Below are 57,671 nucleotides of genomic sequence, written 5' to 3' on the forward strand. Positions count from 1 at the left end.
GTGACGCCCTCGCCGCATTCCACCACGACGCCCGCGCCCTCGTGGCCCAGGATCGACGGGAACAGGCCCTCGGGGTCCGCGCCCGAGCGGGTGAACTCGTCGGTGTGGCAGATGCCGGTGGCCTTGATCTCCACCAGGACCTCGCCCGCCTTCGGGCCCTCGAGGTTCACTTCCATGATCTCGAGCGGCTTGCCCGCCTCCATCGCGACCGCTGCACGGGTTTTCATCCGCTGTCCCTCCTTGGCTCATATGCGTTTCGCGCGGACGATGCGTCATGGTCGCCGGCGCCGCAACTAGTGAAATCGTCGGTTTCCGGAGCAATTCAGAACTCGGTCCAGACACCGAGCTTCAGGCCCATGCTGTCGTCGCCCACGAGGCCCCAGATGCCGCCCAGTTCGGCGGAGACCGGGCCGAGCAGGGGGATCACCACCGACGGCGCGACCCGCACGAACGCCGGGTCCCCCGCCTGCTGGCCGCTTTGAAGCTGCAGGATGAGCTTGCGATCCCGCGGCAGGTTGAGGCCGAAGGTGATGTCGAGCTTCACGTCGAAGGCATTGCCGTCGAGCGGTTGCTCGACCAGCGCGTCGGCGGCGAGCCAGCCACGCTCCCACCCCATTCCGAGGCTGAGGCCGGGGCGCACCACCTCCGCGCCGTCGATCACGCCGAGGCCGAGCTGCCCCGCCGCCTTGAACGGCGCATCTGGCGCGGTGAGCGGCAGTTGCAGGAACCCCACCGACTTGATCGCGCCCGAGATCGCCCGGCCCAGGTCGAGCCCCGCAGTCAGCCGGTCGGTCAGCCCGTATTCCAAGTAGAGCGCGTCGTAGCGTCCGGTGGGATCGGTGGACTGCCATGTCCGGATGTCCTGCGGCCATGACAGGTGCACCGCCGCCGAGGCGAAGCCCGACCCTTTTTCCTGCGGCAAGGCGCTGGCGGCCGCCGTCGCGGGCAGGCCGAGCGCCGCGACGGCCGTGACGATCCCGAGCCACATGCGCGTTCTCCCGGCACTCAGGGTGGCGACCGGGTGGTTAAAGCCGCGTTAACCCCGGTAAGCCCGGGATCGGCGCGGGTTTTTCCCTGCGCGCCGCTGGCCAGTCCCGCCGCGCCCGTGCAAGATGCCCCTAAGTCAGGTGCAGGGGGGCACGCATGGGATCGGTCATCACCGTCGCGCAGCAGAAGGGCGGGTCGGGCAAGACCACGCTGGCGGCGAACCTCGCCGTGGGATTCCTGCGGCAGGGCCGCAGCGTCGCCATCGTCGACACCGACCCGCAGGGCAGTCTCGGACGCTGGTTCATGACCCGGATCGAGGCCGCGCCGGACGCCGAACCGGACATGGAATTCGCCACCTCCTCGGCCTGGGGCATCACCTACGAGACCCGCAAGCTGGCGCGGACCCACGACGTGGTCATCGTCGACACCCCGCCCAAGGCCGACAGCGACCTGCGTCCGGCGCTGCGGATCGCCGACCTCGTGGTGGTGCCGGTGTCGATGAGCCACGTGGACCTCTGGGCGACCGAGGGCGTCATCGACCTTGCCCGGCGCGAGGGGAAGGAGGCGCTGGTGGTGCTGAACCGGGCGCGGGCCAACACGCGGCTCGGCGCCGACGTGGCCGAGCAGGCGCAGACGCTCATGGCGCGGATCGCCGCGACGCAGATCGCCAACCGGGTGATCTATGCCGAGGCACTGGGGCAGGGGCGTGGCGCGGCCGAGGGCGCGAGGACCCCGGCGCGCGACGAGGTGGACGCGCTGACCCGCGAGGTGGCGGACCTGCTCGAGACCGACTAGATCCCCCGTCACAGACACTTCCGACGGAGCCCTTGCGATGTCCGAGACCGAAGATCTCGCCGACCTGATCCGCGCCGATGGCGCCGCCCGCGGGCGGACGATCTCGCGCCTGGGCTATTTCTGCGCGCCGTTCCGGCCCGAGAGCGGCCCGTATGCCGACCGCGTCATCAAGGTCTACCGGGCGCTGCCCGACCGCGCCGCGCTGGACCGGCTGGCCGCGGCGCATGACGACTACGTCGCGGCGCTGCACGACGCCGGCGTCCCGCTGCCCGAGACGCGGTTTCACCTCGTCGACATGGGCGAGACGACGGTGCCGGTGATCGTGCAGAAGGCGCTGCCCGACGAGTCGCTGATGCGCCCGCTGATGCAGGCGGCGACGCGCGACGAGACTCTGGAGATGATGCAGGCGGCCGGCGAGGTGATCGCGCGGTTCTGGCTCAACACCCGGCAGGCGCAGACCCGGCTGGGCTTCCATCCCTCGATCCGCAACTTCGCGATCATCGACGGCGGCGCGGTGTTCTTCGACACGTTCCCGCCGCTCATCCACTACAGCCGCGACGAGATGGGCAGGCTGCTGCTGCAATTCTCGGAAAAGCGGCTGATGCGGATCGTCGGGCCGGCGGTGATGAAGGGGGTCACGGCGATCCAGGACGAGTGGTATTCGCCGCCCGAAACGCTGGTGGGGCTTGTGGGATCGGCCTGCCGCCTGCGGCCCGAGCTGACGCGGGTCTACCTCGACTGGGGCCGGACCTTCGCGCGTGAGCACATGGAGCCATGGGCCGACGAGGCCGTGGCCGCGCTGGACGTGCCGCCGCGCCTGCCGGGCTACTGGACGAGCATGCGCCGGATGCTGGGGCTGCAGGGCGCGCCGAATGTCTGAGACGCTGACGGACCGCTATGACGCCGGCGTCGCCGCGGGCACGATCGACGACGACCCGGTGCAGCGCGAGGCGCTTCCCGCGTTCGAGCGCATCCGCGAGGAGCTGGCGAAACCTCAGAAGGGCGGGCTGTTCCGCAAGGCGCCTCCGCCGCCGAAGGGGCTCTATCTCTGGGGCGGGGTCGGGCGCGGCAAGTCGATGCTGATGGACCTGTTCGTCGACACGCTCGACGTTCCGGCCCGGCGGGTCCACTTCCACGCCTTCATGCAGGAGGTGCAGAAGGGCGTTCACGCCGAGCGGCAGAAGGGCACCGACGACCCGATCAAGCCGGTCGCCAAGCGCGTCTCGGACGAGGTGAAGGTGTTCGCCTTCGACGAGATGCAGATCACCGATATCGCCGACGCGATGATCGTCGGGCGCCTGTTCGAACGGCTGATCGGGGCGGGGTGCGTGGTGGTCACCACGTCGAACCGGCCGCCCGACGACCTCTACAAGGACGGGCTGAACCGGCACCTGTTCCTGCCGTTCATCGAGGTTCTGAAAGAGAACCTCGAGGTGAAGGAACTCGCAGCCGAGCGGGATTACCGGCAGGACCGGTTGCAGGGCACCGACACCTATTTCTCGCCCAACGACGCCGAAGCGCGCGCCGCCATCGAGGCCGTGTGGGAGCGTCTTTCGGGCGGGCGCGAGGAGCCGCTGACCCTGACCGTACAGGGCCGCACGCTGGAACTGGCGCGGTTCTCGAACGGTGTGGCGCGGGCGCGGTTCTACGATCTCTGCGGCAAGATGCTGGGCCCGGCGGACTACCTCAAGCTGGCCGAGACGGTCCGGGTGCTGATCCTCGAGGACGTGCCGCGCCTGGGGCGGGGCAACTTCAACGAGGCCAAGCGCTTCGTGACGCTGATCGACGCGCTCTACGAGGCGAGGACCAGGCTGATCGTGTCGGCGGCGGCGACTCCCGATTACCTCTACGTGGAGGGGCCGGGCGCGTTCGAGTTCGAGCGGACGGCAAGCCGTCTGATGGAGATGCAGGCCGAGGGCTGGGGGGCCTGAGCCGGGCCGGGAGCGGGACGGAAAAAGGGGTCCCGAAGGACCCCGCCAGGTGCTGCCCGTCTTTCCGTGGTCTTCCGCCTGCATTGCACGGTGCCGACCTGTCCCAGTTGGTCGCCGTTCCTGAATTCGCGAGGACGACACAGCTGGCCCGGTCCCGCAAAACGGGTCGTTCGCTGCGCTGCTTGTCTTGGTCGTCCCCCGCCGAGGGACATCGCTTGGGACAATGTCTCGGCCTTAACCTAAATGTGCCACGCGGATCCGAATCGGTCAACATCTAGTGATGATTCGGAACCTTTTTACGTATGGGCTGACGAGTCGCCGAGATATGGGCCTGTTTTTCAGGCGACCTCAACCTTTGGGCGAATCGCCTCAGGCGTGATCGCGCAGGATTGCCCCGGCGAGGTAGAGCGAGCCGCACAGCAGGATGCGCGCGCCAGGGGCAGTGGCGTGGATCGCCTCGACCGCTTGCAGGACGTCATCCGACTCGGAGGCCGGGAGCCCTGCCGCCTGTGCCGCGCGCGCGGTATCTCCGGGGGGCAGTGTCGCGGCCTCTCCGGGCACCGGCACGGCGGTCAGCGCCTCGGCGATCCCCGCGAAGGGGGCGAGGAAGCCCGACACGTCCTTGGTGTTGAGCATCCCGCAGACGAGGTAGGTCGGCCGCGCGGGCAGCGTGGCGAGATGCGCGGCGATCGCGCGACCGGCGGCCGGGTTGTGCCCGCCGTCGAGCCAGATCTCCGCCCCCGGTGCGGCGTCGATCACCGGGCCCGCGCGCAGGCGCTGCATCCGGGCCGGCCACTCGGCGCGGGCCAGCGCGGCGGCGCAGGCGTCCTCGCCGGTCTCGAAGTGGCGCAGTGCGGCCAGCGCCATGCCGGCGTTGCCGAACTGATGGCGGCCCGGCAGGCGCGGCGGGTCGAGGTCGAGCAGCCCGCGTTCGTCCTGGTAGACGAGGCGACCGTGTTCCTCGGTGACGTGCCAGTGCTGACCGTGGACGAGGAGGGGCGCGCCGAGGCGTTCGGCGCGGGCCTCGATCACCTCGAGCGCCGCGTCCTCCTGCGGGCCGACCACGCAGGGCACGCCGCGCTTGAGGATGCCGGCCTTCTCGCCGGCGATCTCCTCGATGGTCTCGCCCAGGTACTGCTGGTGATCCAGCGCGATTGGCGTGATGACGGTCATGGCGGGACGGTCGATGACGTTCGTCGCATCCAACCGTCCGCCAAGTCCGACCTCGAGCAGGGTCCAGTCGGCGGGCGTGCGGGCGAAGGCCAGCAGAGCGGCGCAGGTGGTGATCTCGAAATAGGTGATCGGCTCGGAGCCGTTGCGCGCGTAGGCCTCGTCGAGGATCGCCGACAGCGCCTCTTCCTCGATCAGTTCGCCCGCCAGCCGGATACGTTCGTGGAACCGCGCGAGGTGGGGCGAGGTGTAGGCGTGAACGCGATCGCCGCGCGCCTCGAGGCCCGCCCGGATCATCGCGAGGGTCGAGCCCTTGCCGTTGGTGCCGGCCACGTGGATCACCGGCGGGAGCGCACGCTCGGGGTGGTCGAGCTCGGCCAGCAGCCGCTCCACCCGGTCGAGCGTCAGGTCGATGATCTTGGGGTGCAGCGCCAGCATCCGGTTGAGGATGTGGTCCGAATGGAACGCGGTCATCCCGACTTGGCGGCCGAGCCGGACTTGTTACCCCTGGCCGACTTGGCAGAGGCTTTCGCATCGGTCTTGCCGTTGCCCTTGGCGGTCGCCTTTCCGGCGGTCGCGGCCTGCGAGGCCTGGGCCGCGTCGTCGGACGCCTCGTCTTCGGCGTCGAGATCAGCATCCGAGATGCTTTCGGGCGGCGGAAGCTCGCCCCAGACCGCAGGCGGCATGTCCATCATCAGGCGCAGGAGGACGATCAGCTCGTCGCGCATCTGGCGGCGGTCGGTCACACGGTCGAGCATCCCGTGCTCGAGCAGGTATTCCGCGCGCTGGAAGCCCTCGGGCAGCTTTTCGCGGATGGTCTGTTCGATCACGCGCGGTCCTGCGAAGCAGATCAGCGAACCAGGCTCGGCGATCTGGACGTCGCCCAGCATGGCGTAGGAGGCGGTGACGCCGCCGGTCGTCGGGTGGGTCAGCACGACGATATAGGGCAGGCCGGCCTCGCGCAGCATCTGCACCGCGACGGTGGTGCGCGGCATCTGCATGAGCGACAGGATTCCCTCCTGCATCCGCGCACCGCCGGCGGCGGAGAACAGCACCAGCGGACGGCGTTCCTTCACCGCGACCTCGGCCGCGGCGATGATCGCGTTGCCCACGTACATGCCCATGGAGCCACCCATGAAGGTGAAGTCCTGCGCGGCGGCGACGATGGGCAGGCGGCCGATCTCGCCGCGGGCGACGAGCATCGCCTCTTTCTCGCCGGTGGACTTTTGCGCGGCCTTCATCCGGTCGGGATAGCGCTTCTGGTCGCGGAACTGCAGCGGGTCGGTGACCGGCTCGGGCACCGGCACGTCGGTAAAGAGGCCGCCGTCGAACAGCGCCTTGAAGCGCTTGCGCGGCACGATCCCCATGTGATGCCCGCAGTTGGAGCAGACATGCAGGTTGTCGGCCAGATCGCGGTGGAACAGCATGGTCCCGCACGCGTCGCACTTGGTCCAGAGGTTCTCGTGGACTTCGCGCCGGGAGAAGATCGAGTTGATCCGGGGGCGGACGTAGTTCGAGATCCAGTTCATCGCTGACCCTTGCGCGCACGTTTCGCGCGGGATCTAGGCCGGGGCGGCGGGAATTGCAATCGGCGCTCAGGCCGCGCGCGACGAGGCCTGCCGCAACACGTCGATATAGCCGGGTGCCGTGGTCATCCGGTCGCCGTGGCCCTTGTCCAGCATCATGCGGTGCAGTTTCGGCAGGTTGTGGGCGGGCACGTGCATCACGAGGTGATGCTCGAGGTGGTAGTTGACCCAGTAGGGCGCGACCAGCAGACGCTCGATCCAGTTGGCGTGCGTGGTGCGGGTGTTGCGCAGCGGGTCGGGCGAGGTCTCGACCGCGCCGTGTTCGGCGATGTTGCGGACGCGCAGGACCACTTGGAACCATGTCAGGAGGGGCAGCGCCCAGAAGGCGAGCCACGCCCAGGCGTGGCCGGTGATCGCCCAGAACACGCCGAACAGAATGATGTTGGCGAGGATCGCGCGCCCGATCACCGGGCCCGAGAACGCCTGCGCGAGATCCTGGCTCGACGGCGTGCCCTCGACCTCGTGGGCCATCTTGAAGGCGAACATGATCTGCTGCGCGCGCTGCTTGAGCCCGGTCTGCCCGGTGATGTCGCGGATCAGCTTGCGCCGCAGCGAGGCCCGCGTGGTCGGGAACGGTTTCGACAGCCGCAGGTCGGGGTCGCGCTCGGTCTGGGTATAGCGGTGGTGGGTCAGGTGGTAGCGGCGGTATTCCGGCAGATCGGCGATGATCGGGCGGCCGCAGAGCCATTCGCCCGCCCACTCGTTCAGCCTGCGCGACTTGAACAGCGCGTTGTGCGCGGCCTCGTGCATGAGGATCGCGAGGCCCAGCTGACGCGAGCCGATCACGATGACCGCCAGCGCGAAGGTCAGCACGTTCGGCCAGATGGCGAACAGCGCCACGGATCCGAGGATCAGGCCCCAGCAATGCGCCACCAGCCAGACGCCCCAGAGGTCCGAGCGGGCGGACAGGGTGCGGATCTCGTCCGAGGTGAAATAGGCCTTTCCGGGTGTCATGGCGCGTCCTCCTCACGCGCGAAAAGTGTGCCGGGGGCCGGGGCGGGCTGTCAATTCACGCTTGGGCGCGACGCGACGGCACACCGCCTTTGCCTCGCCGCCCGCGCGCATTAGACCGTGCCCCTGACGCATTCGACCGACCCGCCAGACCGACGAGGACCAAGGCCCCATGCTGATCGTGATCTCCCCCGCCAAGCGCCTCGACTGGAGCGCGCGCGACGTCGCCACCACCCGCCCCGACTTCGAAGACGACGCCCTGCGGCTGGCCAAGTCGGCGCGCAACCTGACGCTGGCCGAGTTGAAATCGCTGATGGACCTGTCCGACGACCTTGCCAAGCTGAACCGGGACCGGTTCCGGGCCTTCGCGGACGATCCCGCCGAGGCCGACACGCGGCCCGCCGCCTTCGCCTTTGCCGGCGACACCTACCAGGGACTGGAGGCGCCGTCGCTCGACCCCGACGAGCTGTCCTGGGCCGACGACAGGCTGCGGATCCTGTCGGGGCTCTACGGCGTGCTGCGCCCGCGCGACGCGATCCAGGCCTACCGGCTCGAGATGGGTTCGAAGCTGAAGACCCGGCGGGGCAAGTCGCTGTATGATTACTGGGGCGACGAGATCGCTGAGGCGCTGAACGCGCAAGCCGAGGCGGTCGGGACCGATATCCTCGTGAACTGCGCGAGCCAGGAATATTTCGGCGCGGTGCCCTCGAAGGCGCTGAAGCTGCGGGTCGTCACGCCGGTCTTCATGGAGGACAAGCCGGGCGGTCCGAAGGTCGTGAGCTTCTACGCCAAGCGGGCGCGCGGCGCGATGGCGCGCTTCGTGGTGCAGCACCGGCTGACGGACCCGGACTCGCTTCGGGATTTCGACGCGGGTGGATACGCCTACCGCGAGGACCTGTCGGAGTCCGACAAGCCGGTCTTCGTGCGCGCGGCCGAGTAGGGCGGTCCGGCCCCTCACGGCGGGTCGTTCGGGCCGCCGGGCGCGTGGCGGTCGATCATGTCGAGCAGCGCGGCCTTGCGAAGCGGCTTGGTTAGGTAGTCGTCGAGTCCCGCGGCAAGGATCGCGTCGCGGTCGCCTTCCATCGCGTGGGCCGTCACCGCGACGATGGGCACGCGCGGGCCGCCGCCCTCGAGGGCGCGGATGCGGGCGGTGGCCTCCTTGCCGTCCATCTCGGGCATCGAAATGTCCATGAAGACCAGATCCGGGCGGCGCGCCTCGCACGCGGCCACGGCCTCGACCCCGTTCGCGGCGAAGCGCAGGTCGAGCTCGAGGCCCTTCACCATCTTCGCGAACACAAGCTGGTTGGTGCGGTTGTCCTCGGCCACGAGCACGTCGAGGCGCCGCAAGCCGGGGGCGGGCCCCGGCTCGGGCTCGGGCGGTGGCGGGGGCGTGCGCGGGGGCATGTCGCCGAGCGCCGCCAGCGCATCGAAAAGCGCCTGCCGCGGCGTGGGCGTCTGCACGATGGCACGGACATTGCCGGGCAGTCCGGCCGGCACGACCTGGTCGCGGGCGCCGGCGATCAGGATGACCGGGCAGGCGATGCCGTCCCGGGACAGCGCGGCCGCGACCTCGCGTCCGGTGGTGTCCGGCAGGGTCTGGGCGATGACCGCCACGTCGGCCTCTGCCACGCGGGCCATCGCCCCGGCCCCCGTGCCGGCCGAGAGGCAGGTGATGCCGCAGACGTCGAGCTGCTTGGCGAGGATCGCGCGGTTCATCTCGCTGGCTTCGACCACCAGGGCGGTGCACAGGCCCGGCGGCAGGGCCGGCAGCGCGCAGCCGGGCGGCACGGCCAGCGGCAGCTCCAGCCGGAAGCCGAAGCACGAGCCTGCGCCCTCGTGAGAATCGACCCACATCTCGCCGGCCATCAGATCCACCAGCCGGCGGCTGATCGAGAGGCCGAGGCCGGTGCCCTCGAACCGGCGGTTGCGCTCGTCCTCGACCTGCGTGAACTCGCCGAAGACCTCGGGCAGCTTGTCGGCGGGGATGCCGATGCCGGTGTCCTCCACCGCGACGTGGACCGCGCAGGCGTTGCCGTCCCCGGTGGCGTGGCCGGTCACGCGGATGACGATCCGGCCCTCCATCGTGAACTTCGCGGCGTTGCCCACGAGGTTGATGAGGATCTGCCGCACCCGCGCCCCGTCGCCGACGAAACGGGTGGGCAGGAACATGTCGTAGTCGATCAGCAGGCTCAGGCCCTTGTCGCGGGTGATCGGCTCGATCAGCAGGTAGACGTCGTGGACCACCCGTTCGAGGTCGAAGACCTCGTGGGCGAGGGTCAGCTTGTGCGCCTCGATCTTGGAGTAGTCGAGCACGTCGTTGATGATGACCAGAAGCGCCTCGGCGGAGTTGCGGATGGTCTCGGCATAAGTGCGCTGCTCGGGGTCGAGCGCGGTGTCCATGAGCAGGTCGGCCATGCCCATCACGCCGTTCATAGGCGTTCGGATCTCGTGGCTCATGTTGGCGAGGAAGGCGGACTTGGCGCGGTTGGCGGCCTCGGCCCGTTCGGTCGCGCGCTCCAGGTCGCGCTGCACATCCTTGATCGCGGTGATGTCCACGCGCAGGCCGACGCGGCCGCCATCCGAGGTCTCCTTCTCGTAGATGCGCAGCCAGCGGCCGTCGCCGAGCTGCTGTTCCAGCGTGGCGGCGGGACCGTTGTGCAGGCGCAGGCGGTCGCGCAGCCACTCTTCCTCGCGGCCCACGGCCTCGGCGTACTGGCCGCGCTCGAGGCCGTAGCGCAGGATGTCCTCGAAATGCGCGCCCTCGCGGATCGCCGGGGCGCTGTCGGCGTAGATCTCGCGGTAGGGCTCGTTGCAGGTCACCAGCCGTCCTTCGGCGTCGTAGAGCACGAACCCGTCCGGCAGTTCCTGCACCGCCGACCACAGGCGCATCAGGTCGGTCATGTCGATCACGAGGCTGATGAGCCCGCCCGAGGGGGTGCGGCGGTTCAGGACCTTCACGAAGCTTCCGTCGAACAGCCGGATCGTGACCGGCGCGGGGGCGTCGTCCTGCCAGCCGCGCAGGACGCGCGTGCGCCAGGCCTCGGGGTCCGCGCCCTGAAGGTCGGCGATGCCCTCGTCGATCATCAGGTCGACGAAGTGGGAGTAGTGCGCGCCGACGGCCGCCGTCACGATCCCGTCGAACACCGCGAGATAGGCGCTGTTGGCGATCTCGAGGCGGCCGGTGTCGCTCCACATGGCGAAGCCGTCGCGGATCGAGCCGAGCGCGTGCCAGAGCTGTCCCTCCACCAGCGCGATCTTCTGGTTGGCCTGTCCGAGCGCCGAGCGCACGCGCATGTTCTCGTGCTCGATCGTGGCGGCGCGGGCGCGGGTCTCGCAGATTTCCTCGGTCAACTCGCGGGCGTGCAGGCCGAGCTTGCGGTTCGCTTCGGTCAGCTCGGCGCGCTTCTGTTCGAGCAGCTGTTCCGCGGCGAGCCGGGCGCGGCGTTCCTGCCGGAGCCGCTGGGCGAGGCTCTCTTCTCCGGTCCGGTCCGCCAGCGTCATTCCCGTCCTCCGCGCGCGCCCTGCGGAGGTTTGGCCCGGTGCGGTGAAGATCGGCTTAACGCTCTCTTGCCGACGGCGACCGCAGGCGTTGCGCGCGGGCCCGCGGGGTGGGACCATCGCCATCGGACACTGAAGGGAGCGCGCCATGACATCGAACCGCACCGCCGAGATCGCGTGGCAGGCGCTCGACCGGGAGGGGCGCGACAAGTGCCGGCTGGTGCAGGAGGACGGGGGCTGGATGCTGATCGGCCACGCCCGGTTCCGCGCGGACGGCATGGACTGCGCGCTCGACTACGTGGTGCGGGTCGATGCGGACTGGATGACCCGCAGCGCGGACATCTCGGGCCTGTGCGGCCGCGACGAGATGGCGACCCGGATCGAGCGCGGCGAGGGCGGCTGGACCCGGGACGGCGTGCCGCAGCCGCAGGTGAACGGGGCCACGGACATCGACCTCGGCTTCACGCCGGCGACGAACCTGATGCCGCTGCGGCGCCTACCCGAAATCGGCCAGATCGAGGCGCGGGCGGCGTGGCTGCCGTCGCCCGGCGCGGGGCTGGAGCCGCTGGACCAGACCTATCGCCGGGCGCGCGGCGGGCTGGTGCACTACGCCGCCGCTCAGACCGGCACGGCGGTGGATCTGAAGGTGGACGGAGAGGGCTTCGTGACCCTTTATCCCGGGTTCTGGGAGGGTCGGCGCACCGGGTGAGGGGCGTCCGGAGGGACGGGATGTCCGGTCCGGCGCCGCTCGGGTCGCGCCTGTCGGGCGAGACCGCGCGCCCCCGTCAAAAAAAGAGCAGGCGCACGGTAAGCGGGGCGATTGGTCAGGAGAGGCAGAACGCGCAGGCGTCAGTCTGTCGGACGCCGTGTCGGGCGGGGCTGTTGCGGATCAGCCTTCTGGCATGGGCGTGAGTCGCTGCCCGGTCCCCGGAAGGGCGGGCGCACCCGGCGAGGGGCGCGCCTGCCGGGCGGGTCAGAGGCGTTCGAACGCCAGCGCGATGCCTTGTCCGCCGCCGATGCACATGGTCACCAGCGCGCGCTTGCCGCCGGTGCGCTCAAGCTCGTAGAGCGCCTTGACCGTCAGGATCGCGCCGGTGGCGCCGACCGGGTGGCCGAGGGCGATGGCGCCGCCATTGGGATTCACCTTGTCGGTGTCGAGGCCGAGCGCGCGGTTCACCGCGATGGCCTGCGCCGCGAAGGCCTCGTTCGACTCGATCACGTCGAAATCGCCGGCGGACAGGCCGGTCTTTTCCAGCAGCTTTTCGACCGCCGGGATCGGGCCCACGCCCATCACCTCGGGACGCACGCCGGCATGGGCATAGCCCAGCATCCGGGCGCGCGGCTTGAGTCCGGCGGCCTCGGCGGCCTCGGCGCGGGCGAAGGTCAGCGCGGCGGCGCCGTCGTTGATGCCGCTGGCATTGCCCGCGGTCACGGTGCCGTCCTTCCTGAACGCCGGCCGCAGCCCGGCGAGCTTTTCCATCGAGGTCTGCTTGGGGTGCTCGTCGGTCTCGAAGGCGACGGTGTCGCGCTTCACCTTGATCTCGACAGGCACGATCTGGTCGGCGAAGCGGCCCTCGGAGATCGCGCGTGCCGCGCGCTCCTGGCTTTCCAGCGCGAAGGCGTCCTGATCCTCGCGGCTGATGGTGTTTTCGTCCGACACGTTCTCGGCGGTGACGCCCATGTGGCCGGTGCCGAACGGGCAGTTGAGCGCGCCGAGCATCATGTCGAGGGTCTTCACGTCGCCCATCTTGGCGCCCCAGCGCTGGCCGGGAACGATGTAGGGGCTGCGCGACATCGACTCGGCGCCGCCCGCGACGGCGAAGTCCGCGTCGCCCAGCATCAGGGACTGAACCGCCGATACCACCGCCTGCGCGCCAGACCCGCAGAGGCGGTTCACGTTCATGGCGGGCGTCGTCTCGGGGATGCCGGCATCCATCGCCGCCACGCGGCTGAGATACATGTCGCGCGGCTCGGTGTTGATGACGTGGCCGAACACCACGTGGCCGACCTGTCCGCCCTCGACGCCCGCGCGCTCGAGCGCGGCGCGGGTGACGGTCGAGGCGAGGTCGATGGGCGGGGTCCCCGCGAGGCTGCCGCCGAAGGTGCCGATGGCGGTCCGTGCGCCCGACAGGATGACGATTTCGTCCGACATGGTGGTGTCCTTCCCTCTGGTCTGGCGGGACTATGACGCGTGTCCCGGTCGGTGTCAGCCGGGACGGGGCGTCAGCCCCAGAGCACCACCAGCGCACCGCCCTCTCCGAAGATCGGGTCCGTTTTCGGCCGCGAGAGCGCGGCGATCTGGTCGACGTGGTCGGGGCGGCGTTCGTCCGGGGCGCGGATCACCGTGGCGTGCGGCTGGTCGGACGGGTAGCCACCGCAGATCTGGAAGTCGTCGCTCTTGTCGCAGCGGCAATGGCCCACGCCGGCCGGCAGGATCATCGCGTCGCCGGCCGAGACGCGCAGGATTTCGCCCGACGGCCCGCCGATCTGGATGTCGGCCCATCCCTGCGCGACGCAAAGCGCCTCGTGCGCGTCGGGGTGGTAATGCTGGTAGTCGAAGACGCTTGCGGTCCACGTCTCGTGCCAGCCGTTGGCCTTGTAGAGCGCGCGGATCGCGGCCTCACCGGCGCCGGGATCGACGGCGCCGCGCAGCAGCACCACGGGCAGGTCGGGATTGTTCGGGACCGTGCCGTCGTCCTCGAAGGTCAGGGTGCGGGCGGCGTCATTGGCGTCGGGATTGGTGCGTGCGGGTGCGGTCATCTGGGCGTCTCCTGTGCCTGTTGCGGCAGTCACGGGTTCAGCGCGCACATGTTGGCGGGGGTTCCCGCCGACGCCGGGTGCGGGCGATCAGTCCGGCAGCTTGACCGCCGTCTCGCCCAGCATCCGCACCTCGCGCTGCGGGAACGGGATCGAGATGCCATGCGCCTGGAAGGCGTCCCAGAGGGCGAGGTAGACGTTGCCCCGGATGTTGGTCAGGCCGCCCGTGGGGTCGCGGATCCAGAAGCGCAGGATGTAGTCCACGGACGAGTCGCCGAAGCCCACGATGTGGCAGACCGGCGCGCGGTCGGCGAGGACGCGGTTGGTGCCCGCCGCTGCCTCGATGGCGATGCGGCGCACCAGGTGCGGGTCGTCGCCGTAGGAACAGCCGAAGAAGATGTCGAGCCGCACGAAGTCGTTGGAGTGGGACCAGTTCACCACCTGCCCGGTGATGAGATCCTCGTTCGGGATCAGGTATTCCTTGCCGTCCCGCGTGGTGATCGACACGTAGCGGGCGCCGAGCGCGTTGATCCAGCCGAAGGTTTCTCCAAGCGAGATCACGTCGCCCGGCTTGATCGACTTGTCGAGCAGGATGATGATCCCCGAGACGAGGTTCGAAACCACCTTCTGGAGGCCGAAACCGAGGCCCACGCCGATCGCGCCCGACAGCACCGCGAGGCCGGTGAGGTCGACGCCGACAAGCTTGAGCGCGAGGAAGAAGGCGGCGCCGTAGAACAGCACCTGAAGCACCTTCACCGCCAGCACCTGCATCGAGGGCGAGATGTCCTCGTTCCGGCGGATACGGGCGGCCGAGGTGGTGGCGAGGAAGCGCGCCGCGGCGATCAGCACTATCAGCATGGCCGCCGCCTGCACGATCACCCACAGCGACAGGCGCAGGTCCCCGAGGTTCAGCGCAACGCTGTCGAGGGCGTCGCGCGCCTCGGTGGTCAGACCGAGGATCGACACCGTGACCCAGCCCCAGGCGCCGTAGCGCACCATCGTCTGCAGAATCGGGTTGGCGATCAGCCGCGTGGCGAAGGCGATCACCAGCCACGCGGTCGACAGCTCGGCAATGATGCCCAGCAGATAGGACCGAGAGGGCCACGTCGCCTCGCGCAGGATCCACACCGCGAGCCAGGCGAGCACCACGAAGATCAGCGTCCGCAGCCGCTTGTGCAGGATCAGCAGGAGCCGAAGGCGCCACTTGGGCCAGCCCTCGCGGGTCCGCATCCATTCGTGGAAGCGCGGACGCAGAGCCTTTGCGGCGACGTGCGCCACGGCGAAGAGCACGATGGCGATGATGACCTGGTAGGCGTTCCACGGACGCAAAAGGCCCATGAGGAACAGCTCGGCCTCGCCCAGCAGGCGCGCGGCGATGCTCGCCAGCGTTTCGAGCGTGTCGTCGGTGGTCGGTTCCATGCCGGCCAGCTTTGCGCGAGGTCACAGTGTCGGCAAGGCCCTGCGACGTCGCGCCCCTCTGGGCGTGGCCGCCCGCCCGCCGTCAGTCCGCGTCGTGCGGCCCCTGCAGCGCCAGCGTGGTCGTTGGCGCGGCGGGCGGTGTCGCGGCGCCGCGACCGCCGGCCTGCACCCAGACGAAGGCGCCCAGCAGCACGACGAGCATGGCGGCGTTCATGGTGACGATGGGCGGGGGCATGGCGTCTGTCGGTCTCCGGACTACGTTGGCTCGCCTTCCATACGCCAGCGGGGCCGGCTTGTTCCCCGCGCGTCCGGTCGCAGCGACGGAATACCGCAGCGTCGGAGGGGGCGCGGCCGAGATGCGGGTGGTGCTCGGATCTGTTGCGGAGCGCCCGCTCCGGGTGTATTCCCGCGCCCATGACGCGGATTTTCGACATCGGTGACCGGACGCGCCTGAAAGAGCGGTTCTTCGGCGCGACCCATACGGTCCTCGCCCGCCTATGAGCGTGCCCGGCGCCGCGTGATCCGCGCGGCCGCCTCAGTGTCGCACGCCCGCCAATTCAACGCTCCAGGAGAGGACCACCCATGTCCCCCAAGACGCTCTACGACAAGATCTGGGATGCCCACCTCGTGCACGAGGCCGAAGACGGCTCGAGCCTTATCTACGTCGATCGCCACCTCGTCCACGAGGTCACCAGCCCGCAGGCCTTCGAGGGTCTGCGCCTGGCCAACCGAAAGGTCCGCGCGCCCGAGAAGACCATCGCCGTGCCGGACCACAACGTGCCCACCGACATCGACCGCGCGAAGGGCATCGAGAACGAGCAGAGCCGCATCCAGGTGGAGGCGCTCGACACCAACGCCAAGGATTTCGGCGTCCACTACTACCCGGTGTCCGACGTCCGCCAGGGCATCGTCCACATCATCGGCCCCGAGCAGGGCTGGACGCTGCCCGGCATGACCATCGTCTGCGGTGACAGCCACACCGCAACGCACGGCGCGTTCGGCGCGCTGGCGCATGGCATCGGCACGTCCGAGGTGGAGCACGTGCTGGCCACGCAGACGCTGATCCAGTCGAAGTCGAAGAACATGAAGGTCGAGATCACCGGCACCCTGCCGCCGGGCGTGACCGCCAAGGACATCACCATGGCGATCATCGGCCGCACCGGCACCGCCGGCGGCACCGGCTACGTGATCGAGTATTGCGGCAGCGCCATCCGCGAGCTGTCGATGGAAGGCCGGATGACCGTGTGCAACATGGCCATCGAGGGCGGCGCCCGCGCCGGCCTGATCGCGCCGGACGAGACCACCTTCGAGTACGTGAAGGGCCGCGCCCACGCGCCGAAGGGCGCCCAGTGGGAAGCCGCGCTTGACTGGTGGAAGACGCTCTACTCGGACGACGACGCGCACTGGGACAAGGTCGTGACCTTCGACGCCTCCGAGATCGCGCCGCTCGTCACCTGGGGAACCTCGCCCGAGGACGTGCTGCCGATCGACGCCGAGGTGCCGTCGCCCGACAGCTTCGAGGGCGGCAAGGTCTCGGCGGCCACGCGCTCGCTCGAGTACATGGGCCTCAAGCCGGGCACGAAGCTCAAGGACATCGAGATCGACACGGTGTTCATCGGCTCGTGCACCAACGGCCGGATCGAGGACCTGCGCGAGGTCGCGAAGATCATGGAGGGCCGCCGCGTGAAGGAGGGCATCCGCGCGATGATCGTGCCGGGTTCGGGTCTCGTACGCGCGCAGGCCGAGGAAGAGGGCCTTGCCGACAAGCTGACCGCCGCGGGCTTCGAGTGGCGCATGGCGGGCTGCTCGATGTGCCTCGGCATGAACCCCGACCAGCTGGCGCCGGGCGAGCGCTGCGCCTCGACCTCGAACCGCAACTTCGAGGGCCGGCAGGGCCGGGGCGGACGCACCCACCTGATGAGCCCCGCGATGGCGGCGGCGGCGGCGGTCACCGGCCGTCTCACCGATGTGCGCGAGCTCGCGCAGACCGACGTATCCGCGTAAGGAGGCCCTGCACATGGACAAGTTCGACCACCTCACCGGCATCGCCGCGCCGCTGCCCATCGTCAATGTCGACACCGACATGATCATCCCCAAGCAGTTCCTGAAGACGATCAAGCGCACGGGACTGGGCGTGAACCTCTTCGACGAGATGCGCTATGACGACAACGGCAACGAGGTCCCCGACTTCGTGCTGAACCAGCCGCAGTACCGCGAGGCCGAGATCCTGGTCGCCGGGGACAACTTCGGCTGCGGCTCGTCGCGCGAGCATGCGCCGTGGGCGATCAAGGATTTCGGGATCCGCTGCGTCATCGCGCCCAGCTTCGCCGACATCTTCTTCAACAACTGCTTCAAGAACGGCATCCTGCCGATCGCCCTGCCGCAGGCGCAGGTCGATCTGCTGATGAAGGACGCCGAGAAGGGTCAGAACGCCCGGATGACCGTCGATCTCGAGGCGCAGACGATCACCACCTCGGACGGCGAGGTCATCGACTTCGACGTCGACCCCTTCCGCAAGCACTGCCTGCTGAACGGTCTCGACGACATCGCGCTGACGCTCGAGAAGGCCTCGGCCATCGACACGTTCGAGCAGCAGGCCGCGCAGTCCCGCCCCTGGGTCTGAGCCGCCGCGCGACACCATGAGGCCGGGCGACACATCCGCCCGGCCGAATGTCCCCTGAAAGTTGATTTTTTCGCGTTTCTCGCCACTTATAGGCGCGAAACATGATGCATTACAGCACCATACCCGGCCCCTCCGCCTCATTTCCGCCATTGTCCGGCGGCCGCGGACTTGTGACCGCGGCATCCCCGCGGCAGCATTCTGGCAACAATGAGGCAGGCCGCCCGAACGGGCGGAAATTGGCCGGCGCGCAGGGAAAAAAGAATCACCCCGCCCGGCTCGAGAGGGTAGAGCAGTGATCCACCGGCTGGCCGGAGCGGCGATCCGTGCTGTCATCGTGGCGTTCATCGTCGCGGCCCCGGCGCTCGCGCTGCCGGGTGTCGGCGCCGAGGTCGCCCAGATGATCGCGCTCATCGGTCTCGTGGCCGCGATCCTGACCTTCGTCGAGTATGTCTCGGTCTTCCCGAGCCTGATCGAGTTCCGCGCCGCGCCGCCGTTGAACCGGATGCGGGCGGGGCTCTTGGCGATGCTTCTGCTGATGTCGGCGCTGGTGGTGCGGGACGCACTTTTGCCGTCGCTGCCGACCGGCGCGGCAAGCGGAGTGGCGACGGCCATCGGGCGACTCGTGGACTTCCCGTTCTCGCCGGTGCGGCTCGCGGTTCTGGTACTGCCCGAGGGCGCCCCGCGCGAGGTCGTGATCCTGGTGCGGGCCGTGGCGGGCGCGGCCTATGTCATCGCCATGGGCGGCGTTCTGGTCTTCGCCGTCTACGTGCGTCTGCTGGGCTGGCCGATCCGGCGGCAGGCGTTCAACGTCTGGACCAACCTGCCGATGTTCGACCCCACGACCGGGGGCGACGTGCTCTACCGGCTGAAGCGGGACGCGCATTTTAACCTCGCCTTAGGATTCCTGCTGCCATTCCTTCTTCCGGCGGCGGCCAAGTCGGCCGCGGCATTCGGGATCGCGCTGCCCTACGGGGCACCGCTTGCCTTGGTGTGGACGGTGTCGATATGGGCCTTTCTGCCGGCCAGCTTGATGATGCGGGGGATCGCGCTTCTGCGCGTGGCCGACCTGATCGAGGAAAAGCGCCGCCGCGCCTACGCGCAGTCCGAGCATTTGTCGCCGGCCTGATCCTGGTGGCGGCCTGGGCCGCTGCGGCGCGGGCCGATGAAATCCTGCGGGTCGCCACCTGGCATGCCGACCTGTCGCGCGACGGTCCCGGACTGCTGCTGCAGGACCTGCTTGCCGATGACGACCCGGCGCTCGCGGCGATCGTCGGGGCGCTGGCGCGGGTGCGGCCCGATGCCGTGCTTCTGACCGACATCGACTACGACCGGGGCGGTGCCGCGCTGGACGCGCTTGCAAAGCGTATGCGCACGGCCGGTCTGGACTATTCCCACCATTTCCAGGTCCGGCCCAACACCGGGCGGGATACCGGCGCGGACGTGAACAGGGACGGACGTCTGGGCACCGCGCGTGACGCGCAAGGCTGGGGACGCTTCGCGGGCGAGGGCGGGCTCGCCCTGCTGTCGCGCTGGCCGGTCGCGGCGGACGCGGCGGTCGATGTCTCGGACATGCTCTGGCGCGACCTGCCGGACACGCTCATCGCCGCGAATGATCCGGCCCACGACGTGCAGCGTCTGTCGACCTCGGCGCATTGGGCCGTTCCCGTCGAGATGCGGGGCCGGCGCGTGACCCTGATGGCGTTTCACGCCACGCCTCCGGTCTTCGACGGCCCGGAGGACCGCAACGGCCGTCGCAACGCGGACGAAATCCGGCTGTGGCAGGCTTGGCTGGACGGTGCGCTGGGCCAGCCCTCTCCTGCTCTGCCGTTCGTCCTTATGGGCAACGCGAACCTCGATCCTCTCCGCGGCGAGGGACGGCGGGCGGCGATCCGCGATCTGCTGGCCGATCCGCGGCTCGTCGATCCCCTGCCGGGGCGGGCCACGGTGGACTGGTCCCGCCTCGACCTGGGCGACATGCGGGTGAGCTACGTCCTGCCCTCGGCGGACCTGACCGTCCGCGACGCCGGGGTGGTGGAGGTCCCCGAGGCCGGGGAGCACCGGCTGGTCTGGGTCGACGTGGCCCTGTCGGAGGAGCCGGAAGGGTGATCGGGCGCGCGCACTTGTGGCGCTCCAGGGAAATCCGGGCGGTCGAGGTGCTTGCCGAAGCGCGCGAATACCCGAAATGCCCCGGTCGGTCCCGGCAAACCCGTTCTCCGGCGGGGCTTTCTTGACGCGCCACCCCGCTTCGCCTACCGCCGGGTCACCAAGACCCGACGCAACAGGAGGCTCGTCGACCCGTGTCCACCCCCTCGCTTCTCATCCTGCCCGGAGACGGCATCGGCCCCGAAGTCATGGCGGAGGTGCGCCGGATCATCGACTGGTACGGCACCAAGCGCGACCTGTCCTTCGACGTGTCCGAGGACCTCGTCGGCGGCGCCGCCTATGACGTGCACGGCGCACCGCTGAGCGACGATACCATGGCCAAGGCGCAGGACGTCGATGCCGTGCTGCTCGGTGCCGTGGGCGGTCCGAAATACGACAGCCTCGACTTCTCGGTGAAGCCCGAGCGCGGCCTGCTGCGCCTGCGCAAGGAGATGGACCTCTTCGCCAACCTGCGGCCCGCGCAGTGCTTCGACGCCCTGGCGGACTTCTCGTCGCTCAAGACCGAGGTGGTGTCGGGCCTCGACATCATGATCGTGCGCGAATTGACATCGGGCGTCTATTTCGGCGAGCCCCGCGGCATCTTCGAGGAAGGCAACGAGCGGGTCGGCATCAACACCCAGCGCTACACCGAGAGCGAGATCGAGCGCGTCGCCCGCAATGCCTTCGAACTGGCGATGAAGCGCGACCGCAAGCTGTGCTCGATGGAAAAGGCCAACGTCATGGAATCGGGCGTGCTCTGGCGCGAGGTAGTGACCCGCGTGGGCGCGGACTATCCCGAGGTCGAGCTGAGCCATATGTACGCCGATGCCGGTGCCATGCAGCTGACCCGCTGGCCCAAGCAGTTCGACGTGATCGTGACCGACAACCTGTTCGGCGACATGCTGTCCGACCTCGCGGCGATGCTCACCGGCTCGCTCGGGATGCTGCCCTCGGCCAGCCTCGGCGCGCCGATGGCGAACGGTCGGCCCAAGGCGCTCTACGAGCCGGTGCACGGATCCGCGCCCGACATCGCCGGGCAGGGCAAGGCGAACCCGATCGCCTGTATTCTCAGCTTCGCGATGGCGCTGCGCTATTCGTTCGACCAGGGAGACGAGGCTGCGCGTCTAGAGGCGGCGGTCGAACGCGTGCTGGCCGCCGGTCACCGCACCGCCGATCTTCTGGGCGAGGAAGGCCGCACGCCGCTCTCGACCTCCGAAATGGGCGACGCGATCCTGGCCGAGCTCGACGCGAGCCTCTGATAGCCACCCCGCTCGGGCACCCCGGCAAGCGCCGGGGTGGCCCCGTTGACGTGATGCTCCCCGCGAGGACGCGGGCCGGGTGATCGCGTAGCCAGACGACGGGCGCGCGGTCCTCCCGGCGCACTTCCTACTGTGCAAGCCGAGACGCGCGCCCGGCTTGCCCCAATGGCCCCGCGGAGCGGTGGCGGCGCGGGCCGCGTGCGCAGGGTGTCGAATTGTGCGGCGGCCGGGCCGATTGCACAGACTTCGGGGCGCCTTGGGCACCCCACCGGCGGCGGATCGGGTTGCACCCCGACACGCCGCGCGTCTAGCTGGACGTGCATCACGCCGGAGACCCCGATGGCCCCCAACGCCAAGGCCGCGCTCATCGCGCTCGTGGGCTTTGCCGCCTTCGCGACCCACGACGTTCTGGTAAAGACGCTGGGCGCACAGTTTTCGTCCGTTCAAATCGTCTTCTTCAACGTCCTGTTCGCTTTCCCGCTGGTGACGCTCACGCTGATCCGCGACCCAGCGGCAGGGACCCTGCGGCCGGCGCATCCGTGGTGGGTCGCGTTGCGGACCGGGGCGGCGGTCATCACGGCGCTCTGCGCGTTCTACGCGTTCTCGACGATCCAGCTGGCGCAGGTTTACGCGATCCTCTTCGCCTCGCCGCTGCTGATCACCTTGCTCGCGATCCCGATCTTGGGCGAGCCGGTGCGCCTGCGCCGCTGGGCGGCCGTGATCGTGGGCCTGACCGGGGTGATGATCGTGCTTCAGCCGGGCTCGACCACCTTGACGCTGGGACATGGCGCGGCGCTGATTGCCGCGATCGGCAGCGCCTTCGCGTCGGTGATCTCGCGCCGGATCGGCCGGGACGAGCGGAGCGTGGTGCTGGTGCTTTACCCGATGTTGGCGAACTTCGCGATCATGGGGGCGCTGCTGCCGCAGGTGCACGTGGCGATGCCGCTCGAGTCGCTGGCGCTCAATGCGCTTCTGTCGGCGCTGGGCTTCGCCGGGGCGATGCTGATGGTGCTGGCCTACAAGACCGGCGAGGCGGTCGTCGTCGCGCCCATGCAGTATTCGCAGATCCTGTGGGCCACGGTCTTCGGCGCGCTGTTCTTCGACGAGTTTCCCGACACTCCGACGCTGGTGGGCGCGGGCATCGTGATCGCCTCGGGGCTCTACATCGTGCTGCGCGAAAGCGGGTCGACAGCGTCGCGCCTGCGGCCGGTGCTGCGCTCGCGGACGCGGGTTTTCACCGGGACGCTCCCGCGCCTGTCGCCACCCGACAAGGGCCCGCGATTTCACCGCAGAAGAGAGGCCGGGGACCCCTTGTCAAAGCCGCACGGCTAGTCTATCCGACGCGCCACGGTCGGAGTGTAGCTCAGCCTGGTAGAGCACTGTCTTCGGGAGGCAGGGGTCGTAGGTTCGAATCCTGCCACTCCGACCAATTTCTCCCCTATACCCACGAATTCGCCGCAACGCGCTTGCGCGTGGCGCTCCGCGTTTCGTGTGCTCCTTGCATTGGACAGCGGCCCGCACACGTGGTCTGGTCCGGGCCGGACGCGGCACGGGGAGAGGTCGGATTTGCACAGGCGAACGGTTCTCGGGGCGCTCGGCGCCGCGGTTCTGGGCATGACGGCGCGCGCCTCGGACGACGATGCGCTGACGGCGGCGTGGCGCGGCTGGACCGCGCGGTTCCTGCAACCCGACGGCCGCGTGGTGGACCCCGAGCAGGCCGGGATCAGCCATTCCGAGGGGCAGGGCTATGCCCTTCTGCTGGCGCAGGCGGTCGGCGACCGCGATGCGTTCGAGCGGATCGAGGCCTGGACCCGCGCGCATCTGCTGATCCGCGACGATGCGCTGATGGCGTGGCGCTGGACCCCGGGCGGGGGCGTTGTGGGCGAGGACTGGCACAATGCCACCGACGGAGACCTCTTCCGGGCCTGGGCGCTGGTGCGGGCCGCGCGGAATTCCGGCTGGCCGGTGGCCGAGGGCACCATCGAGGCGATCGCCGCGGATCTGTCGGGCAGCTGCCTGTGGCCCGATCCGCGGGCGGAGACCGAGCTTCTGTTGCGCCCCTCGGCCGAGTCCCTGGCCAGCGACGACCGGGTGCTGCTGAACCCGTCCTACATCATGCCGCGCGCCCTGCGCGAGATCGGGGCGGCCACCGGCGACACGCGGCTGGTTCGCGCGGCCGATCACGGCGAAACCTGCCTGTCCGAGCTTGCCCGCGAAGGTTTGCTGCCCGACTGGATCGACGTGACCGCGACGGGCTACGCGCCGCCCACCGGGCACGACCTGCGATCGGCCTACGACGCGCTGCGGATCCCGCTTTACCTTGCATGGTCGGACCGGGCCGAGCACCCCGCCGTGCGCCTGGCCGCCGAGATTCTGCCCTCCGGGGACGAGGTGGCCGTGGCGCGCACCGGCGCCGGGATCGTGACGGCCCGGAGCGATCTTCCGGGCTATCGCGCGCTGGCGCGGCTGGCCTCCTGCGCGCCGGTCGATCCGCCGGAGCCCGCATCCCTTGCCGGACCTTACTATCCCGCTGTTCTGCATATGCTTGTGGCGTTGGCAGCACGCGAAGGCGCGCCGTGTGCCGGGTCAAAATGACGCCGCGGTTTTTTTGTTAAAGAATCGTTAAAGCGGGCACAGCTTTTGCGTCCGCATACGTGCATGAAGCACGCAACTATAGAGAGGGGCAGAAAACCATGCGCATCGCTCGACTTCTCATCGGCGTCATCGTCATCCTCGTCGCCGGCTGGATCATTGTCGGCGAACAGATGTCGGGCGCCAGCGCCAACGCCGTGGTTAACGCTCGGATCAGCACGGTGCGCGCGGATGTCGCCGGCCGTCTCAGTCTTCCGGACCGCGCGCTCGGGTCGCTGGTGACAGAGGGCGAGGCGGTGGCCTCGGTCTCCGACCCGCTGGCGGACGGAGTGCGGCTGGACGACCTGCGGATGGAGCGCGCCTTCGCGGAGGCCGAGATCCAGAGCGCCGCGTCCCTCATCGAGGAGACCAAGGCGATCCGCGAGACGCTGATGGAGCGCACCGAGATCTACCGCGAGGAGCGGATGGCCGATCTGCGCACCCGGCTCGACCACGCCCGCACCCGGCTGGAGATGCTGGAGCAGGGCGGCGCCCCCGACGAGGCCGGGCAGGAGCTGGCAGACGGGTTCGACACCCAGTCCGCCCGCGTGCCGTTCGAGCCGCTGCGCACCGACCTCGCGCTCGACCATGCGCGGGAGCGGGTGGAGTTGCTGGAGATCGCCGTGCGCGCCGCCGAGCAGAACGTTTTTCTCGGGGATGGCTACAACGATTCGCCGAATGCCGAGCAGCGTGCAGAGGAATTGCGTAGCGTGCTTGCCGGATACGAGGCCGATCACGCCCGGGCCGAGGCGCGGCTCGCCGCGGTGGAGCAGCGACTTCAGCGCGAGCAGGTGCGCGTGACGCGTTTCGGCGGGGGCGACCTGTCTTCGCCGGTGAACGGCCGCTACTGGGAGGTGCTGCAGGCCGACGGCGTGACTGTCCAGCGCGGCGACCCGATCCTGCGGCTGGTGGATTGCGATTCGACCTTCGTGACGCTGTCGGTGACCGAGCGGGTCTACAACACGCTGCGGATCGGCCAGCCGGCGCGGTTCCGGATGCAGGGCGACGGCCGGGTCTTCGAGGCCACGGTGGCCCGTCTTGCCGGCAGCGGCGCCGAGACGATCTATCGCAACATCGCGGTGGCGCCTTCGCAGCGGCATCTCGAGCGCTACGACGTGGCGATCCTCGTGCCGGGGCTCAACGACGACGCCGAGCTGGGCTGTGCGGTGGGCCGCACCGGCCGCGCCTTCTTCGACGGCCGCCCGCTCGACGGGCTGCGCGGACTGCTGAACTGAGATGTTCTTCTACCCGCACGTCGGAGAACTGGGATCGGCCTACCTGCAGGTGATGCTGGTGGCCGGTATCGGCCTGATCCTGCCGTTCGTGGTGGATCGCGACCGCCCCTCGCATCGGATCGTGCTCTACGCGATCACCATCATTCTCGCGTTGCGCTACGCGTTCTGGCGCGCGACCGAAACACTCGCGCCGGTGGGTCTGACGGTGGATTTCGTAGCGAGCAGCACGCTCTTCGCGCTTGAGATGCTCGCGCTCGCGGGCTCTCTCAGCGCGTGTGTCCTGATGATGCGCCGCGTTGAGCGCAGCGGCGAGGCCGACGCCCACGCAGGGTGGTGGGGCGCGCACGAACCGCGGGTCGCCATCCTGATCGCCACCTACAATGAGGACATGGAGGTACTGCAGCGCACGATCGTCGGCGCCCGGTCGCTGCGGCACGTCAACAAGGAGGTACTGGTCCTCGACGACGGGCGACGCGACTGGCTGCGTGACTACTGCGCGTCACAGGGCGTGCGCTACATGCGGCGGCCCGACAACAAGGGCTCGAAGGCCGGAAACATCAACCACGCGCTCGAACGGCTGGGCGAAGACCCGGAGGTGCCCGAGTTTATCGCCGTGCTGGACGCTGACTTCGTGCCGCACCGGGGCTTCATTTCGCGGTCGCTTGCGCTGTTCCACGACCCCACGGTGGGCGTGGTGCAGACGCCGCAGCACTTTTTCAACGCCGATCCGCTGCAGAACAATCTCGGACTGACGGCGTCCTATCCCGACGAGCAGCGCTTCTTCTTCGATCACATGCAAGCCTCCCGCGATGCCTGGGGCATCGCGATCTGCTGCGGCACGTCATCCGTCGCCCGCTACTCGGCGCTGTTGGAGATCGGCGGCATGCCCACCGAGAGCGTGACCGAGGACTTCCTGTTATCGTTGACCATGCAGTCGCACGGCTACCGGACGGCCTATCTCAACGAGGCGCTGACCGAGGGCCTCGCTCCCGAGGGTCTCAAGGAATACGTCACCCAGCGCGCGCGCTGGTGTCTCGGGCTCATGCAGATCGCGCGGTCGTCGATGGGGCCGTTCCAACGCAATGGTCTGCGTCTGCGTGACCGATGGAGCGTCATCGACTCGGTCTTCTACTGGTTGCCGAGCTTCATTTTCCGGATCGCGGTCGTCGTGTTCCCGCTGCTCTACTGGTACTTCAACGTGATCGTGGTGGATGCGCCTCTCAACGAAGTGCTGATCTACTTCGCGACGTATTATCTGTGGGCTCAGATCGTCATGAACCTCATGGCGCCGCTGATGATCCTGCCGATCCTGCACGACGTCAGCCAGCTCATCGGGGCGATCCCGATCAGCCGTGCGGCTATCGTGGGTCTGCTGAAGCCGAAGGGGCACCCGTTCTCGGTGACCGCCAAGGGCGGCGACCGGTCGCGGATCGTGGTGCAGTGGCGGATGATGGCGCCCTTCGCGATCCTGCTCGCGCTGACGCTGGGGGGGCTGTGCCTGGGGATCGTTTCGGACCGTTTCGCCTACAACGACGCAGGCGACGGCAAGTGGGTGGTGCTGTTCTGGACGCTCTACAACGCCGTGGTTCTGGCCGTGACGGTGATCGCCTGCGTGGAGCTGCCGCGCCGGGAACGTCACATCGCCGACGCCCCCGAGCGGGCGCTGTTCGAATCCGAGGACGGCGCGCACGAGGTGTGGCTGACATCGTTGACCGCCGACACCGCGCGCGTGCGCGGACGTCGCTATCCGCCGACCACGCGCGGCGTGCTCGAGATCGCCGAGGTCGGAGCCGTCGAGAGCTACGTGATCTCCGAGACGCGCGACGGCGCGCGCGTGCAACTGCTGCCGAACGAAGCTCAACGCGAGGCGCTGTTCGTGAAGTTCTACGCCGAGGGTGCGGAGCCGGGTGTGGCCAACGTACGGCTTTCCGCAATGATGTCGGACCTCGCGCGGCGGCTGTCCTTCAGCAGCCGCTAGGGCGGCGGCTGGCGTTCTGGCGGTCGCGGTGGTCGTCGGGGCGCGACGGATCTGGCGATCGCCGTTCGAAACGGGCGTTGTGCTTGCTTGGCGAGCGTCTGATCTGGCACCCCGCCGACCGGGTTCGGGCGGGGAACGTCCCTTGGGGTAAGGCGTGGCGTCAGCCGGCCCGCCCGTGTCGATCCTCTCGAAGCCTTCCGAAACGAGGTCGTGACGGACCGCCGGTCGAACGGCGGCCCGCCCCCCGGGTCAGGTCCGCCGGTCGCGCACCCGACGGTCTTGCAGACGTGCCAGAGCGCCGGAGATGCGCGCCGCCTCACGCGTGCCGCCGTATTCCGGCGGATAGACCGTTTCGCCGTCGGCGATACGCTCGGACAGGTCACCGAGCGCGCCGATGGGCCGGACGAACACCAGGGTGAAGATCGCGGTGAAGATGGCCACGATGGCCGCAAGGCCCAGTCCCGCGATGAGAATGGTGCCTCGCAGGTCCGACAGGCCCGAGCGGAACGAGTCCGCCGGCAGTCGCCCGACCATCCGCCAGCCAAAGCTTGGCAGATCGCCGTAGCCCACGCCGTTTACCAGCGACGAGAAGTAATCCTGACCGTCGGGCCAGGTCTCGCGGCCGGCGGTCACCGCGCCCGAGCGGGCCGTTCTCAGGATCTCCAACTCCTCGGGGGAAGGGCGGCCGCCGTCCGAGGCGACGATGACCTCGCCGTTGGGATTGATGAGGTAGACATCGAGGTCGAGCGTGCGCGCGGTATCGGCCAGCGCCCGCTCGGCCCAACCGAAATCGATGTGCATTCCGACGACCCCGATCACGTCGCCGTCCTCGTTCCTGACGGGGCGGGCGAGGTCCAGAAGACGCAGCGGGCCATCTGCGCTGCGTCCGGGCATGCGCCGTGCGAGCAGCAGTGCCTCGTGCACGTCGCCCGCGAAGCCGCCCCGCAGGCCGTTGCGGAACCACGGGCGCTCGGCCACGCTCTCGCCTTCGAGCGTTCGGTCGGATGCGGCGATCACGGTGCCCTCGGTGTCGGCAAAGCCCACCCAGGACAGCCGGCGCCCGTCGCCCTGGAGCCCGTCCAGAAGGCCGCGCATGGCTTCGTCGGACATGGCCGGGATGTCCTCGGCGACCTGTTCGAGGTCCAGCCAGTCGGAATGCAGCAGGCGCGCGTAGGTCTCGGCCGCGGCTTCGGAGCGCAGCCGGACCGCGCTGTCGAGGGCCGAATCGAGGACACGGTCGGACCGCGTGACGAACAGCAGTAGAACCCCGGCCAGCACGGCAATCGCCGTCACGAGGACGAAGCCGTAGGTCGCGCCTGCCAGCGACAGGCGGGGCAGGACCGAGCGGGGATCGGCGCGGCGGCGGTCTTTGGCGGGCGTCTCTGTCATCAGAACGTATTGATCGAGAGGCCGACGAACGCTTCCTCGGCGATGAAGCGCCAGCCGGCGCGCAGGCTCACGTCGCCGTCCCCGACGCGTTTGTTCACGGCGAAGGTTGCCTCGTCGTAGGTGTCGCTGCCGCCCCGCGACAACTCGGCCGAAACGCCGCTGTTGCCAAAGCTTGTCTGCACCAGAGCGAACCACGAGTTGTCGATCGTGCCCGCCTCGCCCAGCAGGTAGACGGCGCCGAACGACGTGGGGGTGTAGCGGTCGAGGATGATCTTGCCGCCCCCCCGGAGCCCCTCGTACCCGTCATCGTCGTCGCGGGTCACGGCCAGCGCGGGGCCGAGCTTGAGCGTCGCGATGTCGCCCAGCGGGAAGGCGTAGGTCAGGCTGGCCCCGGCTTGCGAACCGCCGTCGTAGTCGTTGAAGCTCAGGCCGTAGTTCAGACGCCCGCGCGCGACGGTGCCCACGGCGTCGGCCGCGGTGGGCGACAGGTCGACTTGCAGGAAGCTGCCGTCGGCATGGGCGGGGGCGGCGGACAGCGTGGCGGCGAGGGCGAGGATTCCAGCGCCGAAGGCGAAGGGGCGGGCCGTGCGGATCATGGAGGGACGGGTCCTTATTCGGTCGAACTCGTTGTGCCGCGATCATGCCCGAGCGCCGCACGGAACCCAATCGGTCGCGCGCGATACACACGAAAAGGTGCATGATCGAGACTCTTTAGCAACTAGGCGCCGACTGTGTCGGCACCGTGGTTCTCGCATGGAAATGCTGCCGCGCGCCTGCCCGGATCCGGGGCTGAGCGAGCCTCCGCCGGTCCCGGCTTACGGGGCGACGGGCACCACGATCCGGCCGCGTACTTCGCCGTCGAGGAAGCGCGGCGCGGTCTCGATCACCTGCGACAGCGGCAGTTCCACCGACAGGGCGTCGAGCTTGGCGAGATCGAGGTCCGTGCCGAGGCGGGTCCACGCCTCGATCCGCTCGGGCTTGGGGACCATGACGCTGTCCACGCCGGCCAGCGTGACGCCGCGGAGGATGAACGGCGCGACCGAGGTTGGCAGATCCATGCCCGCGGCAAGACCGCAGGCCGCGACGGTGCCGCGATAGCGCACCTGCGACAGAAGGTTGGCGAGCACCGTGCTGCCGGCGACGTCGATTCCCGCCGCCCAGCGTTCCTTGGCCAGCGGGCGGACCTTGCCGGTGAACTCGTCGCGGCTCACGATTTCCGATGCGCCGAGGCCCTTGAGGTAGTCGGTCTCGGATTCGCGGCCGGTGATCGCGGCGACCTCGTAGCCCAGCCCGGACAGGATCGCGGTGGCGACGCTGCCGACGCCGCCCGCCGCGCCGGTGACCGCCACCGGTCCCGCGTCGGGGGTGACGCCGTGGCGTTCGAGCGCCATGACGCAGAGCATCGCGGTATAGCCGGCGGTGCCGATTGCCATCGCCTGGTTCATGCCGATGCCGTCGGGCAGGGGGATCAGCCAGTCGCCCTTGACGCGCGCCTCGCCGGCAAGTCCGCCCCAATGCGTCTCGCCCACGCCCCAGCCGTTCAGGACCACGCGGTCGCCCTCGGAAAAGTCGGGGTGGCTGCTTTCGATTACGGTGCCGGCGAAGTCGATGCCGGGCACCATGGGAAACTTGCGGACGACGGGCCCGCGGCCGGTGATCGCCAGGGCGTCCTTGTAGTTCAGCGTGCTGTAGGCGACCGCAACGCGGACGTCGCCTTCGGGCAGGGCGTCGGGTTCGAGCTGCGTCAGCGACACGGTCTGGTCGCCGTCCTCGGGCTTCTCGATCAGAATGGCGTCGAACATGGATCCTCCGCGGTGTGCTGTATCGCGGCCTCCCCGGCGCCGCTCCGTTCAGGCGAAAGCGTAGAGCAACACGGGCGCGACACAAGCGCGGCAGTCGCAGCCGGCGTCATCATGTTCATGCAGCCTTTTCACGTGGGAGGCGCCGAGCCCCCCGTGCGCCCGGACGCGGGGATCTGTATAAACCCCCGGAACGACAGCCTACCGGAGTGCCCGCACATGGCCGACAGACCCGACATCGCCGACGCCGCCGCGCAGCGCATCCTCGTCCTCGACGGCGCGATGGGCACCATGATCCAGGCCGAGAAGCCCGACGAGGCGACCTATCGCGGCACCCGCTTCGCCGATCACGGCAGCGACGTCGCTGGCAACAACGAGCTTCTGAGCCTGACGCAGCCGGACATGATCCGCGCCATCCACGCGGAATTCCTGGAGGCCAACGCGGACATCCTCTGCACCAACACCTTCGGCGCGAACGCGGTGAGCCAAGCCGATTACGGCATGGCGGACCTCGCCTACGAGATGAACGTCGAGAGCGTTCGCCTGGCGCGCGAGGCCGGCGACGCGGTGGACCGCCCGGTCTGGGTCGCGGGCGGCATCGGGCCGACCAACCAGACCGCCTCGATCAGCCCGGACGTCAACGACCCGGGCTTCCGCGGGATCACCTTCGACCAGCTGGCCGAAGCCTATGGCGAGGCCGCACGCGGCCTGATCGACGGCGGCGCGGACCTGCTGCTGGTGGAGACGATCTTCGACACGCTGAACGCCAAGGCCGCGATCTACGCCATCGAGGCGCTGCGCGACGAGGGGGTGGCGGTGCCGCCGGTGATGATCTCGGGCACGATCACCGACCGCTCGGGCCGCACGCTGACCGGCCAGACGCCCGAGGCGTTCTGGACCTCGGTCGCCCATGCGCGGCCCTTCTCGGTGGGTCTCAACTGCGCGTTGGGCGCGGCCGAGATGCGCGCCCACGTCCGAACGCTGGCCGGCGTCGCGGACACGCGTATCAGCGCCTACCCGAACGCGGGCCTGCCCAACGAGATGGGCGGCTACGACGAGACGCCCGAGGAAACCGCCGCGCACCTTGCCGAGTGGGCCGACAGCGGACTGGTGAACATCGTGGGCGGGTGCTGCGGCACCACGCCCGACCACATCGCGGCCATTGCCCGCGCGGTCGCGGGCAAGGCCCCGCGCAAGATCCCCGCCAAGGTGCGCAAGATGCGCCTGTCGGGCCTCGAAATGTTCGAAGCAGGGAGCGCCGCATGACCTCCGTCGCCAACTTCATCAACATCGGCGAGCGGACGAACGTCACCGGCTCCGCCAGGTTCAAGAAGCTCATCATGGAGGGCGACTACGCCGCCGCCCTCGATGTCGCGCGCAGCCAGGTCGAGAACGGCGCGCAGATCATCGACGTGAACATGGACGAGGGTCTGCTCGACGCGGTCGAGGCGATGACCCGGTTCCTGAACCTGATCGCGTCCGAGCCCGACATCAGCCGGGTGCCGGTGATGATCGACAGCTCCAAGTTCGAAGTGATCGAGGCCGGCCTGAAATGCGTGCAGGGCCGCTGCGTGGTGAACTCTATCTCGCTCAAGGAAGGCGAGGAAGAGTTCCTGCGGCAAGCGCGCATCATCCGTCGCTACGGCGCGGCGGTGGTGGTCATGGCCTTCGACGAGAACGGTCAGGCCGAGACCGCCGAGCACAAGCACGCGATCTCGCGCCGGTCCTACGACCTCTTGGTGGACAAGGCCGGGTTCGACCCGTGGGACATCATCTTCGATCCCAACATCTTCGCCGTGGCGACGGGGATCGAGGAGCACAACGACTACGCCAACGCCTTCTTCGACGCGATCAAGCTCATCAAGGCCGACATGCCGGACGTCCACGTCTCGGGCGGTCTGTCGAACGTGTCGTTCTCGTTCCGGGGCAACAACCCGGTGCGCGAGGCGATGCATTCGTGCTTCCTTTACCACGCGATCCCGCTGGGCATGGACATGGCCATCGTCAACGCGGGTCAGATCACCGTCTACGACGACATTCCCGACGAGCTGCGCGAGCGGGTCGAGGACGTGCTGCTGAACCGCCGCGACGACGCGACCGAGCGCCTGCTGGAGATCGCGGACAAGTACCGCGGCTCGGGCGAGGCGGCCAAGAAGGAAGACCCCAAGTGGCGCGAGCAGGCGGTCGAGAAGCGGCTCGAGCACGCGCTCGTCCACGGAATCACCGATTACGTTGTCGAGGACACCGAAGAGTGCCGCCAGCGCGCGGAGAAGCCGCTCGACGTGATCGAGGGGCCGCTGATGGACGGGATGAACGTCGTCGGTGACCTCTTCGGCGAGGGCAAGATGTTCCTGCCGCAGGTGGTGAAGTCGGCCCGCGTGATGAAGGCCGCCGTGGCCCACCTTCTGCCCTACATGGAGGAGGAAAAGCGCCTCTCGGGCGACACCACGGCCAAGGGCAAGGTGCTGATGGCCACGGTAAAGGGCGACGTGCACGACATCGGCAAGAACATCGTCGGCGTGGTCCTGCAGTGCAACAATTACGACGTGGTGGACCTTGGCGTCATGGTCCCGACCGAGGATATCCTCGCCAAGGCGCGCGAGGAGAAGGCGGACATCATCGGACTTTCGGGTCTCATCACCCCGTCGCTCGACCGCATGGTCGAGGTCGCCTCGGAGATGAAGCGCGAGGGCTTCGATCTGCCGCTGATGATCGGCGGCGCGACCACGTCCAAGAAGCACACCGCCATCAAGGTGGCGCCGGAATACGACCACGGCGTCATCCACGTGGACGACGCTTCGAAGGCGGTGGGCGTGGTCTCGCGGCTTCTGTCCAAGACGAACCGCGCGCCGTTCCTCGCCGAGGTTGAGGCCGACCAGGAGACGCTGAGGAGCGGAGCCGCCGGCGCGGCCGACCGCGTGAAGACGCCGCTGGCCGAGGCCCGGGCGAACCGGTTCGACGGCGGTTGGGACGACTACGTGCCGCCGGCGCCGCAGGTGCCGGGGCTCTCGCCCATCGCCGACATGGACGCCGCCGCGCTGGCGCCTTTCATCGACTGGACGCCGTTCTTCAACACCTGGGAGATGCGGGGCGTCTACCCGGCGATCCTGAACGACCCGACCAAGGGGCCGCACGCCCGTGAGTTGTTCGAGAACGCGCAGCGGATGCTCGACCGGATCATCGCGCAGAACTGGTTCGAGCCGCGCGGCGTGGTGGGGCTCTGGCCCGCGAACTCGGAGGGCGACGATATCGTGGTCTGGGAGGACGAGAACCGGACGACCGTGCGGGCGCGGATGCCGCAACTGCGGCAGCAGGGGCAGAAGTCGAAGGGCAAGCCGTCCATGTGCCTCGCCGACTTCGTCGCGCCGAAGGGCACGCCGGACTGGGTCGGCGGCTTCGCGGTGACGTCCGGGCCGCAGGTCCACGACCTCTCGGACGCCTACAAGGCCAAGGGCGAGGACTACGATTCGATCATGGTGCAGGCGCTGGGCGACCGGCTGGCCGAGGCCTTTGCCGAGGCGCTGCACGCCCGCGTGCGCAAGTCGCTCTGGGCCTATGCACCGGACGAGGCGCTGGATAACGAGGCGCTGATCCGCGAGAAGTATCGCGGCATCCGCCCCGCGCCGGGCTATCCCGCGAATCCCGACCACACCGAGAAGCGCACGCTGTTCGACCTGCTCGACGCGCCGACCCACACCGGGCTGCGCCTGACCGAAAGCTGCGCCATGTGGCCGGCGGCCGCGGTGTCCGGGCTCTACTTCGCGCATCCCGACTCGGCCTATTTCGGGATCGGGCGGATCGGCCCGGACCAGGTCGCCGACTACGCGCAGCGCAAGGGCATGGAGATCGCCGAGGTCGAGCGCTGGCTGGCGCCGAACCTGGGCTACACGCCCGATCGCGGCGCGGCGACGCGCACCGCCTGAGGCCGGGCGGGTGCCGGGGCTGCTGGTCCCCGGCACCCGCCGTCCGCATCAGTTCCCGGGCACGATCTTTCCGGGGTTGAGGATGCCGTGCGGGTCGAGCGCCCGCTTGATCGAGCCCATCACCGCCCAGGCGGGGCCGTGCTCTTCCTCCATGTACTTCATCTTGCCGCTGCCGACGCCGTGCTCGCCGGTGACGGTGCCGCCATGTTCCAGCGCCAGGTGGTTCACGGCATGGGCCAGTCCTTGCGCGCGCCGGAGTTCGTCGGGGGCCTCCGGGTCGATCAGGATCGACAGGTGGAAATTGCCGTCGCCCACGTGCCCCACCAGAGGCGCGATCAGTCCGGCGTCTTCGATGGCGGTCTTGGAGGCCGCGATGCAGTCGGCCAGCGCCGAGATCGGGACGCAGACATCCGTGACCATCGCAGCCGTGCCGGGCCGCAGCGCCTTGCAGGCATAGTAGGCGTTGTGCCGGGCCTGCCACAGCCGGTTGCGGTCCTCGGTGTTGGTGGCCCAGGCGAAGTCGCCGGCGCCGAACTCCTCGGCAATCTCGCGGAAGGCGGCGACCTGTTCCTCGACGCCGGTTTCAGTGCCGTGGAATTCCAGGAAGAGGTGCGGCACCTCCGGAAAGCTCATGTCGGGGTTGGCCAGCGTCATGCCCTGCATCATCACCTCGTCGAGAAGCTCGATCCGCGCCATGGGCAGGCCGGACTGGATGGCGAGGATGACCGTGTCCACCGCCGCAGCGACGGTGGGGAACGTCGCCGTGGCCGCGGAGATGCGCTCGGGCACACCGTGCAGGCGAACCGTCAGCTTGGTGATGATGCCGAGCGTGCCCTCGGAGCCCACGAAAAGCCGCGTCAGGTCGTAGCCGGCCGACGATTTCTTGGCGCGCGTGCCGGTCTCGATCACCGTGCCGTCGGCCAGCACCACCTCGAGCGCGAGCACCGTCTCGCGCATGGTGCCGTAGCGGACCGCGTTGGTCCCGGAGGCCCGCGTCGCGGCCATGCCGCCCAGCGTCGCGTCGGCGCCCGGATCGACGGTGAACATCAGGCCCGAGGCGCGCAGTTCGTCGTTGAGCTGCGAGCGGGTCACGCCGGGCTGGACCACGGCGTCGAGATCGGCGTCGTGGATCTCAAGCACCTTGTTCATCCGGCTGGTGTCGATGCTGATGCCGCCGCGCACCGGGATCACGTGGCCTTCGAGAGAGGTGCCGATGCCGAAGGGAATGACCGGGCAGCCGTCGGCGGCGCAGATCGCCACGATGCGCGACACCTCCTCGGTGCTTTCGGGAAAGGCCACGGCGTCGGGCAGGGCGGTGGGCGTCCACGCCTCGTCGCGCCCGTGCATCTCGCGCACCGACGATCCGGTGGAAAGCCTGTCGCCCAGAAGCTCGGTCAGGCGTTCGATGGTGCCGCTGCGGTCGGTCATGGCGTGTCTCCTTGAGGCTCGCGCCCGGCATAGCACCGGCTATCCTCGCGCGACAGCGGCGGGTCGCGCGCCCGTGACCACCTCGGGAAAGCGTTTGAACGGGGCGGGGGGCCGCCTATTCTGCGACCGACCGTTCCAGCAAAGCCGAGGGGCCATGCGCGCCGTCCTGATCCCGTTTCTCTGCCTTCTTGCCCTGCCCGTCGCGGTCGCCGCCGACGCCCCGCGCGCGCTTTACGTCTGGGGCAACAGCCTCGTGGACTATCCCGACGTCGACCGCGCCAGCGTGCCCTACTGGCTGGGACGTATGACCGAGGCCGAGGGCCGCGCGCTGTCGATCGACGGGCAGTGGGGCTTCCTGCGCGAGTTTCCCGACATGGAAGTTGCGGCCGAGTGGCAGGTCGAGGGCGTCGCGCGGCTGGGGTCCGGGGACCTGTCCGACTACGACGCGGCGATCCTCGCGCCGACGAACTTCATCCAGTACCAGCCGCCCGGCGCCGACTACCACGAGGGCGACGAAAGCCCTCTCGACGTGACGCTGGCGCAGGTCGACCGCCACCCGGAGGATCAGCCGGTTCTGATCTACGAGGGCTGGGCCGATATGGGCGACTACGGCTTTCCGCCCGACCGCCGTGCCGAGCGGAGGTACCACGCGGCAAACCGGGGCGACTATCACGACTGGCACGTGGATTACCTGGCCGAGCTGCGCGCGGCCCGGCCGGACCGGACGTTCGGGCTGATCCCGGTGGCGCCGGTCCTGTCGGAGCTTCTGACCGGCCCCTTGCAGGGGCTGGAGCCCGAGTTGTTCTACGTCGACGATGCCCCGCACGGCACCGAGGACACCTACGCGCTGGCGGCGCTGGTGGTCCATGCCTCGCTTTTTGGCGAGGTGCCCGGAGCTTTCGCTCCGCCCGCCACGCTGGCCGACGAGGTGCGCGCCGCGTGGCCGCAGATCCTCCGGGCGGTGGAGGACGGCGTTGCGCGGCTGGCGGACGTGGAGGTTGCCGACTGGGCGGACAGGTCTGAGACCCGCGCCGAGAGTGACGAAGCCCCGGAGGACGAGGCCCGGCGCGCGGCCGAGGATGCCCGATCCGGTGCCGCCGAACCGCCGGGGACCGAGGACGCTGCCGCCGGCGAAGATCCTGACGAGGAAGGCGAACATGTCGCCGCCGCCCTGGCGCGCATCGCCCCCGAGGGCGACCCGCTGCCGCCCCGCTCCGACGTGACCCTGCCGCCCGCCGGGGCCGAACCGGACGGGGCACCGGCGCTGGCCGTCGGGCTGAACGGCATCTCCGACTGGTCGACGCAGCACCCGTTCATTGACCTGATGAAGACCTCGCGCCCCTGGATCGGACACCTGCCCGACCAGTGGGGCGGGGTGTCCACCGAGGAGCTGCGCGTAGGCGGACACCTGGACGCGCAGGGCTGGCCGGTCCGCATCCCCGAGGGCGTGGCGCGTCTCGAGACCTTCATCCTGACCGATCAGCCCGAGGCGGCCGAGCATCTGCGCGGGGCCTACCTGCTGACCTACGACGGCACCGGCACGCTCGAGGTCGGGGGGCGCGCCCGGCGCGTGTGGTATCTGCCGAACGAGGTCACCTTTCACTACGCCCCGGGCGACGGGCCGGTGGGCATCGCCATCACCGAGACCGATCCCGACGACCCGATCCGCAACATACAGGTGGTCCGCCGCGACTACATGCGGCTGCACGAGGTCGGCGCGCTGTTCAACCCGCTCTGGCTGGACCGGATCGAGGATGCCCGCGCGGTGCGGTTCATGGACTGGATGATGACCAACGGCTCCACCGCCGAGACGTGGGACGACCGCCCGCGCATGGACGACGCGACTTGGGCCGAGTGGGGCGTTCCCGTCGAGGCGATGGTGCGACTGGCCAACCGGATCGGCGCGGACCCGTGGTTCACCATGCCCCACCGGGCCGATGACGGATACGTCCGCGCCTTCGCCGAGGCGGTGCGCGACGGGCTGGATCCGGACCTGCGCGCCTACGTGGAATACTCCAACGAGGTCTGGAACTTCACCTTCCCGCAAGCTCGTTGGGCGGCCGAACGCGCACGCGAGAAGTGGGGCGAGAGCGACACCGGCTGGATGCAGTATTACGGCCTGCGCGCCGCGCAGGTCATGGACCTCTGGTCGGAGGTCTTCGGCGACGCGGCCGGAGATCGGCTGGTGCGCGTGGCGTCCACACAGACCGGCTGGCCGGGGCTGGAGGAAAACGTGCTGACCGCGCCGCTGGCCTTTCTCGAACTCGGCCGCCCGCCGTCCGAAAGCTTCGACGCCTACGCCGTGACCGGCTATTTCGGCTACGAGGCGGGAGAGCCGGAGGCGGCGGACGTGATCTCGGGCTGGCTCGACCGGGCCGAGGCCGACGCGCGCGCCGAGGGAGAGGCCGGGGGGCTAAGCCGCGTGGCGCTGCGCGAATACGTCGACGGCGCCCGGTTCGAGCCCGCCTTCGGCGCCATGGCCCGCGCGATCCGCGAGGGCTCGCTGGCCACGCTGACCAAAGAGCTTTTCCCCTACCACGCGCGCGTGGCCGAGGCCGCGGGCCTCGACCTCATCATGTACGAGGGCGGCACCCACGCCGCGGCGCAGGGCGAGTTCGTCGGCGACGCGCGCTACACCGACTTCCTCGCCGCGTTCAGCTATTCGCCGGAAATGGCCGCGCTCTACCAGGAGGCGCTGGACGGCTGGCTCGCGGCGGGAGGACGGTTGTTCAACGCCTTCGTGGACGTGGCGCCGCCATCGAAATGGGGATCCTGGGGGGCATTGCGGCATCTCGACGACGCCAATCCCCGCTGGGACGTGCTGATGGCGCACAATGCCTCGGCCCCGGTGGACTGGCAGCCGCGGGCAGCCGACGCCTTCGACGGCGGGATGCTGCGCGCGGCGGGCGAGGGCGGCGAAACGCTGACCGGGCGCGCCGGCCCCGACATCCTGCTGGGCGGTCCCGGCGACGACGTGCTGCGCGGGGGCGGCGGCGACGACCGCCTGCATGGCGGGCTCGGCCGCGATCGCGCGGTGCTGCCGGGCGCGCGCCCCGATTGGCGCTTCGACGAGGACGGCCCGCGGCTGGTGGCGACACGGGGGGACGAGACCGTGGTCCTGTTCGCGGTGGAAGAGATGGTCTTTGCCGACGCGCCGGACGACGTGATCCCGACGAACTGAGGCCCTAGCGGCGCGCCGCCACCGCACGCTCGATCTCGGCTGACAGCGCCTCGGCGCCCATGCGCGAGTCGAAGTGCGCCTCGACATGGGCGCGGCCTGCCCGGCTCAGTTCGCGGGCATAGTCGGGGTCGGTGGCGAAGTCGCGGATCGCGCGCGCCAGGACGCCGGGGTTCTGCGGCAGCACGAGGATGCCGGTGCGCCCGTCGCGGATCAGTTCGCGCACGCCGCCCGAATCGGTGCCGAAGACGGGCACGCCGCAGGCCATCGCCTCCATGTAGGCCACGCCCAGCGGCTCGTGCCAGCTGGCCAGCACGAAGGCGTCGGCGCACAAAAGCTTGTCGCGCACCGCGTCCGCGTCGATCGCGCCGAGCAGTTTCACATGGTCGCGCAGGTGCAGCTGCTTGAGGTGCGCCTCCAGTTCGCGCCGGTAGCCGGTGCCGCCCTCGTCGTCCTCTCCGGCGATCTCGAGGCGGACGTCCACGCCCATGTCGAGCAGCTGACGCACCGCCGACATCAGGTCCTGATGTCCCTTCACCACGTTCAGCCGCCCGCAGGAAAACAGCCGCATGGGCCTTCCGTGGCTGACGGGCTCGTAGGGCGTCTCGCGGCGGAAGCGTTCGGTGTCGACGCCCATCGAGCGCACGATCACACGCTCGGGCAGCGCGTCGCCCAGGGTGGCTTCGGCCTCCTGACGCAGGGTCTCGGTGATGATCGTGGCGAAGTCCGCGCCGCTCCATTTGAAGTGCTGGCCGGGGCCGTAGTCCGACAGCGGCCCGTGCAGCGTCAGCGAATAGCCCGGTCCGTCCATGCGCGCGGCCAGCGCGGCGATCAGTGCGGCACGCCCACAGGAATGGACGTGGACGTGGTCGAGCCCCTCGGCGCGGGCGAGCCGGCGCAGGTGCCACGCCGCCGAAAGGGTCAGGAGCGCATCGCGCGAGAACCCGATGCCGCCGGACAGCATCCACATGTTCAGGCCGCGCGGCAGCAGTTCGGTCAAGGCGCGGGCGGCGGCGACCGGGTCCACCTGGCCGAGGTAGCGCGTCCGCGCGATGGCGTCGGCGGACCAGTCATGGGAGATCAGGCCGGCGGGGGGCTTGCGGGTGGAGAGCAGACGCACGTCATGCCCCAGCTTCTCCAGCGCCGCGATCTCGCGCCAGTAGAAGATGTGGGTCTGCCCCGGAAATTGGGGCACAAGATAACCGATCCGCGCGGGTCGGGTCACGTGAACCGCCTGTCTTTCACTTCGTCGTGGATGTGCAGCTTCCCCAGTGCCCGGAGCGTTGATGATTTTTCATGAATTGGCCACACTGCCCTGCGATCACGCCGGGGCCGGTGTGACCTAAAATCCGCAAGTGTGACGTTCTTGAACCACTCGACCGATCCGACGCCGCGGGAGCCGGCGCTGTCCGTGATCCTGCCCGCGTCGAACGAAGCCGGGCTGATCGGCATGTGCCTCGACGCCGTGGCCGCCTCGACCGAGGTGCCCGGCGGTGTGGAGGTCGTGGTGGTTGCCAATGGCTGCTCCGACGACACCGCCACGCGGGCGCGCGCCCATGCCCGTCGCTTCGCGGACCGTGGCTGGCGCCTCGAGGTGATCGAGCGGGACGAGGGCAACAAGACCGCGGCGCTGAACGCGGGCGACAGTGCGGCGCGGAGCGGGGCGCGGGCCTATCTCGACGCCGACGTCGTGGTGGCACCGACGCTTCTGGCCGAGACGGTGCAGGCGCTGACCTCCCCGGGCGCGCGGTTCGTGTCCGGGCGGCTGGTCTTCGCCACCCCCGCCAGCGGATGGAGCCGCGCCTACGCCCGGTTCTGGCGCCGCGTGCCTTTCATGGCCGAGGGCGTGCCGGGCTGCGGGTTCTTCGCGGTGAACGCGGACGGGCGGTCGCGCTGGGGCGCGTTCCCCGACATCGTGTCCGACGACACCTTCGCCCGCCTGCACTTCGCCCCTGACGAGCGCCGGGCCGTGGCCGCCCCCTACAGCTGGCCGGTGGTCGAGGGGCTGGCGGCGCTCGTCCGCGTCCGCCGACGGCAGGATCGCGGCGTGAAAGAGGTGCGGCGACGCTTCCCCGAGCTTGTCCGGAACGAGGACGCCCTACCGTTTCCGCCCGCCGCCAAGGCGCGCGCCGCGCTGGCCGACCCGGCGGGCTTCGCCGTCTACGCGGGCGTCGCGGCGGCGGTGCGCCTGACGCCGCGCACCGATGGCGGCTGGAGCCGCGGGCGGTGATCGCCGCGAGCCTCGTGAACCGGTTCCGCGGCGCCTCGCTGACCGCGCGGGCGCTGCGGTCGTCGATGCTGACCTCGGGCGGCTTCGCGACCACTCAGTTCCTGAGGCTCCTGTCGAACCTGATCCTGACGCGGCTCCTGTTTCCCGAAGCCTTCGGCCTGATGGCGCTGGTGTCGGTGTTCATGCAGGGGCTGGCGATGTTCTCGGACGTCGGCATCACGCCCGCGATCCTGCAATCGCGGCGGGGCGACGACCGCGACTTCCTGGACACCGCCTGGACAATCCAGGTGGGCCGGGGCCTGATCCTGTCCGCCGTCGCGGCGGCGCTGGCATGGCCCATGGCCTGGGCCTACGACGAGCCGATGCTGGCGCAGCTCCTGCCGGTGGCCGGGCTGACGCTGGCGATCGCTGGCTTCAACCCGACGCGGCTCGAGACCGCGGGGCGGCATCTGCTTCTGGGACGGGTCACGGCGATCGAGATCGTCACGCAGCTCGTTGGACTCGCCGTGGCGATCGGGCTGGCCTGGGCCACCGGATCGGTCTGGGCGCTGGTGGTCTCGGGGCTGGTGAGCCAGGCCGCGAACCTCGTTTTCCTCGACCGCTACCTGCCGGGCGAGCGCAACCGCTTCCGCTGGGAGGGTCCGGCCGCGCGGGAGTTGATCGGCTTCGGCAAGTGGATCTTCCTCTCCACGGTCTGCGGCTTCGTGTTCATGCAGGGCGACAAGATCATCATCGGCCGCTACCTGCCGCTCGACCGGTTCGGGGTCTACAATATCGGCTACTTCCTCGCCTCGGTGCCGATGATGCTGGGCCACGTGGTCATGCGGAAGGTGCTGATCCCGGTCTACCGCGAGGCGCCGCCCAGGCAGAGCCGGGCGAACTTCCTCAAGCTGCGGCGGATGCGGTTCCTGGTCACGGGCCTGCTGATGACGATGGCCGGGGCGGCGGGACTTCTTGGCGTCTGGGCGGTGGGGCTTCTCTACGACCCGCGCTACCAGGCGGCGGGGGCCGTGGTGGTCCTGCTGGCGGTGGCGCAAGTGCCGCAGATCGTCGGGCTGACCTACGACCAGGCGGCGCTGGCGGCAGGAGATTCGAGGCGGTTCTTCGTCCTCGCCGCGACCCGCGCCACGGTCATTGTCGCCGGCCTTCTGATCGGTCTGGAGCTGGCCGGTCTGCCGGGCGCGCTCTGGGGGCAGGTGGCCGCGCATCTTGCGACCTACCCGGCGGTGGCCTGGCTCGCCCGGCGCACCGGCGCGTGGGACCCGCTGCACGACGCGGCGGGATTCGCCCTTGGCGCGGCGGTCGCGGCGCTTGCGCTCTGGGTGAACGCGGGCGCGGTGGCGGGGCTGTGAGGGCGGCCCGGCACCGTTGCGTGAAACGGGACGATCCCGCCATCTTTCGACTGTCGTGCCCGGTTGCGGACACGAATCCTCAAATCTGCCTAAATTCACTCCCATTTTACGGGTAAGCCGGTCACTCGACGGATAGGATCCGAAGTCATGACTGCACCGGAGAACCATGCCTCGGTGTCCGACACGGACATCGCCATCGTCGGACTGGCCGCGCATCTGCCCGGCTCCGATGGCATCGCCGCCTATTGGCGGGCGTTGCGCGATGGGGTGTGCGCGATCCGTCCCCTGTCCGAAGAGGACCTGCGCGCCGCGGGCGAGGATCCGGCCCGCATGCGGCAGCGCAACTACGTTGCCGCCGCCGCGATGCTCGACGGGTTCGAGATGTTCGACGCGGACGCCTTCGGCCTGTCGCAGAAGGACGCGGCGATCATGGATCCCCAGCACCGTCGCTTTCTCGAAACCGCGTGGGAGGCGTTCGACAATGCTGGACACGCGCCCGAGACCTTCGAGGGTCGCATCGGCGTCTTCGCGGGCTGCGGCGAGGGCACCTATTACCACCAGAACCTGCGCTCGCACCGCGACCTGGTGGACGAGACCGGGCTGTTCCTGTTGCGTCACACAGGCAACGACAAGGACTTCCTGACCACCCGCCTCAGCCACGTGATGAACCTCACCGGCCCGTCCGTGAACGTCCAGACAGCGTGCTCGACCTCGCTGGTGGCCGCGCATTACGGCGTGCAGGCGCTGCTGAACGGCGAATGCGACATGGCACTCGCCGGTGGCGTGACGATCGAGCTGCCGCAGGGGCGGGGCTATCTCCACAAGGAGAACGAGATCCTGTCGCCGGACGGCGCTTGCCACGCCTTCGACCATCGCGCGCAGGGCACGGTGTTCGGCTCGGGCGCGGGCGTGGTGGTGCTGCGCCGGCTGGCGGACGCCATCGCCGACGGCGATCACATCTGGGCGGTCATCAAGGGCAGCGCGGTCAACAACGACGGCGCGGCCAAGGCCGGCTACCTCGCGCCCTCGGTGGACGGACAGGCGCAGGCGGTGGCCGAGGCGCTGGCCGTGGCGGACGTGGATGCGGGCAGCATCGGCTATGTCGAGTGCCACGGCACCGGCACCTATCTCGGCGACCCGATCGAGGTCGCCGCGCTGACGCAGGCCTTCCGCCGCACCACGGATGCCGTGGGGCGCTGCCGCATCGGGTCGGTGAAGACCAATATCGGCCATCTCGACACGGCGGCCGGGGTGGCGGGGCTCATCAAGACCTCGCTCGCGCTGCATCACCGCCAGATCCCGCCGTCGCTGGGCTACGAGGCGCCGAATCCGGCCATAGACTTCGCGAACTCGCCGTTCCGGGTGGCCGACCGGCTGACCGAATGGCCCTCGGACGGCCCGCGCCGGGCCGGGGTGAACGCGCTGGGCGTGGGCGGCACCAACGCGCATCTCGTGCTGGAAGAGGCGCCGGAGCGCGCGCCGTCGGACGAGTCTGCCTTCCCGTTCCAGGTGCTGACCCTCTCGGGGCGCAGCAAGGCGGCGCTCGACGCGAACGCCGACCGGCTGGCCGCGCATCTGCGCGCCGATGCCACGCAGCCGCTGGCGGACGTGGCCTTCACGCTCAAGGACGGACGGCGCCCGCTGGAGCGGCGGCGGGTGGTGGTGGCCGAGTCCCACGCCGAGGCCGCGCGCCTGCTGTCCGGGGGCGATGCCGCACGCGTTCATGATCACCGGGCGCTGTCCGATCCGGACGTGGCCTTCCTGTTTCCCGGCGGCGGCGCGCAATATCCCGGCATGGCGCGCGACCTCTACGAGACCGAGCCGGTCTTCGCCGAGTGGATGGATCGCGGGCTCGACCACCTCGCGACGCTGACCGGGACCGATCCGCGCGACGACCTGTTCCCCGAGGACGACAGCGCCGCCGCCGAGGTGCGGATGCGGCGCCCGTCGGTTCAGCTTCCGCTGATCGCCATCGTCGAGGTGGCGCTGGCCGAGCTGTGGCAAAGCTGGGGCGTGGTGCCCGCCGCCCTCGCCGGGCACTCGATGGGCGAGAACGCCGCGGCCTGCGTCGCCGGGGTGATGGGTTTCGAGGACATGATCGGCCTCGTCCATCTGCGGGGCACGCTGTTCAACCGGCTCCCGGGCGGCGGGATGCTGTCGGTCCCGCTTTCCGCGGCGGCCTTGCGACCGCTCCTGGGGGATGACCTCGACCTTGCCGCCGAGAACGCGCCGGGGCTGTCCGTGGCCTCCGGTCCGTCCGGGGCGCTCGACCGGCTGGAGGCAGAGCTGGCAGCCGAGGGGATCGAGTGCCGGCGGATTGTCATCGACATCGCCGCGCACAGCCGAACGCTGGAGCCGATCCTCGGCGAATTCCGGGAGCATCTTCAGACCATCCGGCTCAGCGCCCCGCGGATCCCGCTCGCGTCGAACCGCACCGGGACGTGGATGACCGACGCGCAGGCGACCTCGCCCGACTACTGGGTCGAGCATCTGCGCCACGCGGTGCGCTTTGCCGAGTGCGTCGGAACGCTCGCGCGGCCGGACCGGGTGTTTCTCGAGGTCGGACCGGGGCGCGCGCTGGCCTCGCTCGCGCGGCAGCATCCCGAGGTGGATGGACAGGCGGTGGTGTCGAGCCTGCGGCACCCGGACGAGGCCATCGCCGACGACCGGCACCACCTCGAGGTCGTGGGACGGCTCTGGGCGCTGGGCGTCGAGGCCGACTGGGCGCAGGTCTGGGGCGAGGGGCGGCGCAATCGCGTGGTGCTGCCGGGCTACGCCTTCCAGCGCCAGCCCTACTACATCGCCCCGGCCGAGCCCGAGGCCGCCCCGGCGACCCTGCCCGCCCGCATCGACGACGTGGCGCGCTGGGGGTGGGTGCCGGCCTGGCGCCCGCGCACCGCCCCGGTCGAGATCGACGTGGAGCATGGTCTGCACGAGGCCGAACCGGAAACGTGGCTGTTCTTCGTGGACGGGTGCGGGGTGGCCGAGGCAGCCGCCCGCCGCCTGCGCGCGGTCGGTCACGATGTGGTCGAGGTGCGTGCGGGCGACGTCTTCGCGCGGACCGCGCCCGGACGTTACACGCTGGCCCCGGAACGCGCGCGGGACGAGCTTGAGCGGCTGTTCCGCGATCTCTCGGCCCGGGGGACGCGGCCCGACCGCATCGCGCATTACTGGCTGGTCACGGGCGACGAGGGCCACCGTCCGGGATCGAGCTTCTACCACCGGGTGCAGGAGCAGGGCTTCGAGACGCTGCTGGCGCTCGGGCAGGTGCTGGCCGAGGACGCGCCGTCGGGCGCGCTGCCGCTCACGGTCTTCACCAACGGTGCGGTGCGCGTCCGGAACGAGGCGCTGCCGCATCCGGCCAAGGCCACCATCGCCGGACCGGCGCGCGTGATCCCGCGCGAGGTGCCGGGCGTTCGCGTGGCTGTCCTCGACCTCGACCTGCCGGTTGCGCCGCGGCGCCGCCCGCGCGATCTGCCGGTGCGCGACGTGCTGGAGGAGCTGCTGGCCGCGCCTGGCGATCGCTGGGCCGCCCTGCGCGGCGGTCGCCGCTACGAACAGGCGATGAAGCCGCGCGCGTTGCCCGAGGCGCCGCTGCCCGAAGCATCCTGCGTTCTCCTCACTGGCGGCTTCGGCGGTATCGGCCTGACGCTTGCCCGCGCGCTGGCTGCCCGCGGCGCGCGCATCGCGCTGGTCGCGCGGGGGGAGGTGCCGGAGCGTTCCGGCTGGGACCACTGGCTGCGGACCCATGCGCCACAGGACCGTGTCTCGCGCCGGATTTCCGCGATCCGTGCGCTCGAGGCGGCCGGGGCCGAGGTCATGTGGCTCTCGGCCGACGTCTGCAACGAGGCCGACATGCGCGCGGCCCGGACGGCGGTCGAGGCGCGCTTCGGTCCGGTGGACGGCGTGATCCACGGCGCCGGCGTGATCGCCGACGCGCCGCTGCTGTCGAAGACGCCGGCGCAGGTCGAAGAGGTCTTCACACCGAAGATCCACGGCACAGACGTGCTGGCCCGCGTGTTCCCGGACGGCGACGTGACGTGGATGGCGCTGTTCGCCTCGTCCTCCACGGTGACCGCGCCCGCGGGACAGGTCGATTACGTCGCCGCCAACGCCTACCTCAACGCCTGGGCCGAGGCGCGGGCCGGGGGTCGCACGCGGGTCGTCGCCCTGAACTGGGGCATCTGGTCCGAGGTGGGCATGGCCGCCGAAGCGGTCGCCGCGCGCACCGGCTCTGCCACCGACACGCTGCCCGAGCCGGTCGCCGCACCGCTGCTGGACACCGCGCGCTTCGACCGGGACGGGCGCCGCGTGATCGAGACGCGCATCGCCGCCACCGACTGGATCGCCGACGAGCACCGCCTGCGCACTGGTGAGGCGCTGCTGCCCGGGACCGGGACGCTGACGCTCATGGTCCACGCGCTCGCCGCGCAGGGCGTAGAGACGCCGGTGGAGCTGCGCGACGTGACCTTCCTGCGTCCGGTGACCATTCCCGAATCCGGCGCGCGCGACCTGAGGGTGCGGCTGACCGGTTCAGGGGCGGGGCACCGCATCGAGCTGCTGGCCGATGCGGACGCCGGGGGACGCGCGGGCCACGTCCTCTGCGCGCAGGGAACCGCGGCGCCCGGCCCGCACGCGGCCCCGATCCCGCTCGACCTGGCGTCGATCCGAGGTCGCCTCCGTCCGTCGAAGGACACCGCCCCCGGCAACACGTTGACCATTGAGCAGGAAGCGCACCTGGCCTTCGGGCCGCGCTGGCGGGTCCTGACGTCGCGCGCTCTGGGAGAGGGCGAGGGCCTGGCCGAACTGGCCCTGCCCGCGGCAGCGCGCGGCGACGCGGGCTTCGTCCTGCATCCCGGGCTTCTGGACATCGCGACCGGGTGGGCGATGGAGCTGGTCGCGGACTACCGCCCGAGCCACCTCTGGGCGCCGCTGTCCTACGACCGGATCACCATCCATGCGCCGTTGCCCGCGCGCCTCGTCAGTTGGGTGCGGCTGTCCGGCGGCGACAGTGCGCACGAGGGTGCTACGCGGTTCGACGTGACGCTGGCCGCGCCCGACGGCGCCGTCGCCGTAGAGATCGAGGGCTTCGAACTCCGTCGTCTCGCCGATCCCCAGAGCCTCGCGCGGCCCACGCCGCCGACGCCCGCCGAGATCGAGGTCGAGGCCACCCCGGGCGACGCGCCCCTGTCCCCGGCGGAAGAGCGGCTGGTGCAGGCGCTCGACCAGGGCATCCGGCCGCAGGAGGGCGCCGACGCCTTCGCCCGCGCCATGGCGCTGGGCGTGCCGCAGGTGGTGGTGTCGTCCATGGACATGGGCGCGCTGACCCGCGCAACCGCCGAGGCCGCGCGCCCCGAGGCGCAGGGCCACACCTTCGAGCGCCCGACCCTCGACAGCGACTATGCCGCCCCCGAGACAGAGGTGGAAAAGGCCCTCGCGGGGATGTGGGCGGAGCTTCTGGGCGTGGCAAAAATGGGCGTGGACGACGACTTCTTCGACCTTGGCGGCCACAGCCTGATCGCGGTGCGGCTGTTCTCGCAGGTCCGCCGGGCCTTCCGGGTCGATTTCCCGATCTCGGTGCTGTTCGAGGCACCGACGATCCGCGCCTGCGCCGCGCTGATAGAGGGGCGCCGCGGCGCGACGGGGACCGGGCCGGCGGCGACCTCGGAACCGGCGCGACCGGCCCGCGAGCCGCGGTTCATGCATCTAGTCGCCATGCACGAGGGCTCGGGTGGCCCGAAGGCGCCGCTGTTCGTTGTGTCGGGCATGTTCGGCAACGTGCTGAACCTGCGGCACCTCGCGCATCTCGTCGGGCAGGACAGGCCGTTCTGGGGCCTACAGGCCCGCGGCCTTTTCGGCGACGCCGCGCCGCACCGCACGATCCCCGAGGCGGCACGCGATTACATTGCCGAGATCAAGCAGGTCTGCCCGGATGGCCCCTACCTGATCGGCGGGTTCTCGGGGGGCGGGATCACCGCGTTCGAGATCGCGCGGCAGCTCGAGGCCGCGGGCGACCGGGTGGCGCTGGTGGCCCTTCTCGACACGCCGCTGCCGCAGCGCCGGCCGCTGCTGGCGCGGGACCGTGCGCTGATCCAGCTGCACGAACTTCGGCGCCGGGGTCTGACCTATCCGCTGACATGGGCCAGGAACCGCGTCGCCTGGGAGATCGCGAAGCGTCGTGCGCCGGTCCGGACCGCGGAAGAGACGCGCTTCCACGATGCCGAGATCGAGGCCGCTTTCCTCGAGGCCGCCGCGGCCTACGAGGTGCAGCCCTGGGACGGGAGGCTGGCGCTGTTCCGGCCACCGCTCAAGGGCCACTGGAAGGTGTCGGGCGGGCGCTGGGTGGACAGCCAGCGCGCCTACCTCTTCCACGACAACGACTGGGGTCGCTTCGTTCCCTGTGTCGAGGTGCACGAGGTTCCGGGCGACCACGATTCCATGGTGCTGGAGCCCAACGTCCGCGTTCTCGCGCGCACGCTGGGACGCGCGATCGCCCGCGCCGAAGCCGAGGAGCGTGATGCCGCCGGGCGGGTGGTGCCGTTCCGGCGGCTGGAGGCCGCGGAATGACCGGGACCTCCCCCCGCCTCCTGGTCGTGGTGCTGAACTGGCGCACCGCAGACATGAGCCTGCGCGCAACCCGCGCCGCGGCGACGGCGCTCGCCGGTCTGGATGCCGAGGTGGTGGTCGTCGACAACGACAGCGGGGACGGGTCCGAGGCGCACCTGCGCGCGGGCCTCGCCAAGGGGTCGTGGCCGGTGCCTGTGCGCGTGGTCCAGAGCGGGCGCAACGGCGGTTTCGGCGCGGGCATGAATGCCGGCATCCGGACGGGCCGCGCCGATGGCATGGCGCCGGACTACATCTACATCCTCAACTCCGACGCCTTCCCCGAGGCGGGCGCGATCCGCGCGCTGGTCGATCACCTGGAGGCGCATCCCGAGGCGGGGTTCGCGGGAAGCGCGATCGTCGGCGAGGACGGTGCGGTGCATCAGACCGCCTTCCGCTTTCCCTCGGCGCTGTCCGAGTTCGAGGGCGCGGTGCGGTTCGGCCCGGTCACGCGGATGTTGTCCCGGCGCCGGGTGCCGATGCCGGTCCCGCGGGAGACAGGTCCGGTGGACTGGCTGTCGGGCGCGTCGCTGATGATGCGGACCGCCGTGCTGGACCGGATCGGCCTCTTCGACGAGGGCTACTTTCTCTATTTCGAGGAGACCGACCTGTGCCGGCGCTGCGCCGAGGCGGGCCATGCCGTGCACTACGTCGCCGAGAGCCGGGTGATGCATCTCGGATCGGTCTCGACCGGCATGTCGACGTGGTCGCAGGTGCCGGACTACTGGTTCGACAGCCGCTGGCGGTACTTCGAGGCTCGGGGCGGGAGACGCGCCGCCGCGGGCGCGACGCTGGCGCACCTCGCGGGCGCCGCGCTGGGCCGGGTCAAGGACGCGGTGAAGGGCGTCGCCCCGCCACGCGGCCTGCCGGGCGGCGTGCGGATGGCGCGCCACGCGCTGCGCCGGATGCGGACGCCGGTCCACGCCGCACCATCCGTGAAGGAGCCGGGGACATGAGTGCCTTCGTCGCGATTCTCTGGGGCAACGACACCCTGACGCTGGAATGCGGCCGCACGATGCTGGCGCGCGGGCATCGGATCGCGGCAGTGGTGACCCGCTCGGACGCGGTGCGGGCGTGGGCCGCCGACGCGGGCCTCGCCGTCCGCGCGCCCGAGACGCCCCCGGCCGATGTGCCCTGCGACTGGCTGTTCAGCATCGCGAATCTCGACCTGATCCCCGAGGCCATGCTGGCGGTGCCCCGGCAGGGCGCGGTGAACTTCCACGACGGGCCGCTGCCGCGCCACGCGGGCCTCAACGCGCCGGTCTGGGCGCTGATCGAGGGCGAGCGTCGCCACGGCATCACCTGGCACCTGATCGAGGGCGGCGTGGACGAGGGCGACATCCTCGTGGAGCGCGCCGTCGACATCGCGCCGGACGACACCGCGCTGACCCTCAACCTGCGCTGTTTCGAGGCCGCTCTGGGATCGTTCGACGCGCTGCTCGCGGCGCTCGGGACCGGAGCGGCCGAGCGGGTGCCGCAGGACCTGTCGCGGCGCAGGGTCCACCGCCGCGCGGATCGTCCGGACGGGCAGGGTGTGCTGGACGTCACGCGTCCCGCTGATGAACTGGAAAGGCTGGTGCGCGCGCTCGATCACGGCGCGTACTGGAACCCGCTCTGCCTGCCGAAGCTGAGGATCGACGGGCGGGTGCTGGTCGTGGCGTCCGCCGAGATCACGGAGGGCGACGGGTCCCCCGGCGCCGTGCTTCGCACCGGGGACAGCGCGGCTGTCGTCGCCTGCGGAACCGGCGCGCTCGCGCTTCGGCTGGAAGAGATGGACGGCAGGGCGGTCGACCCGGCGACGCTCACCGGGCCGGCCGAAGCGCCGGATGGCAACGAACCCGACGTGGCGCGACACGAGCCGTTCTGGCGCGACCGGCTGGCGGAGATGGTCCCGGCGACGGTCCCGGGCGCGCGGCCCGGGGACGGAGAGCCGATCACGCTGACGCTCGACCCGCGCGTTGATGCGGCCTGCCTTGCTGCGCTTGCCGTGCACCTCGCGAGCGATGCGGCCTGTGACGTGGCGTGGCGTGCGTCGGGCGTGGCGCGCTTGTCCCAAGATGGCCTCGTCGCCGGATGGGTGCCGCTGCGCGTGGCACCCGCGCCGCTGGGCACGATTGCCGGAACGCTGGCCGACGCGCGGGTCGCGCTGGCCCGCCGCGGTGCCATCGCCGCCGACCTGTTCCGGCGCGCCCCCGAGCTGCGGGGCGCCTCGACACCCGCGATCGGCCTGTCCGAAGACGGGCCGGTGCCCGGCTGCGCGGTGACGATGGAACTGGGCGACGTCACCCGCCTGCACGCCGATCCCGCGCGGATCTCGCCCGAGCACGCGCGTCTGCTGGCGCGGCGGCTCGAGGCGCTGGCCGCCGAGGACCCGACCACCCCCTTCGCCGAGCTGCCCCGCCTGTCCGAGGCCGAGGCAGAGGCAATCCGCGGCTGGAACGCCACCGAAACGCGCGTCACGCCCGCGACCATGCACACGCTGTTCGAGGCGCAGGTGGACCGGACCCCGGAGGCGACCGCGCTGATCTTCGAGGACCGGCGGCTCGACTATGCCACGCTGGACGCCCGCGCCAACGCCGCCGCGCACATCCTGCGTGGCATGGGCGTGGGGCCGGGCACCGTCGTCGGACTTGCCTGCGCGCGGTCCTTCGACCTCGTGGTCGGCGCCTACGCGATCCTCAAGGCCGGTGGCGCGTACCTGCCTCTCGACCCGGCCTATCCCGAGGACCGGCTGCGCCACTACCTGTCCGACAGCGGCGCGCGGATGGTGGTCACACAGTCGGCGCTGGCGGACGGGCTGCCGGGCCGGGGCCTCGCGACGCTCTGCCTCGATACCGATCCGCGTCTGGCGCGGGCTCCGACGACACGGCCCGTGCCGCGAGCGGTGCCGGGGGACCTCGCCTACCTGATCTACACCTCCGGCTCGACCGGCGTGCCCAAGGGCGTGATGGTCGAACACGCGCAGGTCGCCAACTTCTACGCCGGAATGGACGCCGTCGTGCCCGAGCCGGACGGAACGTGGCTGGCGGTGACGTCGCTCAGCTTCGACATCTCCGTGCTCGAGCTCTTCTACACCACGGCCCGCGGCGCGACCGTGGTGATCGCGTCGGACGCCGACCGCAGCACCGTCTCGCGCGGGCCGGTGCGGCGGCGGGGCATGGACATGTCGCTCTATTACTGGGGCAACGACGACGGCATCGGGCCGGACAAGTACCGCACCCTGATCGAGGGCGCGCGCTTTGCGGACAAGGCCGGCTTCTGCGCGGTCTGGACGCCGGAGCGGCACTTCCACGCCTTCGGCGGGCCCTATCCGAATCCCTCCGTCACCGGAGCGGCGGTCGCTGCCGTGACCGACCGGATCGGGGTGCGGGCCGGGTCCTGCGTTGCGCCGCTGCACCATCCCGCGCGGATCGCCGAGGAATGGGCGGTGATCGACAACCTCACCGACGGGCGCGCGGGACTGGCCATCGCCTCGGGCTGGCAGCCGGACGACTTCGTGCTCCGCCCCGAGAACACGCCGCCCGCGAACAAGCCCGCAATGATCGAGACCATCGACACCCTGCGCAGGCTCTGGCGCGGCGAGGCGGTGGCCTTCCCCCGTGCCGACGGCAGCTTGCACGAGGTCGTCACCCAGCCGCGCCCGGTCTCGCGCGAGTTGCCGGTCTGGGTGACCACCGCCGGCAACCCCGAGACATGGCGCGAGGCCGGCCGGCTGGGCGCGAACGTCCTGACGCATCTTCTGGGGCAATCGGTGGCCGAGGTGGGCGAGAAGATCGCGCTCTACCACGCTGCGCTACGCGAGGCGGGGCACGATCCCGCCCGGTTCAGCGTGACGCTGATGCTGCACACCTATCTCGCCGACAGTCGCGAGGCCGCGCGCGAGATCGCGCGGGAGCCGATGAAGGACTACCTGCGTTCGGCCGCGGGACTCATCAAGCAGTACGCCTGGGCCTTTCCGGCGTTCAAGCGGCCACAGGGCGTGGACGCCGCACACCAGCTGGATCTCGGGACGCTCTCGGCGGACGAGCTGGAAGGCATCCTCGACTTCGCATTTGAGCGCTACTTCACCGACAGCGGGCTTTTCGGCACCGAGGATGACGCGGTCGCACGGGCCGAGGCGCTGTCCGCGATCGGCGTGACCGAGATCGCCTGCCTGATCGACTACGGCATCGCGCCAGACGCGGTCCTGGACGGCTTGCGGCCGCTGGCCCGCGCCCTCGACCGGATGGCGGCGCAGCCCGGACCCGCAAAGGACGACTTTTCCATCGCCGCGCAACTCGTGCGGCACCGGGTCACCCACCTGCAATGCACGCCCTCGATGGCGCGGATGATCGCCATGTCCGACGACGCGCGCGACGCGTTGTCCGGCCTGCGTCACCTGTTCCTGGGCGGAGAGGCGCTGCCCGGTCCCCTGGTCGAGGAGTTCGCGGCCCTGACCGGTGCGAGCGTCACCAACATGTACGGACCCACCGAGACGACGATCTGGTCGGCGACCTCGGCCGCGCGGCCGGGGGCGGGGGTTGTGGACCTGGGCTATCCCGTCGCGAACACCGCGCTGCACGTTCTCGACGACGACCGCGTGCCGGTGCCGGTGGGGGCAGAGGGAGAGCTGTGGATCGGCGGCGCCGGCGTCACGCGGGGCTACTGGAACCGGCCGGACCTGACCGCCGAGCGTTTCGCGCTGGACCTTTCCGGACGGGGGCGGATGTATCGCACCGGGGATCTGGTGCGCCGCCGCGCGGACGGGCGGCTCGATTTCCTCGGACGCGCGGACGGACAGGTCAAGCTGCGAGGCCACCGCATCGAGACCGGAGAGATCGAGGCCGCGCTGGAGGCCGATCCGCATGTCCGGCAGGCCGCCGTGGTCGCGCGGGAGGATCGTCCGGGCGACTTGCGGCTCGTGGCTTACGTTGCCGGGCCGGGGATCGACGCCGGCGCCCTGAAGGCGCGGTTGGGCGCTCGTCTGCCCGCCATCATGGTGCCGTCGCGTTTCGTGGTGTTGGACGCGTTGCCGCTGACGCCCAACCGCAAGGTGGACCGCGGGGCGTTGCCGGCTCCGGATAAGGCGGCTCCGACGGAGCGGGCCGAGGCGTACAAAGATCAGAGGCTGCCCGAGGGCCGCGGTGCCCGTGCCATTGGCATCGCCGCACCGAAGGCGCGCGCCATTGCTCCTGCGCCGTCTCGACGTGGGGCGGCCGCCACGGTCGCGCACGCCGCCGGGAACCACGCGGATCGCGACGGCGCGCAACCGCGCATCGCGACGATCTGGGCCCGCATCCTCGGGGTCCCGACGCCCTCCGGTGGGGACAGTTTCTTCGATATGGGCGGCCATTCCCTGCTGGCGGTGGAGGCCCACCGCGCGATAAGGGACGAGCTTTCGGTGCCGGCCCTGTCGATCACCGACATCTTCCGCTTCCCGATGCTTGCCGACCTTGCGCGGCGGGTCGATGCGCTGGCCGATACCGTGCCCGGCCCGGCCGTCGCCGCAGTCGATCCGGCCCGCCCGCAGACCGCGGGAGCCGGGACACGGGCGGACATCATGGCCCGGCGCCGCGTCATGCGCGCCCGGCGGCGGGCCTGAAGGAGAACGGACGTGACTGCATTCCAAAGCTCCGACGAGGTCTTCGCGGCCCTGCGCCGGCGGGCTTTCCTGATCGTGCTTCTGACCGCACTCGGCTGCGCGGCGTCGGTCTGGGTCGCGTTGCAGCAGGACAAGCTCTACGAGGCGACCGCCGTAGTGCAGATCGAGGACGCGCGCATCCCCGACCGGATGACCGGTCAGGCCGCGCCCGAGGTCGATCCGGGCCGCCGCGTGCGACTGATCGAGCAACGCCTGATGGCACGCGACAACCTGCTGTCGCTGATGGAAGAATACAGTCTCTTCCCCGATGAGGACTCGATGAACGAACGGATCTTCGCGCTGCGTCAGGCGGTGTCGCTCGAGGAGATCCGCGGCAACGCGCAGCCCTGGCAGACCGACATCGCGCCCTCGGGGCTCAGGATCACCGTGCGGCTCGACGATCCCTCGGACGCGGCGGCGGTAGCCAACGATCTCATGGCATCGGTCATCGCCGAGGCCGAGACCCGGAGCGCCGCCCGCGCCCGCGAAACCGTGGCGTTCTTCGCGTCGGAGGCGGATCGCGTCGCCTCCGAGATCGCAGAAGCGGAAAGCGCCATCGCCGCCTTCAAGACCGAGAACTCCGAGGCGCTGCCGGAAGGTACCGTGGCGCTGCGGGACCAGCTGTCCACGCTGCAGGAGAACCTGCTGGCTCTCGACCGCGAGATCATCGCGATGCAGAACAATTCCAGCCGTCTGCGTCAGGACGAGCTGACGCGTCAGGTGGCGCTTCTGCGCGAGCAGCGCACGCTGGTGGACGAGCGTATCACCCGGCTGGAGGCGAACCTTGCCCGCGCCCCCGAGGTCGAGCGCGCGCTTGGCGCGCTCGAGCGGGACCTGTCGCAGTTGCAGGAGCGATACGGCGTGGTGAACCGCCGCCGCGCAGACGCCGAGATGGCGCAGGTCCTGCAAGACCAGGAGGCCGCCGACCGCTTCGAGGTGCTGGAAACCGCGCTGGAGCCCGAGACCGCGATTTCCCGCAGCAAGCGCAAGGTCGCGGCGGCGGGCGGCTTGGTCAGCCTGTTCCTCGCCGTGGGGATCGCCGTGCTGATCGAGCTTTTGAACCCGGCGATCCGCACGGCGGGCCAGCTCGAGCGGCAGCTCGGCGTGTCTCCGGTGGTGGCGATCCCGGTGATCCGCACCCGGCGCGATCGCGGGCGGCGGGGCCTTCTGTGGCTTGGCGGCCTTGCCGTGGCGATTGCCGCCGCCTGGCTGGCGCTGCGGACCTTCGGTGGTGCCATCGTCGACAGCGGCGTTCTCTCCCGACTGCCGTTTCCGCGCGGCGGGTCCTGAGCGGCCGGATCTGCCAGCGGGGGGGTGTTTGCGGTGAGACTGCTCGGAACGTCGGGGAATGGCGGCCGGCGCGGCTGTCTGCGCGGTACTCAGCCCATGCTTGTCGGCAGACGTCTTCCGCTCCGATGGTCGCGCGGTGTCAGGCGCAGGTCGGGCTTTGTCCCGATGCGTCGCGCTCGATCATGGGCGCGGGAAGTGGGGGGCGCTTTCAGACGCAGCGCATCCGGCGGCTCCGGGTGCGGCGCGTCTCAGTAAGCGTATTTCTTGCTGTTCGCGCCCTCGGCACGGTTCAGGACGATACCGAGCAGCGGCGTCTCCTCTCCCAGCCGCCGCTCGACCTCTCGGATTTCCTTCTGGTTCGTCAGTCCGCCGCCCACAACCAGCAGCACCGCGTCGAAATGCGGACGGAGCGCCAGCACATCGTCGGCGGCCAGCGCCGGGGGCAGGTCGAACAACATGACCGAGGGCTCGTAGATGGCTTCCAGTTCGTCCAGTGTCTCGGCGGTGCGGGGATCCTGGAGCAGCTCGGCGGGGTAGGGCTCTGGCGTGTCGTTGAAGCCGAAGGCGATGCCCCGCCCCGCGTTGAACCCGTTCGGGCCGAGCTTTTTCAGATGCGTCTCGGGCGCGGTGCGGCCGCGAAGCATGTCGCCGATGGCACCGCCTTCGCGCCGGCCGAATACCTTGTGCAGGGACGGACGACGAAGGTCGAGGTCCAGCACCAGCGTGCGGACATCCGATTGCCGCGACAGCGCGATTCCGAGATTGGCGGCGGTGAAGGTCTTGCCGCAGCCCTTGGTGGGCGAGGTGATCGCGACACGGCTCCAGTTGCGCTCGGCCAGCGCCTGCACGAGCCGGGTGCGAAGAACGTCGAACTGGACATGTGCCGGGTCATAACGGCTGGCGCTGACGATCCGGTTGCGGTCCAGCGCGCGCTCGTCGACCGGGATGGCCCCGAGCCGGTCCCACGCCGCGTCGCGCGGGTCGGAGTGGTCTCCGGTCCGCGCGGGGAGGATGCCGGCGGGCGTGTCGGTGAGGGACGGAAATGCCGTTGCGGCGTCCGTCGCTGTGGGATCCGTGTGCGTCAGTTCATCAACGGAGCGCGATGCCGGAGCGTCCGGTAAGTCGGGCCGGGTGCCGGATGTCTTGCCGGGCGCATAGGTCTTGCCGCGCACTTCCCTCGCCACGTCCGCCGGGGTCCGGCGCGCGGTTGCGTCGGCGGCTGACCGGGACAGGTCCGGGCCGGACAGGCCTGCGGAGGAGGTTTCGTCCTCCGACGTTTCAGCAGGTGCATCGAGCGTCGCGTGGGGGATGTTCGTTTCGGTCGCGGACGTTGGTGTGTGCCCCGAGGTTTCGGAGGTGCGTGCATCGGATTTCGCGCCGGGGAGGACCGTTGCGGGGGACTCTTCTTCTGACGTTTCAGAAGCCAGGGCATCGGACGTCGCGTAATAGAGGTTCGGCGCCGGGACGGTTGCATCATGGGTTGTCGCCGAGTCGTCCGGTGCGGCCGAAGGTGTCGGTTCCGGTGGATCTGACGCGGCCAATGCGGTTGCCTGCTCAGGAGATCGGCCTTCTTCCCGGCTGTCGCTGTCGCTGTCGCCTGAATGCGAAGTCGCGGTCACCCGATCAGTGGGCCCATCCGTCTCGATCGGTGCCGGCCGAGGGGCTTCCGGCTCCGCCAGCGCCCCTCGGTCCGGTTCATCGGGGGGAGTGTCGGGCGGACCGGACGCGCGTTCCGAGGGCGTCTCGCCAAGCGCTTTCGCTGTCGATCTGCCGGCATCCCGCACCGGATCGAAGGCCGTGTCCGCCCCGGCCTCCGCCGCGTCCGTCCCCTGCACATCGAAGCCCGTTTCCGGCCCCGTCGTGCGCGAGGGCACGCGGGCGCCGTCGTCCCAGCCGG

At 70.2% G+C, this 57,671-nt stretch carries 39 protein-coding genes and 1 tRNA gene (1 of these 40 running past the window's edge); 24 read left to right on the top strand and 16 right to left on the bottom strand.

The annotated features are described in order from the left end of the window. Both BMX29_RS00005 and BMX29_RS00010 read right to left on the bottom strand, forming a co-directional pair. On the bottom strand, positions 1-227 hold a 227-nt coding region (locus BMX29_RS00005), incomplete at its 3' end, for an alcohol dehydrogenase catalytic domain-containing protein (RefSeq protein WP_175471091.1). A gap of 95 nt (positions 228-322) precedes the next feature. Further along, positions 323-988, bottom strand: a complete 666-nt coding sequence (locus BMX29_RS00010; RefSeq protein ID WP_092809392.1) for a hypothetical protein — start codon at positions 986-988, stop codon at positions 323-325. Positions 989-1,143: 155 nt separating this feature from the next. Between BMX29_RS00010 and parA the strand changes: the two genes are divergently transcribed. From parA to zapE, 3 genes are read left to right on the top strand one after another with little or no spacing between them, the layout of a single operon-like run. Further along, entirely contained in the window at positions 1,144-1,782 is a 639-nt protein-coding gene (gene parA / locus BMX29_RS00015) for a ParA family partition ATPase (RefSeq protein WP_043844759.1), read from the top strand. Positions 1,783-1,819: 37 nt separating this feature from the next. Beyond that, on the top strand, positions 1,820-2,662 hold the full coding sequence (locus BMX29_RS00020; protein WP_092809394.1) for a DUF6206 family protein: 843 nt from the start codon (positions 1,820-1,822) through the stop codon (positions 2,660-2,662). Next, positions 2,655-3,713 carry a cell division protein ZapE gene (zapE, locus tag BMX29_RS00025; RefSeq protein WP_081749762.1) on the top strand — a complete coding sequence of 353 codons (1,059 nt, stop codon included), beginning with the start codon at positions 2,655-2,657 and terminating at the stop codon, positions 3,711-3,713. Before BMX29_RS00020 ends, zapE begins: the two co-directional genes overlap by 8 nt. 369 nt (positions 3,714-4,082) lie before the next feature. Here the strand turns inward: zapE and BMX29_RS00030 are convergent, their stop codons facing one another. The 3 genes from BMX29_RS00030 to BMX29_RS00040 form a co-directional block, all read right to left on the bottom strand. Next, positions 4,083-5,357, bottom strand: coding sequence for a bifunctional folylpolyglutamate synthase/dihydrofolate synthase (locus BMX29_RS00030; RefSeq protein ID WP_092809396.1), 1,275 nt, complete (start codon positions 5,355-5,357; stop codon positions 4,083-4,085). Then, on the bottom strand, positions 5,354-6,412 hold the full coding sequence (gene accD, locus BMX29_RS00035) for an acetyl-CoA carboxylase, carboxyltransferase subunit beta (protein ID WP_092809398.1): 1,059 nt from the start codon (positions 6,410-6,412) through the stop codon (positions 5,354-5,356). The genes BMX29_RS00030 and accD overlap by 4 nt, the downstream gene beginning before the upstream one ends. Positions 6,413-6,478: 66 nt before the next feature. After that, complete coding sequence (locus BMX29_RS00040; RefSeq protein ID WP_092809400.1) at positions 6,479-7,423, bottom strand: fatty acid desaturase family protein; 945 nt, start codon at positions 7,421-7,423, stop codon at positions 6,479-6,481. A 169-nt stretch (positions 7,424-7,592) separates the two neighbouring features. Here BMX29_RS00040 and yaaA point away from each other — a divergent pair, with 169 nt between their 5' ends. Next, positions 7,593-8,360: a peroxide stress protein YaaA gene (yaaA, locus tag BMX29_RS00045; protein ID WP_092809402.1), complete on the top strand. Its 768-nt coding sequence runs from the start codon at positions 7,593-7,595 to the stop codon at positions 8,358-8,360. Positions 8,361-8,374: 14 nt separating this feature from the next. Here yaaA and BMX29_RS00050 read toward each other — a convergent pair whose 3' ends face one another. Next, a complete protein-coding gene (locus tag BMX29_RS00050) occupies positions 8,375-10,921 on the bottom strand; it encodes a response regulator (RefSeq protein WP_092809404.1) in 2,547 nt (848 codons plus the stop codon). Between the two features lie 145 nt (positions 10,922-11,066). On the opposite strand from BMX29_RS00050, the gene BMX29_RS00055 reads away from it, so the two are divergent. Next, positions 11,067-11,627, top strand: coding sequence for a putative glycolipid-binding domain-containing protein (locus BMX29_RS00055; protein ID WP_092809406.1), 561 nt, complete (start codon positions 11,067-11,069; stop codon positions 11,625-11,627). 264 nt (positions 11,628-11,891) lie between these two features. On the opposite strand, the gene BMX29_RS00060 is transcribed toward BMX29_RS00055, so the two are convergent. From BMX29_RS00060 to BMX29_RS19045, 4 genes are all read right to left on the bottom strand, one after another. Further along, positions 11,892-13,070, bottom strand: a complete 1,179-nt coding sequence (locus BMX29_RS00060; RefSeq protein WP_092809408.1) for an acetyl-CoA C-acyltransferase family protein — start codon at positions 13,068-13,070, stop codon at positions 11,892-11,894. Positions 13,071-13,141: 71 nt separating this feature from the next. Next, positions 13,142-13,678, bottom strand: a complete 537-nt coding sequence (locus BMX29_RS00065; RefSeq protein WP_139196886.1) for a cupin domain-containing protein — start codon at positions 13,676-13,678, stop codon at positions 13,142-13,144. Positions 13,679-13,765: 87 nt separating this feature from the next. Next, on the bottom strand, positions 13,766-15,094 hold the full coding sequence (locus BMX29_RS00070) for a mechanosensitive ion channel family protein (RefSeq protein ID WP_092809410.1): 1,329 nt from the start codon (positions 15,092-15,094) through the stop codon (positions 13,766-13,768). Positions 15,095-15,176: 82 nt separating this feature from the next. Next, positions 15,177-15,329: a hypothetical protein gene (locus BMX29_RS19045; protein WP_157835885.1), complete on the bottom strand. Its 153-nt coding sequence runs from the start codon at positions 15,327-15,329 to the stop codon at positions 15,177-15,179. Between the two features lie 347 nt (positions 15,330-15,676). Between BMX29_RS19045 and leuC the strand changes: the two genes are divergently transcribed. The 10 genes from leuC to BMX29_RS00125 all read left to right on the top strand — a co-directional run bounded on the left by leuC (position 15,677) and on the right by BMX29_RS00125 (position 26,962). Then, a complete protein-coding gene (gene leuC / locus BMX29_RS00080) occupies positions 15,677-17,098 on the top strand; it encodes a 3-isopropylmalate dehydratase large subunit (protein ID WP_092809414.1) in 1,422 nt (473 codons plus the stop codon). Positions 17,099-17,111: 13 nt separating this feature from the next. Then, positions 17,112-17,717: a 3-isopropylmalate dehydratase small subunit gene (leuD, locus tag BMX29_RS00085; protein WP_043844769.1), complete on the top strand. Its 606-nt coding sequence runs from the start codon at positions 17,112-17,114 to the stop codon at positions 17,715-17,717. Positions 17,718-18,009: 292 nt separating this feature from the next. Next, positions 18,010-18,843, top strand: coding sequence for a hypothetical protein (locus BMX29_RS00090; RefSeq protein WP_092809416.1), 834 nt, complete (start codon positions 18,010-18,012; stop codon positions 18,841-18,843). Between the two features lie 5 nt (positions 18,844-18,848). Continuing rightward, positions 18,849-19,823 (top strand): endonuclease/exonuclease/phosphatase family protein, encoded by a 975-nt coding sequence (locus BMX29_RS00095; protein WP_175471090.1) that lies wholly within the window; start codon positions 18,849-18,851, stop codon positions 19,821-19,823. A gap of 191 nt (positions 19,824-20,014) precedes the next feature. Next, positions 20,015-21,118 carry a 3-isopropylmalate dehydrogenase gene (gene leuB / locus BMX29_RS00100; RefSeq protein WP_092809418.1) on the top strand — a complete coding sequence of 368 codons (1,104 nt, stop codon included), beginning with the start codon at positions 20,015-20,017 and terminating at the stop codon, positions 21,116-21,118. Between the two features lie 339 nt (positions 21,119-21,457). Beyond that, positions 21,458-22,450, top strand: coding sequence for a DMT family transporter (locus tag BMX29_RS00105; RefSeq protein ID WP_092809420.1), 993 nt, complete (start codon positions 21,458-21,460; stop codon positions 22,448-22,450). A 20-nt stretch (positions 22,451-22,470) separates the two neighbouring features. Then, positions 22,471-22,547, top strand: a tRNA-Pro gene (locus BMX29_RS00110). Between the two features lie 137 nt (positions 22,548-22,684). Further along, positions 22,685-23,713: a family 8 glycosyl hydrolase gene (locus BMX29_RS00115; RefSeq protein ID WP_092809422.1), complete on the top strand. Its 1,029-nt coding sequence runs from the start codon at positions 22,685-22,687 to the stop codon at positions 23,711-23,713. Positions 23,714-23,811: 98 nt separating this feature from the next. Further along, positions 23,812-24,984 carry an HlyD family secretion protein gene (locus tag BMX29_RS00120; protein WP_092809424.1) on the top strand — a complete coding sequence of 391 codons (1,173 nt, stop codon included), beginning with the start codon at positions 23,812-23,814 and terminating at the stop codon, positions 24,982-24,984. A 1-nt stretch (position 24,985) separates the two neighbouring features. Continuing rightward, the gene (locus tag BMX29_RS00125) at positions 24,986-26,962 is read left to right on the top strand and encodes a glycosyltransferase (protein WP_092809426.1); all 1,977 of its coding nucleotides are present in this window, start codon (positions 24,986-24,988) and stop codon (positions 26,960-26,962) included. A gap of 249 nt (positions 26,963-27,211) precedes the next feature. On the opposite strand, the gene BMX29_RS00130 is transcribed toward BMX29_RS00125, so the two are convergent. From BMX29_RS00130 to acuI, 3 genes are all read right to left on the bottom strand, one after another. Beyond that, positions 27,212-28,351 (bottom strand): cache domain-containing protein, encoded by a 1,140-nt coding sequence (locus tag BMX29_RS00130; protein WP_092809428.1) that lies wholly within the window; start codon positions 28,349-28,351, stop codon positions 27,212-27,214. Continuing rightward, positions 28,351-28,947 (bottom strand): hypothetical protein, encoded by a 597-nt coding sequence (locus BMX29_RS00135; RefSeq protein ID WP_092809430.1) that lies wholly within the window; start codon positions 28,945-28,947, stop codon positions 28,351-28,353. Before BMX29_RS00135 ends, BMX29_RS00130 begins: the two co-directional genes overlap by 1 nt. 219 nt (positions 28,948-29,166) lie before the next feature. Further along, positions 29,167-30,153 carry an acrylyl-CoA reductase (NADPH) gene (gene acuI, locus BMX29_RS00140; RefSeq protein ID WP_092809432.1) on the bottom strand — a complete coding sequence of 329 codons (987 nt, stop codon included), beginning with the start codon at positions 30,151-30,153 and terminating at the stop codon, positions 29,167-29,169. 216 nt (positions 30,154-30,369) lie between these two features. On the opposite strand from acuI, the gene BMX29_RS19830 reads away from it, so the two are divergent. Beyond that, positions 30,370-31,416 (top strand): homocysteine S-methyltransferase family protein, encoded by a 1,047-nt coding sequence (locus BMX29_RS19830; RefSeq protein ID WP_043844779.1) that lies wholly within the window; start codon positions 30,370-30,372, stop codon positions 31,414-31,416. Continuing rightward, positions 31,413-34,073 carry a methionine synthase gene (gene metH / locus BMX29_RS00145; RefSeq protein ID WP_175471092.1) on the top strand — a complete coding sequence of 887 codons (2,661 nt, stop codon included), beginning with the start codon at positions 31,413-31,415 and terminating at the stop codon, positions 34,071-34,073. Before BMX29_RS19830 ends, metH begins: the two co-directional genes overlap by 4 nt. A 48-nt stretch (positions 34,074-34,121) precedes the next feature. On the opposite strand, the gene BMX29_RS00150 is transcribed toward metH, so the two are convergent. Then, positions 34,122-35,501 (bottom strand): FAD-binding oxidoreductase, encoded by a 1,380-nt coding sequence (locus BMX29_RS00150; RefSeq protein WP_092809434.1) that lies wholly within the window; start codon positions 35,499-35,501, stop codon positions 34,122-34,124. Positions 35,502-35,655: 154 nt separating this feature from the next. Between BMX29_RS00150 and BMX29_RS00155 the strand changes: the two genes are divergently transcribed. Continuing rightward, positions 35,656-38,682, top strand: coding sequence for a type I secretion protein (locus BMX29_RS00155; protein WP_092809436.1), 3,027 nt, complete (start codon positions 35,656-35,658; stop codon positions 38,680-38,682). Positions 38,683-38,686: 4 nt separating this feature from the next. Here BMX29_RS00155 and epsE read toward each other — a convergent pair whose 3' ends face one another. Continuing rightward, on the bottom strand, positions 38,687-39,904 hold the full coding sequence (gene epsE, locus BMX29_RS00160; protein WP_092809438.1) for an exopolysaccharide biosynthesis GT4 family glycosyltransferase EpsE: 1,218 nt from the start codon (positions 39,902-39,904) through the stop codon (positions 38,687-38,689). Positions 39,905-40,036: 132 nt separating this feature from the next. On the opposite strand from epsE, the gene BMX29_RS00165 reads away from it, so the two are divergent. The 6 genes from BMX29_RS00165 (at position 40,037) to BMX29_RS00190 (ending at position 55,774) form a co-directional block, all read left to right on the top strand. Then, positions 40,037-40,909 (top strand): glycosyltransferase family 2 protein, encoded by an 873-nt coding sequence (locus BMX29_RS00165; RefSeq protein ID WP_280513606.1) that lies wholly within the window; start codon positions 40,037-40,039, stop codon positions 40,907-40,909. Next, entirely contained in the window at positions 40,909-42,261 is a 1,353-nt protein-coding gene (locus tag BMX29_RS00170) for an oligosaccharide flippase family protein (protein ID WP_244889125.1), read from the top strand. The genes BMX29_RS00165 and BMX29_RS00170 overlap by 1 nt, the downstream gene beginning before the upstream one ends. Positions 42,262-42,408: 147 nt before the next feature. After that, entirely contained in the window at positions 42,409-48,828 is a 6,420-nt protein-coding gene (locus BMX29_RS00175) for a type I polyketide synthase (protein ID WP_092809440.1), read from the top strand. After that, positions 48,825-49,820 carry a glycosyltransferase family 2 protein gene (locus BMX29_RS00180; protein WP_092809442.1) on the top strand — a complete coding sequence of 332 codons (996 nt, stop codon included), beginning with the start codon at positions 48,825-48,827 and terminating at the stop codon, positions 49,818-49,820. The genes BMX29_RS00175 and BMX29_RS00180 overlap by 4 nt, the downstream gene beginning before the upstream one ends. Next, complete coding sequence (locus BMX29_RS00185) at positions 49,817-54,445, top strand: MupA/Atu3671 family FMN-dependent luciferase-like monooxygenase (protein ID WP_092809444.1); 4,629 nt, start codon at positions 49,817-49,819, stop codon at positions 54,443-54,445. The genes BMX29_RS00180 and BMX29_RS00185 overlap by 4 nt, the downstream gene beginning before the upstream one ends. A 12-nt stretch (positions 54,446-54,457) precedes the next feature. Beyond that, positions 54,458-55,774, top strand: coding sequence for a GumC domain-containing protein (locus tag BMX29_RS00190; protein WP_092809446.1), 1,317 nt, complete (start codon positions 54,458-54,460; stop codon positions 55,772-55,774). Positions 55,775-56,022: 248 nt separating this feature from the next. Here the strand turns inward: BMX29_RS00190 and BMX29_RS00195 are convergent, their stop codons facing one another. Next, positions 56,023-57,671, bottom strand: partial view of a CpsD/CapB family tyrosine-protein kinase gene (locus BMX29_RS00195; RefSeq protein ID WP_244889110.1) — the 3' portion only. The gene runs 52 nt beyond the window's last position; the window shows 1,649 of its 1,701 coding nt (coding positions 53-1,701); the start codon falls outside the window, past its right edge — the gene reads right to left on this strand; the stop codon is at positions 56,023-56,025.

Source organism: Roseivivax marinus (assembly GCF_900109705.1).
Classification (GTDB): Bacteria; Pseudomonadota; Alphaproteobacteria; order Rhodobacterales; family Rhodobacteraceae; genus Roseivivax; species Roseivivax marinus.

What these genes read in the sequence shown, in the direction of transcription:
- BMX29_RS00155 (WP_092809436.1), top strand. Translation starts at nt 35,656, where the DNA reads ATGCGCGCCGTCCTGATCCCGTTTCTCTGCCTTCTTGCCCTGCCCGTC.
- BMX29_RS00120 (WP_092809424.1), top strand. Translation starts at nt 23,812, where the DNA reads ATGCGCATCGCTCGACTTCTCATCGGCGTCATCGTCATCCTCGTCGCC.
- BMX29_RS00185 (WP_092809444.1), top strand. Translation starts at nt 49,817, where the DNA reads ATGAGTGCCTTCGTCGCGATTCTCTGGGGCAACGACACCCTGACGCTG.
- BMX29_RS00130 (WP_092809428.1), bottom strand. Translation starts at nt 28,351, where the DNA reads ATGACAGAGACGCCCGCCAAAGACCGCCGCCGCGCCGATCCCCGCTCG.
- metH (WP_175471092.1), top strand. Translation starts at nt 31,413, where the DNA reads ATGACCTCCGTCGCCAACTTCATCAACATCGGCGAGCGGACGAACGTC.
- BMX29_RS00175 (WP_092809440.1), top strand. Translation starts at nt 42,409, where the DNA reads ATGACTGCACCGGAGAACCATGCCTCGGTGTCCGACACGGACATCGCC.
- BMX29_RS00010 (WP_092809392.1), bottom strand. Translation starts at nt 988, where the DNA reads ATGTGGCTCGGGATCGTCACGGCCGTCGCGGCGCTCGGCCTGCCCGCG.
- leuC (WP_092809414.1), top strand. Translation starts at nt 15,677, where the DNA reads ATGTCCCCCAAGACGCTCTACGACAAGATCTGGGATGCCCACCTCGTG.
- BMX29_RS00150 (WP_092809434.1), bottom strand. Translation starts at nt 35,501, where the DNA reads ATGACCGACCGCAGCGGCACCATCGAACGCCTGACCGAGCTTCTGGGC.
- BMX29_RS00125 (WP_092809426.1), top strand. Translation starts at nt 24,986, where the DNA reads ATGTTCTTCTACCCGCACGTCGGAGAACTGGGATCGGCCTACCTGCAG.
- BMX29_RS00040 (WP_092809400.1), bottom strand. Translation starts at nt 7,423, where the DNA reads ATGACACCCGGAAAGGCCTATTTCACCTCGGACGAGATCCGCACCCTG.
- acuI (WP_092809432.1), bottom strand. Translation starts at nt 30,153, where the DNA reads ATGTTCGACGCCATTCTGATCGAGAAGCCCGAGGACGGCGACCAGACC.
- BMX29_RS00030 (WP_092809396.1), bottom strand. Translation starts at nt 5,357, where the DNA reads ATGACCGCGTTCCATTCGGACCACATCCTCAACCGGATGCTGGCGCTG.
- yaaA (WP_092809402.1), top strand. Translation starts at nt 7,593, where the DNA reads ATGCTGATCGTGATCTCCCCCGCCAAGCGCCTCGACTGGAGCGCGCGC.
- parA (WP_043844759.1), top strand. Translation starts at nt 1,144, where the DNA reads ATGGGATCGGTCATCACCGTCGCGCAGCAGAAGGGCGGGTCGGGCAAG.
- BMX29_RS00070 (WP_092809410.1), bottom strand. Translation starts at nt 15,094, where the DNA reads ATGGAACCGACCACCGACGACACGCTCGAAACGCTGGCGAGCATCGCC.
- BMX29_RS00135 (WP_092809430.1), bottom strand. Translation starts at nt 28,947, where the DNA reads ATGATCCGCACGGCCCGCCCCTTCGCCTTCGGCGCTGGAATCCTCGCC.
- BMX29_RS00105 (WP_092809420.1), top strand. Translation starts at nt 21,458, where the DNA reads ATGGCCCCCAACGCCAAGGCCGCGCTCATCGCGCTCGTGGGCTTTGCC.
- BMX29_RS00050 (WP_092809404.1), bottom strand. Translation starts at nt 10,921, where the DNA reads ATGACGCTGGCGGACCGGACCGGAGAAGAGAGCCTCGCCCAGCGGCTC.
- accD (WP_092809398.1), bottom strand. Translation starts at nt 6,412, where the DNA reads ATGAACTGGATCTCGAACTACGTCCGCCCCCGGATCAACTCGATCTTC.
- BMX29_RS00020 (WP_092809394.1), top strand. Translation starts at nt 1,820, where the DNA reads ATGTCCGAGACCGAAGATCTCGCCGACCTGATCCGCGCCGATGGCGCC.
- leuD (WP_043844769.1), top strand. Translation starts at nt 17,112, where the DNA reads ATGGACAAGTTCGACCACCTCACCGGCATCGCCGCGCCGCTGCCCATC.
- BMX29_RS00180 (WP_092809442.1), top strand. Translation starts at nt 48,825, where the DNA reads ATGACCGGGACCTCCCCCCGCCTCCTGGTCGTGGTGCTGAACTGGCGC.
- BMX29_RS19830 (WP_043844779.1), top strand. Translation starts at nt 30,370, where the DNA reads ATGGCCGACAGACCCGACATCGCCGACGCCGCCGCGCAGCGCATCCTC.
- zapE (WP_081749762.1), top strand. Translation starts at nt 2,655, where the DNA reads ATGTCTGAGACGCTGACGGACCGCTATGACGCCGGCGTCGCCGCGGGC.
- BMX29_RS19045 (WP_157835885.1), bottom strand. Translation starts at nt 15,329, where the DNA reads ATGCCCCCGCCCATCGTCACCATGAACGCCGCCATGCTCGTCGTGCTG.
- BMX29_RS00055 (WP_092809406.1), top strand. Translation starts at nt 11,067, where the DNA reads ATGACATCGAACCGCACCGCCGAGATCGCGTGGCAGGCGCTCGACCGG.
- BMX29_RS00060 (WP_092809408.1), bottom strand. Translation starts at nt 13,070, where the DNA reads ATGTCGGACGAAATCGTCATCCTGTCGGGCGCACGGACCGCCATCGGC.
- BMX29_RS00065 (WP_139196886.1), bottom strand. Translation starts at nt 13,678, where the DNA reads ATGACCGCACCCGCACGCACCAATCCCGACGCCAATGACGCCGCCCGC.